This is a genomic window from Fibrobacter sp. HC4 (genome assembly GCF_023373925.1).
Taxonomy (GTDB): domain Bacteria; phylum Fibrobacterota; class Fibrobacteria; order Fibrobacterales; family Fibrobacteraceae; genus Fibrobacter.
Genome location: NZ_JALCZV010000003.1, coordinates 161560 through 219230, shown reverse-complemented (window position 1 = coordinate 219230; position 57671 = coordinate 161560). Strand labels below are relative to the sequence as shown.

Below are 57671 nucleotides of genomic sequence, written 5' to 3'. Positions count from 1 at the left end.
GCACTTGCCGTTAAACTCGTGGTTCACGCGGACCATGGCCACAATGAAACCAATCAAAATACCGAGAAGTGCGGCACAGAAAGAAATCACCAAAGTATTGCGGAGACCTTCGCCAATATACTTCCAGCGGTTATCCTTGATGAAGTTCTTGTGGAACTTTTCGCCAAAACTTTCCTGGGAGGCTTCCACTTCGCCAGTACGGACAAGAATCACCACGCGGTTATCCACCAGCTTGTCGGTGAAGTTGATGGACTTCTTGCGTTCCTCCGTAACGGTAAAGCCAGAAAGGCCAAGGTCAGCCTTGCCAGAACTTACTGCGTTAATCACAGCGTCAAATTCAATGTCCTGAATTTCCAACACACGACCCATCTTGTCGGCCAAGTAGTAAGCCAACTCGATTTCCAAGCCAACGATGAATTCGCCTTCGTGATATTCGTAAGGCGGGAACTGAGCGTTGGTTGCCAGCACCAGATGTTCGCCATCCTTCACCTTCTGGGCGTAATGGTAAGAGCCAGTGCCGTTGATGTAAGTGTTCATCAAGGAATCAAAAATTCCATTCTCGTGCATTTCCTTCAGCACCAGATTGAAGGTATCCAAGAGACCTTCGTTACCCTTGGCAATGACACCTGCATAGGTTTCTTCCACGAAGGCTTCGTCCAGCACGCGGAGGGTCGGATTCTGCTTCACGAAGTAAATGGCCGGCTGATCATCCAGAAGCACAGCATCAATCTTACCCTGCTTCAGAGCCTGAACCGCGTCAGCCAACTTGGTGTAGCGTTCCACGTCAATCTTTGCGGTATCGCCACCATATTCAGAAGCATAAATGTCGGCGGTATTGCCAATCTGCACACCAACCTTTTTATGACCAAGATCGCTAACAGTAAAAACCTTGTTGTCTAGTTCGCTAGGTTTAATATCGCTGCGAACCATGATTACAACCTTGTTATCCACCAGCTTGTCGGTAAAGTTAATGGACTTCTTGCGTTCCTCAGTAACAGTGAAACCAGACAAGCCAAGGTCAGCCTTGCCAGAACTTACCGCATTGATTACAGCATCAAATTCAATGTCCTGGATTTCCAGCACGCGACCCATCTTATCGGCCAGGTAATAAGCCAACTCGATTTCAAGACCGACGATGAATTCACCTTCGTGATATTCGTAAGGCGGGAACTGGGCGTTGGTAGCCAGCACCAAAGGCTTTCCTTCCTTCACCTTCTGGGTGTAATGGTAAGAACCGGTACCGCCGATATAAGTAGCCATCAAGGAATCGAAAATGCCGTTTTCATGCATTTCCTTCAACACCAGATTGAAGGTGTCCAAAAGACCTTCATTACCCTTGGCAATAACGCCAGCGTAAGTTTCCTCGACAAAAGTCTCTTCCAGAACGCGGAGGGTGGGATTCTGCTTCACAAAGAAAATTGCCGGCTGGTCATCCAGAAGAACAGCGTCAATCTTGCCCTGCTTTAGAGCCTGGACAGCATCAGCCAACTTGGTGAAACGTTCCACATCGATCTTGGCGGTATCGCCACCATATTCAGAGGCGTAAATATCGGCAGTATTACCAATCTGCACACCCACCTTCTTGTGGGCCAAGTCAGAAACCTTGTGCACGCGGTTTGCCAAGGCATCGTCACCACCAGCCGAGCAGCCCATAAAAGCCACAGAAGAAATGGCCAAGGCAAGGGCCACCACCATCTTAAAAGCGTTACGAACCATAATCCGATTCCTATGAAAAAATAACGCCTCAAATATAAGTAATAAGAACAGTCTTCTTTATTTATTTGATGGACGTATAATTTAAAAACGCTAACTAGAATAAAAACATCCAAAAACATTTGGGAAAAAAACGTTTGTTTTCTACATTTGGTGCCGCTAAAAAGAAGGGACGCACTTATGGATCTGAACGAAGATGAAAAGTTTCAGCTAGAATGGATCATGAACCACCGCATGGAAGACAAGGACAAGGCTCGCCAGCAGGCAGAAGAAGCTGAGCTTGCCTCTCGCCCCCAGACCCGCGGCCCCCGCGGCAAGAAAATGCGCCGCAGCCCCTCCAGCTGGGATCTTCCCGTCCCCGAAGACGAAATCGACCTCCACGGAATGACCTCCGACGAAGCAGCAGCAGCCGTAGAGCGCCGCATCGATGACCTGCTCATTGCCGGTCTCAGCGTCCTCCGAGTCATCCACGGCGGCGGAAACCCCGAATACGGCAACGTCAAGCATATTATCGACCGCAAGGCCCGTTCCGAATGGAGCAACCGCATTACCCTCTACAAGGTAGAACCCGACAACGCAGGTTCCAGCATCATAAAACTAGGCAAACCCACCCCAAAACTCAACTCAAAAGGCAAGCCCAGGGCAAAAAAATGATTTTTTTACCCTAAACCCCTTTAAAAAGTTCCTGACACATTCTATATTTGGTCTCACCAAAACGGAATATAGCTCAGTCTGGTAGAGCGCTTGCTTCGGGAGCAAGAGGTCGTGAGTTCGAATCTCGCTATTCCGACTAGAACGAAGAAGACCACTCAAAGAGTGGTCTTCTTCGTTTTTATGACCGAGGTGAAGCGTCAGAGGCTACGAAGTAGCCTCATCTCGCGCCGTTTAGTTAGCAGTCCACCCCTACTTCACGCATCTCACCGAAAATCCGAATTCCTTGGGTTTGCTCATATACCCAAAGGCCATACTCTTGCTGGTCAGATACCACACACGGGCACTCCCCGGAGCAATCCCTTCCAGCTTATCGTCGCTGCTCCAGAAAAAGGCAAACTTCATCATATTGCCATAAGTCTCATCGTCAAAACGATTCCCCGCCGGCATGGCACTAAACTTTAGAGTATCGTTCCCATTGGTATCGCCATTCCAGCCGTAATCCGTCTTTAGCAGGTAGCCTGCGTTAAAGTCGGCACCGGCCGCAGTCCACAAGCTTTCAAAATCTTCATGAGTTGGCAGACGGAAGCCTGCGGGGCAGGCCTTCTGAGCAGCCTCCCAAGTATACAAGCGTCCATAAGCCATGCACTGATCTTCTTCATCCTTGTAGCAGAAACTGCCCTCGGTCTTAAAATTCAGGTTGTCGGCCATCCATACGCGGTTATCCACCGTAATGGTGCGGTAGCTCTGCTTATCCCGCTTATCCTTGATTTCATTTTTCTTTGCCTTTGGGGCGGCAAAAGATGTTCCCACAAGCATAAGGCAAATCACGCCTACGACAAATCCACGAAATTTCATACTGAACCTTAAAAAATTAGACTTTCAAGTCCCTCAAATTTACCTAATAAAACAGCACCTGGCTTCCGGCGCTTCCTTATTTCCAAAACGTCTTTCGGGATTGGGGCAATGCTGTTCCGAGCCGTCGGGCAAAACCCACAATTCTTCTGCAAAGGGGCAAGTTCCCGCCTCAAGAGAATATCCGCGGGCGTTCTCGCCAGAGGTCAAGGCAAATACACTACCCTCGTTTCTCAGCGAACTCCCGCACATTCTGCAGCAATTTAAAATGTATTCCCGCAGTTCGCCTACACTCCGGTCCAGCTCAAATTCACGCCGCAACCGAACATCGGCCTCACTCAGGAAAACCACCATATTCCACTTGATCCGTTCAACGCCAATAACGGTCGCCCAGGCAATCAATTCGGGAATCATCATCAGATTTTTTCGATGTAACGTCACCTGAATCGAAACGGAGGCCGCCTTAGGCAAGCCCTGCCGAATTTTCAACAGACGTTCCACATTCCGCTTCCAGCCATCAAAGCATTCCGAAGCAAGACTGCTAACCTTGATATCGCTGCAACCCTGCAGCAAGCGGATCATGTTGGCGTTTTCATTCCACATTCCAGGAAAGGTCCCGTTTGTGGTCAAGTTCATGGGCACCCCCAGGGAACCGCACAATTCCAGCAGGTCCTCAAAGCGGGAATAAAGCAAGGGCTCGCCCATGGTGCTGGGAATTACTTCTCGTAAAATCCGTTTGCCGTTTTCATCCTGCGTCAACCCATATTTTTCAATGGCCGCCTTGGCCACGTCAAAAGGCATCTCCCCGGTAATTCCAGAAATTTCACCGAAGGTCGCCCTCCGCTGATACAGGAAACACAGGGGGCAGCGCAAATTGCAGACGTCCGGATTAGTCAGCAGGGTTATGCGACGAACGGCAACCAAGGCTGAATCCTAGCGGTTTTCCCTAAGGTACTTGATAGCAGCCATTGCAGCGCGAGCGCCTTCGCCCACAGCCACAGAAACCTGCAAGATGCCGCCGGTGCAATCGCCAGCCGCATAAAGCCCAGGAATCGTGGTCTGCAGATCTTCGTCCAGCACAAGCTTGCCCTGGTCAAAAGCGGCGCCAGCCTTCAAAGCCAGATCCGTTGCATTGGCACTTCCCAGCGCAACGAACAAGCCGTCAAATTCAGCGGTGGACTCATCGTCAAAAACGACACCCTTAAAGGAACCTTCTCCAGTTAGACCTTTCAATTTGCGGTCAACCACCTTCACATTTTCAGGGAAGTTTGCCGTCAGGGGAACCCCATTGGTCAGAAGGGTCACGGAATTCACCACGTTCAAAAGTTCCATGGTTTCGTGCAGGGCATACTCGCCGCTTCCCATGACAGCCACGTTTTTCTGTCTGTAGAAAAAGGCATCGCACACTGCACAATAGCTTACGCCATGGCCTTCCATTTCGGCCATTCCCGGCAGGGGCTGTTTCTTGCGGGCAGCGCCTGTGGCCATGATACAGACCTTTCCGCGATACTCGCCGTTCAAGCCCGTGGCCACAAATTCGGAACCGTTGAACATCAGGTCGGTCACTTCATCTTCGGCAATTTTGGCACCCAGATCCAGCGCCTGTTTTTTACCAACCTGGAGCAATTCTTCACCGGTCAGAGGTTTCTCCAAACCGTAATAATTTTGTATCAAATGAGCCTTTCCAAGGGCCCCACTATCCTTGCCCACCAGTTGAACATCCAGACCTGCACGCAGGGCATACAGGGAAGCGGACACACCAGCCGGGCCATAACCCAAAATCAATACATCAGACATAATACCTCTCATTTTTCTATCCATAATTTATTTATTTTGAAATAAAGTTCTTTGTTTTACTTCAGTAGGATAGGACGATGGAACGTAATAAACCTAGAGACATGTTTGTAGAGGCAGGCTACGGCCCAAACTTTGCAAGGCAGCTTATACAGAATGCCTATAGCAAGCTCTTTGAAGGCGATCCCATTGACGAACGAATCTGCTTCGATGCTTCCGACGACATGAGTTACATCATCGACATCGGACACGACGATATCCGCTCCGAAGGTATGGGTTACGGCATGTTCATTGCCGCACTCACCGGTCACGAAAAACAGTTCGACAAACTGTGGAACTTCACCAAACGTTACGTCCGAAACAACAGCGGTCCCCACGTCGGTTATTTCTCATGGCAGCTGTCCACCATGAACTTCGGCATGATCGACCCCGGTTCCTCCCCCAGCGCTGAACAGTATTTCGCCATTTCACTTTTGATCGCCGCCGAAAAATTCGGACGCCCCGACCTTAAGGATGAAGCCGTCGACTTGATCAACTGGCTCATTCACAAACCCCATTGCGAAAACGTGGGCCCCATCATCGACCCGAACCAGAAGATGATTCGCTTCTCTCCGGTAGACGGAAACGACTTTACCAATCCCAGCTACCACGCCCCCGCTTTCTACCAGGCTTTTGCCGAGGCCTCTGGCGACGACACCTGGCTGACCATCGCTGAAAACAGCCGACAGTTCCTCAAGAAGGCCGCCCACTTTGAAACAGGCCTCTATGCCGACTACACCGAATACGACGGAACACCGGTATCCAAGCCCTGGCATACCGAAGCCAACTGCTACAGCGGCGACGCCTGGCGTGCCGCGTTGAATTTGAGCCTAGACTATGCGCTGTTCAATGGCGATCCAAGCGAAAAGGACATTTGCGAACGCCAGCTGTTCTACTTCGAAAGCAGGAGACCTTACCTGTCCGACTACGCAGTCGACGGCGGAGACTACCCTCGTCGCGGTCGCCCTGCCACCCCAGGTCTAATTGCCATGAATGCGGCCGCCACTCAAGTTCTCAATTCCGGCGATTCCCTGATCAAGCCCTTTGTAAAAGACTTGGCAGCCCTGTCCGTCCCCTTTAGATTTTGGCGTTACTACGACGGCATGCTCTACATGATTGGCCTGTTGGCCACCGCCGGAAAAATTTCATTTTAAGAAAGAGAAAAATCGAGACAAGTAAAAATCAAACAAAAAAAAGGGAGTTAGAATGAACATCAAGAGAATCGCTTGCGTTGCAATCGCTTCGGCACTCTTTTCCATTGGCCTTACAGCATGTGGTGACGACATCCGCGTAGAGAAATATCCTAGCGGTAAGGTTCGCACCGAAACCACCTACGTCAACGACAAGAAGCAGGGACCAGAAAGAGAATTCTACGAGAACGGCAACCTCAAGCGCGAAGTCAGTTACGTCAACGACCGCAAGCAGGGCATTTCAAAGGAATACTACGACGACGGCTCCCTGCAGGCCGAATACAACTACGAAGACGGCTATATCGATGGTATGGTTGTACGTTACCACAAGAACGGAAACGTATCGTCCAAGGCCGAATACAAACAAAATAAGCAAGTTGCATTCGGGGAATACTTTAACGAAAAAGGCGAACCTCTCACAAGCGGAAGCTATAAGGACCCTCGTGATGGTTACGCCTACGAATGGATTCGCATCGGTTCTCAGCTCTGGGTTGCCGAAAACATGAACTACGCAACAGCCAGCGGTTCCGTCTGCGCCCAGTGCAATCATTGGGGCCGCCTCTACAATTTCGAAAACGCCAAGAAGGCATGCCTTGATGGCTTCCACCTCCCCACCAAGGAAGAATGGAACATCCTGTTGACCTACGCCGGCACCGGCAGCAAGGTTGGCACCGCCCTTAAGGCTGGCTACGGCTGGGATCCGCTGAAGGGTACCGGCATCTACGGCAACGGCAAGGACGAACTGGGATTCGGCGCCAAGGCTGGTGGCGGACATTTCGCCAAGAGCGACGTTCCCATGAAGGATCGCAAGTTCGAAGGAGCCGGTCAAAAGGCTTACTTCTGGGTTTCTAACGGCGAAGTGGTGGTTCTCTTCCACGACAAGGATACCGCCAAGTTCGAAAAGTTCAACCCCGAACACGGCGCAAGCCTCCGTTGCATCAAGGATTAAACCTAACGAAATTCCTGAAACGATTTTTACTCCTGGATTTATCCAGGAGTTTTTTTTGACACTAAAATGTCAATTTGAAAATTTAGATTTTGAAAGAACGTTACAAGGAGGATCGTCTTTATGGAAATTGCAGCAATCATCATCGGCTTAATCATCGGTGTATTCCTGGGAATAACCATCGGGATCTTGATTTCAAAAAGTAAGCAGGCGGTCCTGCAAACCAAATTGGAAGCAGCCCATCAGCTGAGAATGCAATCCCTTCAAGATCAGCAGATTCGATTCGACGAAACCATCGCCAAAGTCCAGGAACAGCTTAAATCCACCACCAACGAAATGCTGAAACAGCGCCAAAAGGAATTCTCAGAATCTAGCGGCCAAAGCATAGAACAGATCGTCTCCCCCCTCAAGGAATCCATCAAAAAGATGGAGCAGGCCATGAATAATTCCGCCAGGGAACAGTTTCAGCTGGGAGGAATTCTAAAGAATCAAATCGAGAACGCCATAAAAATGAGCGAATCTGCAAAGGCAAGCGCCGAAGAACTGAGCCGGGTTTTCAAGCACGATTCCAAGATTCAGGGCGACTGGGGCGAAACCGTCCTCAGCAATCTTCTGGATGGACAGGGTGCCCATTACGACACACAGGAAACCCTCCGCGACGCCCAGGGTAATCTCATCAAGACTGAAGATGGCCGCAGTTTACGCCCCGATGTCATCCTCCATCTCGATCACAAGCGAGACGTCATTATCGACTCCAAGGTTTCCATGACCGCCTTCATGAATTACGTCAACGCAGAAACCGATGATGAGCGCAACGCAGCCCTTACAGCCCACATCGCAAGCCTCAAGAAACATGTAGACGAATTGGCCAAGAAGGATTATTCCTCCTACGTCAAACCGCCCAAGGTAAAAATGGACTATGTCATCATGTTTGTCCCTCATTCCGCAGCCCTGTGGACCGCATTGAACGCCTCCCCCACCCTCTGGAGCGAAGCCATGGCCAAGCGGGTCTACATCGTTGACGAACAGACTCTCTACGCCGCCCTCCGTATCATTGACCTGACCTGGACTCAAATCGCCCAGGCTCAGAATCACGAAAAGGTCTACGAACTAGCCAACGAAATGATCGATCGCGTAGGTCAGTTCATGAAAAAATACCAAGCCCTGGGAAGCGCATTGGCTAATGCACAAAAGGCATTTGATGATGGCGAAAAGAAGCTGGCTCCAACAGGTCAGAGCGTTCTTACCACATGCGGAAAACTCATCAAGCTAGGGGCAAAGCAAAGCGAAAAGAACCCCATCCCGGAGCTGGTAGACATAGAAGACGCCCTAACAGAAATCCAATAAAAAAAAGAAACCCTCGATTAAATGTCGAAGGTTTCTTTTTGCAATTAGAAATTACGCGATGTATTCCTGCATGTAATTTCTGTAGCCGGAGGTTTTATCCCTCTGACGAACGACAGAAATTACGTTGTGTATTCAGCGTTGATCTTCACATAGTCATAGCTCAAGTCGCAAGTAAATGCGCTGGCGCTTGCATGACCAATGTTCAGTACCAAAGTCACCTTGTATTCGCGCTGACGGACAACAGCGTGGAGTGCATCCTGCTTTTCCTTAGACAGAATCACCGGACGGCCACCATCCAGAACCTGGACGTCACCGAAGAACAGGTCGGTATGTTCTGCAATCATGTTGCAGCCGCTGGAACCAGCAGAGCTCAGGATACGGCCCCAGTTGGGGTCTTCACCGAACATGGCGCACTTGGCCAGGTTGCTGGTACCGATGAAACGAGCCATCTTCAAAGCTTCTTCGTGAGATTCAGCCTTTTCGATGCAAAGTTCAATAAGCTTGGTAGCACCTTCACCGTCGCGGACAATGTCCTTTGCCAGGGACTTCATCACCAGCATCAGAGCGGCGCGGAATTCACCCTGTTCAGAAAGGGAAAGATCTTCGTACTTGAGACCGCTCATGCCGTTTGCCAGCATAATGCAAGTATCGTTGGTGCTGGTATCGCCGTCAACGGTAATGGCGTTGAAGGAGTCTGCAATGTTTGCACGGAATTCAGCAAAGAAATCAATGGGCAGAGCCAAGTCAGTGGTAATGAAAGCCAGCATGGTAGCCATGTTGGGGTGAATCATGCCACTACCCTTGCAAGCACCGCCGATAGTCACCACACCCTTTTCGGTCTGGATTTCAACGGCATGGGACTTCAGAGCAAGGTCGGTAGTCAAAATAGCACGGCCAAATTCTTCGGAAGCATCAGCATGAAGACCTTCAACCAGGCGAGGAATACCGGCTTCAATCTTATCCATGGGCATCAGGTGACCAATGACACCAGTACTGCAGACAAGAACGCTCTTGGGAGTGAGCTTCAGAGCTTCTTCGGTAAGGGTAGCCATGCGTTCTGCATCAGCCAGACCCTGTTCACCAGTACAGGCGTTGGCGTTACCGCTGTTCACGATAACAGCAGTAGCAAAGTGAGCATGTTCCAGTGCAGCCTTATCGTACTGAACCGGAGCGGCCTTCACCTTATTGGTTGTGAAAACTGCAAAGCAACGGGCAGCCTTTTCGCTCTTGAGCAGGGCCATATCCGCATTGCCGCTAGCCTTGATGCCAGCGCAAATACCAGAAGCGGTAAAGCCCTTGGGGGAGCAGACGCCGCCTTTTTCCAACACAGTGTACATAGTGTCTCCTATTGTTTTTACGCGCTAAATATACAACAAAAAAAGCGACTAAACTAGACCTTTCCTAGCATTGCCCCCTAAAAAAATTCTAATTTAAGGCCATGGCAAAAACACCCTGTACTCAAGAAACATACGACAAGCTGGTTGAACGTTACAATTTCCTTAAAAAGACGGAACGTCCCCGCGTTGTCGACGAAATGGAAGAAGCCCGCAAGCAGGGCGACCTGAGCGAAAACGCAGAATATCACGCCGCCAAGGAAATGCTGGCACATATCGATTCTGAACTTCCCAGACTGGAACAGCAGATTGCTGATTCCATCATCATCGAATTTGATGCGAACTCCGACACCGTCCGTTTTGGCGCCACCGTTACCGCAAAGAACCTGGCAACCAAGAAGGAAGTCGCCTACCAGCTGGTAAGCCCCGAAGGCGTCGACCCCATGAACGGCAAGATCAGCTTCAAGAGCCCCATGGGTTCCGCATTCATGGGCAAGAAGAAGGGCGACATCGTCGAAGTCGTTACCCCCAAGGGTAAGAACCGTTTCGAAATAGTCGACTTCAAGTAAGCGCTATGATTGTAGCCCTCATCGGCAAAGACCAGTTTTCCAAGGACCAGCAGGTAGAACAATTCCTGCAGGATGCCCTTGGCGAAAACAAGGATGACCCGCTGTCTAAGCAGGTCGTGTTCGCTACCGATACCAACATATCCTCTGTAGCAAACGTCATCATGGAATGCTGCGGTACGGTGTCTATGTTCGCACCGGAACAGGCCGTCGTTGTCCGCAACGCCGAAGCCATGAAAGCCGATGACACAAAGACTTTGGCCCGCTGGCTGAAAGACGCTCCCGAGTGCAAGCTGTTGCTTGACTTTGGCGAACTCAAGGCCAGCACAGAACTTTACAAGGTTCTTGCCAAGGTGGGCAAAGTCGAAAAGTACGAAGAACCCAAGCAGTACAATATGCAGAAGTGGATCGCTACAATGGTTCCGGCCCACTTCAAGAAGCCTATTGAACCCGCTGCAAGCCAGTATCTGGCCGACGCCCTTGGCACCAACACCAAGCTAGTTAGCGAAGAACTGGAAAAGGTTCTGCTGTACCAACCGGATTGCACCAAGATCACATACGATCTCGTAAAACTGCTAATCATGCCCCAACGAGAAATTCCGCCCTATGAGTTGCAGAATTTCTTTGGAATGCGAGACGCCAACGGTTACACTAAAAAGCTCCACGAAATCCTCTACGGCGGAGGCGATGCCATCCAGGTCGTCAACTCCCTTTACAAGCATGCCGTGGACCTTCTGAACTTCATGTCCCTTACCGCAAAAGGCATGAGCCAGGCAGAAGCAGCCCAGGCCATCGGCAAGAACGAATACGTTTTCGTAAAGCAGGGGAACGCCGCTGCCTGCTGCACCCGATGGGGCAAGGCCAACCTCTGCAGAGCCATCCGCAGACTGGCAGACCTGAGCTACGAATTCAAGAGTTCCAGCTGGACCGTTATCAGCCAGGAACTGGCCTTGGCCGCCCTGGTCGTCCGTTAAGCTACACTCAGTTTAACGTCCTAATTCCGCAATAATTTCCCACATTTTTTTAAGCAAAAAGGCTCCGCAAAAGCGGAGCCTCTGTCATACTGTTTTACAAGGCGTTATTCCCAGTCATCTTCATCTGCAGGAGCCGGAGCTTCAGGAGCAGAAGCCGGTTCGTCCATCAGAGATTCTTCGACCGGTTCATCCACAACAGTTTCTACCGGAGAGGGCTGAGGAGCGCTCTGCTGAGCTGCGGGAGCGGCCTGCGGCTGGGCAGGAACTTCAGCAGGCTGAGCCTGAGGAGCGGGCTGAGCCACCGGCTGTGCTACGGGAGCGGGCTGGGCGGCCGGCTGTGCAGCAGGAGCTGCCTGAGGAGCCTGAGACAGATCCACATTGCCAATGTAGTTGCGAATGATTCTCGGAGTAACGAAGATTACCAGGTCCTTCTTCACGACGGACTTACGAGAATACTTGAAGAGGTTACCCAGCAGCGGAATATCCTTCAGGAACGGAATACCACGTTCAGATTCCTGAGTTTCGTTACGGGTCAAACCACCGATTACCACAGTTTCACCGTCAGCCACAACGACCTTGGTTTCAGCTTCCTGGGTACTAATCACAACTTCACCCTTGGAGTCATAATCGTAGGAGTTGTTTTCGGGATGGAGGTCAAGCAAAATGCGGTTGTCGCCAGAAACGTGAGGAGTAACAGTCAGCTTGATACCAGTTTCCACCATCTGGGTAGAAGATTCACCGCTGTTATCGATAACGCGGATAGAAACCTTATCACCCATGAAGACCTTAGCTTCGGTATTATCCAAGGTAGAAACCTGGGGGCTAGCGAGAACTTCGGTAGAAGCGTCACCCATAAGGTTGCTGATTGCAATCTGGAGGTTATTATCCAAGAGGCTAGCAGTAATAGCACCGGAACCAGAACCCACAGCCGGAGAAGAACCGTTGGGGAAAGACTGGATAACGGCACTGGTACGAGAAGCACCGGCAGCACTACCAGTTGCAGCGGCTGCGGTACCCGGAGTAAGAGCGGTGTTACCCATGGTAGCAGTCCAGTCCACACCAAGTTCGCGGGCCTTTTCGCTGTTCACCACGACCAGCTTAGCGGTAATCATGATCTGCAGGGTTTCAACATCAAGTTCTTCCAGAGCCTTTTCCATCTGATCAATCTTGGTATCGGTATCGTAGACGATAATGGAATTGGTACGTTCGACCGTGGTAATACGGCCACGGTTAGACTTCATGCTTTCAAGCACCTTGACCAGTTCGTCAGCCTTGGCATGATGAACCTGGAAGTTCTTTCGGACCAGAGGAGCATTCTGTTCAGCCTGAGCTTCTTCATCGGCAATCTTCTTCTGTTTTGCCTGATAGGTAGCCAAGCGCTGAATGGTAATGTACTTATCCTGAATGACCCAGGTCAGATCATTCATGCTGCAGATAATGTCCAGAGTTTCCTGCCAAGTCTTCTTGGTGACGCGAAGGCTTGTCTTACCCTTTACATCGGGAGCCAGCAAAATGTCCACACCGGCAATAACGGAAACAGAACGGAATATGGCTTCATAGTCCATGTTCACGAAATTGAAATCATACAATTTCTTGTTCGGAGCAACAGAACCTTCGGCAGGGGCACTCCAAGATGTTGCGATACCGGCAACAAGAAGAAGAACAGTCAGAATTTTTGTCAACTTTTTCATTACTATTTACCCCCAAACTTATCGGGAAGGCCCATGGAGTAGCGACGGCTCACCCCGAATTCCTGAATCAGGAAGAGAACGTCAGTTTGTGTAATTTTCAAGACTTTACCATTAAGGATCTTATCGCCTTCCTTAATAGTGTAGGAAATAGCAGGATTCTTAGTTTCAACAAGAATTGCCATCGGAACGTCAGATTCCCAAATAATACCAACCAGTTCAACCTGGTCAATATTGATACCTTCTTCTACAAGGCCCTTAATTTCGACGAAGGGATCTCGACGACCAAAGGAGCTATAGGTAACGCGATCTTCATACAGACCATCAAGCTGGCTACCAGGAACAGTACCGGGATTTTCACCATCACTGCCACGATCCTTATCGACCTGCTTAAGACGCTCCATCTGTACAGCAGACAGTTCATCAAAGAAACTTACTGCACGGCGGTTCACATAACCGATACGATTACCGAACTGCACCTTGCGATACAGACCAGTCATATCCAGGCTAACCAGGCGGTCACCAAAAATGAGACGCTGAAGAACCTGAGCATTTTCGTTAGGTGCAGCGTAGAATTCAATTTCATCGGCAACAACGATCAATTCGCGAACGACAGGACGAAGGTGGAATGTCTGGGAACCAGAAACAATCTTCTTGCTATCCTTTTCCAGCTTCTTCACGAAAGTTTCAAAGTTAGGCTTTTCTTCGTTGGCCTTCATCCAGTCACGAATGAAGATACCTGTGGGCTGAGCAGACCAGAAGATAAATCCATCCTTCTTGACAGCAGTTTCAGCAGCCTGAAGAATCAAGGCGCCATCCTGCACCAATACCACCGGGTTCACACCAGTCTGCAACTGAATCTTGATGCCATTAGCACCCCAGGTAACGGACTTCACCAGGGAACCGGCACCAATCTTGAACACAGGGGATTTCTGAGGACCAGGCAGTCCAACGGTAATGGCGAAAGCCTTGTCCGGATTAGAAACGTTCTTGATATTGATCGGAGTTTCGGTAACCAGACGGAACTGTTCCATACCCGAACCAATCAAGACGGTCATTTCCTTGATGCCAGGGAGAAGGGCAGATATTGCACCGCCTTCCTTAATAGCCTTGTCCAGCAGTTTCTGCTGTTCGGCAACAAGCTTTTCCTGTTCCTTGGCAGCCTTTTCGGCAGCCTTCTTGTCAAGGAGAGCCTGCTTTTCGGCAGCCTTCTTTTCTTCGGCAAGACGCTTCTTTTCTTCAAGGGCGGCCTTAGCAGCAGCCTTCTTATCCAAGGCGGCCTGCTTTTCAGCAGCCTTTCTTTCGGCAAGAGTCATCTTCTCGTTAGCCTTCTTCTCGTCAGCCAAGCGCTTCTTTTCTTCAAGGGCAGCCTTTTCTGCAGCTTTCTTGTCAAGAGCGGCCTGCTTGTCTGCAGCCTTCTTACGTTCAGCAAAAAGCTTAGACAGAACCCAGGACTTACCGCCCTTATTCTTGAACTTAACCAGGAAGCTGGACTTGTCCAGAGAAATATCGTTCTTGTCAGAAGAAATGGAATTACCAACAGAAAGTTCAATTTTCAAGAAATTGGTTCCGCGGAAATTCTCTCTGTATACACGCATGGCCTTCACGAACTTGGAATCGGCATCCACATCGTAGGTACCTTCACCAAGGGCAAAGCTCGTTTCAGAAAAACCAAAAGTCAGTTTCTTACCGGCAGCATCATACTTCTGATAAAACGTCGGCAGATTCTTGTCGGATGCAAAGGCAAATACCATCTGGCAGCCCTTACCATCGCAAGCAAAACGAACATCCTTAATCTGCGCAGCATAACTAGCCGCAGCGGCTACTAGGAACAAAACAAGGAATTTCAGCTTCATCATCTTCCCACCTTCTTGGATGTATAAGTGGTCAGGTTAAAAGACACGGACATGGTAATAGGAGTCCAGCCATGGGATTCAGCCTTTTGGATTTCCGCAGCAATTCCAGAATAGCGATTCAATCTCAGGTTAGTGATTGTCGTAGGATAGTTGAAGTTTGCAATTTCCGCAAACAGGTATCCCAACATATGATAACCCGAGTTGACAGCGATGGAATAACGGTTCTCGATATAATGTTCTCGTTCAGAACGGCCTTCCGGATTAAACTTCTGAATCTGGACGCCAGAACTGCGGAGCACAGAATACAGGTCCTGCAGTCGGAGAGGGACCTTTTCCTCTTCGGGGAACATTTCCTTCAGCTTTTCAAAATCCTTTTCTGCCTGGACAAGCATCATTTCCAATTCCTGGACACGATGCCTCTTGGCATTGATTTTGTCTAGTTCGGACTGGGCTGTGTTCAATTCGCTTTCAAGGTTACTGCGATCCTTGACAAACGGATTCCACACGTAGTCATAGACATAATACCCGGCCAAAAGCAAAATTGCAATAATCGCAATGGCGTATATGTTCTTTTTATCTTTAAAATCAATATTACCCATACTAGCCCTCCCCTGCGCCAAGGTTTCTATTCAAGACAACCTTGATAGTAAAGTTATAGGCTTCTTCACCATCTACCTTAGTGGTAGAAATAGTCACCAGGGAAACATTCTGGACACTGACCTGCTTTTCCAACTTTACCATGTATTCGGCAACTTCAGAAAAGTCATAAGTCATACCCTTCATTTCGAGGTCATATTCACCCATCTGACCAATACTGGTCACCCACATGTTGGGCGGCAAGACAGAGGAGATGTTCTCGAAAAGAACGATCCAGCGTTTTTTGCTAACCTGAATAGACTTCAGTGCGTTGATTTTCGTGTTGACGACACCCTGCTTTTGTTCAAGATCGCTGATCTTTGTAAGCAACGGACGTTCACGTTCAACTTCGCTCTTGACTCTAGCAACTTCACTCTGCAAGGCAGTTATCGTTTCGGTAGTAAACGTGTAAAGCATGCCAATACACACAAATGCTGCGATCAGGAGCAACGTCGGCCAGATAACACGTCGGTCGGTCAGCCAAGTGAAATCTTTCTGCTTCTTGCGATATTCCGGAGGAAGCAAGTTAATAGAAATGGCCAAGGCATTTCTTGTGGGTTCTTTTTTCTTAGACGCCATTAGAACTTCCTCATAGCCAAGCCCAACGCAGGAGCATAGATGTTAGACAACGCAACCGAAATACCGTTCGCTCCAAAAATCTTGGCATCGCATTCAGCCAGTCGGAAAGGATTAACGGTATCGGTTTCTACACCAGAACGTTCAGCAACAAATTCTTTAAGGCCCGGAATAGCGGCACCGCCGCCACCCAGTAATATTTTATTCAAAGACTTAGAATCTTCAGAAGAAGAGAAGTAACGAATACCAATCTCGATCTGGGCCATCAGGTCTTCGTAGGCAAGTTTCAGGGCAGCTTCCACTTCGGCTTCAGAGAATCCATCCACAATAGCCAGATCGCCCTTGTCAAAGATTTCGTGGCACTTTTCAGCATCGATATCCAGGTTCATGCAAGTCTTGCTGATCACCATGTCCAGCGAACCGCCGGCCATGGAACGCATTGAATGGAACTTGCCATCCTGGAAGAATGCCACACTCATTTTCTTTTCGCCGATATTGAAGATTGCCACGGTAGACTCGGCATCGGCAGGATTCATCGTAACGGTATAGGCATTCAGGAGGCCGAAAATATCCACATCCATAGCGGAAAGCTTTACGCCCTTTCGAATAAAGAACTTTGCCCAGGAGTCCAGAAGTCCGCTCTTGGCTGCAACGACGTTCGCCTTGACATCTTCATTTTCACGGGAATAGACTTCGTAGTCAATCACGTTATCCTGATCATCGAAGGGCGGACGGGACTGTGCAGTCTGAAGAATAATGGCGGCTTCATTACCGTTCTTGGGAACCTTGGCAGACAAATGGTCAACCAGCACGCCACCGGCACCGGCACCGCAATTCACAGAAACGACAACATCACAGGAATCGTCGATAGGATGACGCAGCAAAAGCTTGTTCAAGGCTTCGCCAACGCCCTTCGCGCCAGAATTCGATTCATTCTTTTCGGCGGATTCGGCATTTTCTTCTGCCGCGACAATTTCGCCATTGACGATAGCACCATCCGGCACCCGTTCTAGGTCGGCATCCACCACAATCTTGCCACCGCGAGAATTGTGCAAGACTTTGACCAGTTTGATGCTGTAATGGCCAACATCAATCCCGACAGTCTCGCGCTCACCGCGAATTTTTGCAATCAGTCCTAAAGCCAAAATAAACTCCGATTGGAAACAATACCTTGTAAATTCTACCTTTATAAGAGGTAAATGTCAAGCAGCTTTTCAGCTAACTCATTGAAAATTAAGTAGTTACGCACTCTTTTCTGCATTCTCCGACTCTTTTTTCAACTTATTTACCTCAAACAGATACTGGAGAACCCTCTCCTGGGTCCAACCAAAAGCACCTGTAAAGGATGCCGTTAAACAGTTATATTCCGGATAATCCTTGTTCCGACGTCCCAAATTACGTCTTATCTCCACATCCACAATTTCTTCGCCAAAGCTAGGCAGGTCAAACCTTAGACGCACCTGCTGGCCCGAAAAACAGTCAGAAGGAAGGCCCAACATAATACCACCAGCAGACAAATCCAAGAGCATTCCGCCACAAGCAGTACCGTCAAGGAAAGTCGCCTCAACAGGAATCTCAACCGGTTCACGAGCCCAACGACGAAGCTGTTTCTTATCGAGCACAGACGAGTGAGGTAGAATCAATCGCCCGGGAATACAGGAGCGCACCACCAGGTTGGTCGAGTAAACGGCATCATCGGGCCTAGTCCAACGGACCAGGACTTCTCTTTCAACAAAGTATTCCGCAGGGCCGCAACTACCATCGTAAGAAATAGCCCAATCTCGTTCATTCCTTGCAACAATCATGGAATGCTTGAACACCGACCCTTCTTCAAGATAAAGATCGATGCGGTCGCCAACATTAAACTGTCTTGTAGAACAAACTTGCGTCAATGAATTCGACGCCGTAAAATCCATTTTTTTTCGGATGCTTTCTACGGCGGCAACAGTTTCATCGCGAACGGTAAACACATCACGAAAGTCATAGAAATTCGTTACCGCAGCTTCAAAAAGTCCAGACGAATTAAGAACCGCATCCTTATTTTCAAAGGATGAAGCTCTAACCAGTTTCTCTAAAGTCCGGCGCTCCTTGTCTGTGAGTCCAAAGGCTTTCACCTTTTCATCGAACTCATTCGCCCCGAAAATTTCTTCGTTTTCTCGGCGATAATTGATGCGATGGATTTCCAACAGCACCAACAAGATAAGCACCAGGACTACGACAAACGCAATCCAGACTAATTGAATCGGTAAAATCATTCAGTCCACACACCACCGATGTAGGAGCCGATGATAGTCGCAGGAACTTCCTTGCCAAGGAGCGGCGTGTTGCAGACATGGCCAGCAATTTCAGAAGCCTTCACCACGTGAGACTTTTCGGAAAGTACAACCAAGTTCACACGCTTTGCGTCCGGTTCTACGCCAGCAATCTTTGCCGGAGCGATAGAAAGAAGTTCAATAGTCTTAGCTTCTCCAAGACGGGCCACCAGTTCCTTCCAGATGGCGGGCAGGGCCACTTCCAGAGAAACTGCGCCAGGCAGGGAATCTTCGAAGTTCACATCCTTATCCTGATGGAGGATCGGAGTGTGATTCATGCTGATGGCGTTAACGGTACCGTCGGCAAGACCAGCCCACAGGGCTTCGCGGTCTGTGGCGGCGCGGAACGGCGGCAGCACATGATAAGCAGAATCCAGAGTAGTCAGGATGGAATCGTCAAACATCAGATGATAGATGTTCACGTCGCAGGTTACGTCGATGCCCTTCTTACGAGCGTCGCGGATCAGGTCCAGAGTTTCGCCGCAAGTCACCTGCTTGAAGTGAACGGGAACCTGCAGGAAGCGGGCCAGTTCCAGAACGGTGTAAGCGGAAATGGTTTCTGCAATACGGGGAATGCCCTTCATGCCAAGCATGTCGGAGTAAGCCCCTTCGTGAACGCAACCGCTCTTGCGCAAAGTCTTGTCCATGGGCTGGAAGAAGAAACGCTTGCCGGTCATCTTGCCGTATTCCATGGCGAGACGCATAAAGCGGGTAGACGGAATGCTTGCGTTACCATCGCCGAAGCCAGCCACGCCGCATACATCCAGTTCTTCGGAACCTTCAGCCAGTTCCATCATTTCAGCCAAATGATCGCTGCCGAATTCAACGCTATAGGCGCCAAGAACAGCAAACTTCAGGTCCTTGCCTGCCAGACGGTTTTCAAGAGCGGCCAGCTTTTCGCTGTCATCCACCGGGTTGGCAGCACTTTCATAGAGGGCTCCGTAGAAGCCACCCTTACGCATAGCATTGATACCATCCTTGATGGTATAGACGTCATCGCGGAGCGGTTCCTGGAAATCCACACCTAGAGCAAACAGGGCGGGAATGGCAAGAGCGCCTTCGCAATCCACAACAGCGGCAGGTTCACTTGCGTTATCGAAATAATTCTTGTCGGCAAGATAGCCATCGGCAATGGCCACCTTATCGTTCATCACGAACTGCTTGCCGTCCCACATGCGGACGTTCTTCAAAACAACATTATTCATAACATTAGGCTTGTTCATTTGCGCGACCTCCAGCCAACAGGAAGAGTACGGCCATACGGACAGCAACGCCGTTGGTCACCTGATCAAGAATTACGGAATGTTCACCATCGGCGATGTCGGAATCCAGTTCCACGCCACGATTGATGGGACCCGGATGCATAATGATCACCTTGTCCTTACAGCAGGCAAGAACTTCTTCCGTGATACCGAAGAAGTTGCGGTATTCACGCATGCTGGGGAGAAGAGCGTCATCCATACGTTCCTTCTGGAGACGCAGGGCGATAACAGCATCGGCATCCTGAACAGCCTTCTTTACGTCAGTTTCCCAGCTGACGGAGCCAGCCAGTTCGGGATACTGGAGAAGTTCAGTATTGCGGGGAACCAGAGTGGAAGGACCGCAAAGGGTGACATGGGCTCCCATGGTGGTCATACCCCAAATGTTGGAACGGGCCACACGGCTATGGCGGATATCACCGATAATCGCCACCTTCTTGCCTTCAAGTGTACCCAGCTTTTCTTCGATGGTCAACATGTCCAGCAAGCCCTGTGTGGGATGTTCGTGGGCGCCATCGCCAGCATTCACGACAATTGCATTGCTATGGTCTGCCAGGAACTTGGGAACGCCAGTACCCTTATGACGGACAACCACGATATCGATCTTCATGGATTCGATATTGCGGAGGGTGTCCACCAGAGTTTCACCCTTCTTCACACTGGAGCTTGCAGTAGTGAAGTTCACAGTGTCAGCGGACAGACGCTTTTCGGCCAACTCAAAACTGGTGCGGGTACGGGTGCTGTTTTCGAAGAACAGGTTCACCACGGTAAGACCGCGAAGGCTGGGCACCTTCTTGACGGGGCGTTCCAGAATTTCACGGAACTGTTTTGCATTATCCAAAATGGTGCGAATGTCCTGCTTGGACACGCCCTGGAGCCCGAACAAATGCTTGATTTGCAAAGCGCTCACTTTAAGCCTCCACTTCTACGAGAGTAACAGAATTTTCTTGGTCAATAGGTTCAATCTTTACGCGGACTTCCTGATTCTGGGCGGTTTCCACAGCCAGGCCCACGCAATCCGGAGCAATGGGAAGTTCACGGTGGCCGCGGTCCACCAGCACACAGAGACGAATTGCAGCAGGACGACCCAGGTCCAGAATAGCACGCATGGCAGCCAAGGTAGACCTGCCAGTATAAAGAACATCGTCTACCAGGATAACGGTCTTGCCTTCCACGGAGGCAGGCATTTCGGTAACGCGCATTTCGGTGGAAACGTGGTTGCGGAAATGGAAGTCATCACGGTAGAAAGTAGCGTCCAGGCTACCGAATGCGACAGGGCTACCAAACTTGGCATCCAGACGGGCCTTCAGCTTCTTGGCCAGGGGAATGCCACGACTAGCCATACCGAGAATCACCAGATTGTCGGCGGCAGGATGGATCTTTGCGATCTTTGCAGCCATCTCGTCCAGGGCAAATTCCATGGCCTGGGCAGACAGCAGTTCACGAATAATCTTGCAGTTGTCTTTCATAATATTAGTAAACAGTGGTTAGTAGACAGTGGTCAGTTTTTCGCGGTTCTGTAATGACATTCTTACCAGCCACTAAACACTAACCACTAATCACTTTTTTTATGAAATTAGCATTTTCAGATTTTTTTGGCGGATTTTATATTAGAAAAGGCGGTTAAATTGGCACCTAATAATGTATATTGCGTAAAAAACAAACCTCTCGAGCCTCAAACCAGGGGCTTCGAACCTAATCAATAGGAGATATTCCATGGCTTTTAATCAGCTGGACAAGCCCCAGGCAGGCGAAACCATCGCCATTATGACCACCAACCACGGCGTGATGAAGCTGCGTCTTTTCGAAGAACGTGTCGGCGAATGCGCTACCAACTTCATTGAACTGGCCAAGCAGGGCAAGTACGATGGCGCTCCGTTCCATCGTATCATCTCTGGCTTCATGATCCAGGGCGGCGACTTCACCAACCGTAACGGTACCGGTGGCCACGCTGCAGGCGGTCCGGGCACCACCATCGGCGACAAGTACGATCCGTGCCTCACCCACATGCGCGGCGCTCTCAGCTGGGCAAAGACCATGATGCCCCACTCCATCGGTTCCCAGTTCTTCATCGTCCACGGCGAAGATGTCCACTTCCTGGACCATCCGGCAAACGGCGGCCCCGCTGAAGGTTACTCCGTCTTCGGCCAGCTCTACGAAGGCTTCGAAGTCCTGGATGAAATCGCAGGCGTAAAGACCGACCGTCGCGACGCACCGTATGAAGACGTGATTATCGAATCCGTGAAGATCGAGAAGGTATAAGAGGGCGCTTCGCGCTGAGGTATGAGGGCGGCCTACGGCCTTTGAGGGGCGAGGTTCCTCAATTTCGCGAAAGGACGCAGGGTAAAACCTGCGTTTTTTTTGCATTCACTTATGTTTTCTCATAATTCGTAATTCATAATTGCAAAAAAAATCAAATTTTTTTGCATCCCCCCCTTGACAACTTCAAAATAATTTTCAATATTTGGCGTACCCGAATGGGGTTATAGCTCAGTTGGTAGAGCGCCTGCATGGCATGCAGGAGGTCAGGAGTTCGAATCTCCTTAGCTCCACTAAAAAAGACTCGCAGAAATGCGGGTCTTTTTCTTTTATACCACATTCGATGTTTACCGGGAGAAACGGATTTTCCACCATCCCTCCCCTACGCCTGTTGCAGTCATTGTAGCAAATTTGTATCTTTCCTGTCACTATGAATAAGGTTAGGTTAACGACAAACAATTTTCTGAGAGGAGCCCTGGTCCTTGCGGCCGCGCTACTCCCCATCCACGCATTCGCCGAAGAATGCAACGAAGAAACCATGGACGCCTTCGCCTACGAAGATTGCGTCAAGGAGCAGCAGGGAATCTCCGTCAATAACGAAGATTTCAGCAGCACCGCCGCCCTGAAGGCCGAAAAGGAAGAAAAGGAAGCCGCCGCCAACAAGGTCGAACCTAAATACAATCCTTTTGGACGGGACGCCTACTTGACTTCAAGTTTCGGTGAAAATCGCGGAACCCGTTACCATGCCGGTCTGGATTACTCCACCCAGATGGAAGAAGGCTGGCCCATCTACGCCCCCGAAGACGGCGTGGTCAAGGAACTGAAGGTCTCCCCCTTCGGCTACGGCAAGGCCATGTACTTCCAGGGTCGTAGCGGCAAGACCTGGGTATTCGCCCACCAGAGCAGCTTCGGCGTGTTGGACGACCTGGTATCCAAGCAGCAGTACGCCACAAAGAAGAATGATGTAACCGTCAGACCGGGAACCGCATACAAGAAGGGCGACGTCCTGACCTATTCCGGAAGCACCGGCATCGGCAACCCCCATCTTCATATCGAAACCCGCCTGGACAACGACCGCGTCATCAACCCGGCACTGTCCAACATCGAATTTTCGGACACCATCGCCCCCCAGATTTTCGGCGCCGCCGTCTGGCAGGACAATGAATTGGCTTTCACCGCCCCCGAAGCCATCGAAAAGGGCTGCATTGTCACCCCGGTCAAGAACGAATTCAGCCTGAATCTGGCGGTAAAGATCGCCGACTACAGCCGCACTCCCAAAGAAAATCCCATGTCAGTCCGCCGCATCACCATGTGGCGTTACGACGAAAAGATTTTCGACGAACGTCTGGATACCTTGCGTTTCAGCCGCATGACCAATATCCGCAATCAGCTCCTCTGGACAGAAGAGGCGGACACCGCAGGCGACTGGCATTACATCAACGCAAAGATTGCCCCCCTTTCCACCTACACCATGGAAATCGAGGACTTTGCAGGAAACGTCACCAAGAAGAAATTCAGCTTCCGTTCCAAGTGCAAGGACAATCGAGATTTGCAGTTGACAAAGACTCAGACAACGCCGCTGTTCACGGCCATTGCCCGCCCCATGATCGACTTCTTTAACTGCAAGAACGGCATGCAGTTCTCCGCCATCGGAAAGGACGGTGTCATCGCAGAAGACCTGTGCAAAGTCTTTGAACACAAGCCTATCGCATTGGCCAAGGTGGTAGACACCTACCCCAACATGACAACCATCCACTATTCCGCAAGCGCTTCTCAGTCTGGCGATGGCAAGGCTGTTGACGAAGACATCCAGCTGTTCACCTACAAGAAATACCAGACCAGCATCAACTGGAATACCAAGCTGGGCAACGTAGCAATCAGCCAGAAGATTTCCGGCATTCCCGTTGCAGGCGATACCGCCATCCGCGTCTTGGCAGTCACCCGCAACCACACCGACAGCCTGGACTTCATCGAATTCCACCCCAAGGGATTGCAGCTGAAGAACTGGAACGTCTGTATCGAAAACCCCGACAATTCCGCTCCGCTCTACTGGCTGGGCGAAACCAGCCGCAACTGGTTCATTTTCAGCAAGCAGAACAAGGGCAAGAAGCGCTGCGCCAGCGCCAATGAACTTCGCGACATTGCCAACATCGACAATCCCGACGCACCCACTCTGGGCTTCCCCTACTGGGCCGACATGATCATCAGCGGCACCCGCCAGACAGCCCTCAGGATTCCCCTGATGTATAAGTACGACGGCATTGAATCCGGCAACGATATCACCGTCAAGGCAGGTAACAAGTGGATCGCAGTCGAATACGATTCCGAACCTCGCGAAATCGTCCTGGAAAGCGAAAAGCTCCCCGACGCCGGCGAAGACATCACCATCCAGATCAAGGATGAAGCCGGTCACAAGGCCAGCTACACCATCACGATTCCCGGAATGTAACGTAGCGACCATCGCAAAGTTAAACCTATAAAAGACCTCTCCGGAGGTCTTTTTTGCATTGTAAAGCACTACAACGTTTTTCATTAGTGCAATCATTTTTCCATTGGCAAACCACCCGCCAACAGCATATATTTTCCGTACACGTTTAGGGAATTATAAAGGAGCCTAAAATGAATATCAAGGGAATCTCTTCTATCGTCGCACTGGCTGCAACTTTCGGACTTGTAGCTTGTGGCGATTCATCCACCTCATCCTCTGCAGAAGAACCTGAAGTTTCAAGTTCCAGCGTCGAACCTGCGGAAGACCCGAACCAGCCCACTTCCTCTGCAGATGCAACCGACCCGGCATCTTCTGCTGCAGAAGCAGATACTCCGGCATCTTCCGCCACTCAGGCCGAAGAAAACCCGAGCGAAAACAACAAGGACGAAGGCAATAAGGGCGACAACCCCATTGGGGACTTTGACCCAAGCACTCTCGACTCCCTCTTCAACAACATCGATACCACGGGCTGGGGCGACTTCGCAAACCAGTTCGAAAACATGCCGGAATGCACCGCCGCCAATGAAGGCGAAACCACCTCCACGACCATGATGGGCATGGAAATAACATACGTCTGCAAGGACGGCCAATGGGGCATCGATAACTCCTGCACCGAGGGCGCAACCCAGGAAATGATGGGATTTTCGATGGTCTGCAAGGACGGCGAATGGCAACAAGGCGATAACTCCTGCACCGAAGAAGGCGCCACCAAGGAAGTGGACACCGGCCTGGGCATGAGCTTCACCTACGTCTGCAAGGATGGCGAATGGACCATGGACTTGAGCGGCTGGGGATTCGGCGGTGACGGCGACAACAGCGGCTTAAACTGGGGCGAAGGCTCCTGGGGCGGATTCGGTGGCGGTGACGCAGAAATCACCCCGGTTGTGGATCCCGCAGAATAAAAAAGTCTGACATTAAAGAAAAGGCCTCGTTTTTTGAACGAGGTCTTTTTTTTGCGGGAAATTATCGCTAGATCCTTCGATGCCTTACGGCATCTCAGGACGACACCTAAAGGCGACCTTTAGGTGGGAGCGAGGCCGTTCGCAGTTTATTTGCCAGCTGCTTGGCCGAGCAGTCTTGTTACTGCGCTGACGTATTCTGCCGGGTTGGGCAGCGGGCTACCTTCAGCCAAGAGAGCCTGACCGTAGAGAGCCTTGGGCCAATCACCCAGATCGGAACCAGCTTCAGCCTTAGCCTTCAGCATTTCGCAGATGGGGTGCGTCGGGTTGATTTCGAGAATGCGCTTGGACTTAGGCACGTTGGCCTGGCCCATGGCCTTCATCATGCGTTCCATCTGGGCGCTCATGGCGTCGTCGCTGGTGACGAGGCAGCAGGGGCTGTCCTTCAGACGGCTAGATACGCGGACTTCCTTGATGTCTTCGTCCAGAACCTTCTGGAGGTTTTCGCAGAGGCCCTTGAAGATACCCTTGTTGGCTTCTTCAGCCTTCTTTTCGTCTTCAGTCTTTTCGAAGTCCACATCACCGCGGGAAACGTCGTGGAACTTCTTGTCGCCGAATTCCATCAGAGAAGACATCATGAATTCATCAATGCCATCGCTCATGAGAAGCACTTCGTAGCCCTTGGCCTTGAAAGCCTCCAGCATGGGGTTAGACTTCACGGCGTTCTTGTCGCCAATGAGGTAGTAGATTTCCTTCTGGCCTTCCGGCATGCGGTCCACATATTCCTGGAGGCTAACAAGCTTGCCTTCTTCGGTCTTGGTGCTTTCAAAGCGGAGCAGCTTCTTCAGTTCATCAAGATGTTCCCAGTTCATGTAGAAGCCTTCCTTAAGGACCATGCCCAGTTCCTTCCACCAGGCAGTGTACTTGTCGGCTTCCTTGTCGGCCATGTTCTGCAGAGCGTCAAGAACCTTCTTGATCACATGCTTACGGATGTTGGTGACAATCTTATTGGACTGCAAAATTTCGCGGCTCACGTTCAGCGGCAAGTCCTCGGATTCCACCACACCGCGGACAAAGCGGAGCCAAGGCGGCAAGAGGTCCTTGCAGTCGTCCATGATGAACGTCTTCTTCACATAGAGCTTCAGACCATGGAGAGCATCGTTCTGCCAAATGTTGTAGGGAGCCTTAGACGGAATGTACACCAAGCTCCAGAATTCCAGGGAACCTTCGGCGTGGCTGTGGCTCCAGCAAGCGGGTTCGCCACCATCGTGACCGATGACCTTGTAGAATTCCTTGTATTCTTCTTCCTTCACTTCCTTTTCGGACTGACGCCAGAGAGCAGTCTTGTCGTTAAGACGTTCTTCTTCCTTGACTTCAATTTCGCCCTTGTCGTTCTTGGTTGCTTCCGGGTGGAAGTAAATACCGTAGTTCACAAAGCCGCTGTACTTCTTGACGATGTCCTTGATCTTCCATTCGCTGGTGAAGTCTTCAGCGTCTTCGTCGTCCTTCAGGTACAAGGTAATCTTGGTACCCACTTCGTTACGAGGGCATTCGGAAATTTCAAATTCGCCGGTACCTTCGGAGCTCCACAGGTAGCCCTGGGTTTCGCCAGCCTTCAAGGTCAACACTTCAACCTTCTTGGCCACCATGAAGATGGAGTAGAAGCCCACACCGAACTGACCGATGAGATCCACGCTAGACTTATCGGAATCCTTCAGGTTCTTGATGAAGTTCTTGGTGCCGGAACGGGCGATGGTGCCCAGGCAGTTGATCAAGTCTTCCTTATTCATACCGATACCGTTATCGGTAATGGTCAGCTTCTTCTGCTCCTTGTTTACATCAATATCGATGCGGAGCTGGGTACCATTGGGCAAAAGGCTTGCATCGGAGAGGGACAGGAAGCGGCGCTTGTCCAGTGCGTCTGCAGCGTTGGAAACCAGTTCACGAAGGAAGATTTCCTTGTTGCTGTAAAGGGAATTGATCATCAAGTTCAGCATGTCGCGAACTTCAGTTTGGAACTCCATTTTTTCAGTTGCCATTTTTATCTCCTAGTAGGTCGCACTTCGTGCTTTCAGCACGCTTCGCTTTGAGGCTTGAGGTCGTTCCCCCTATGGGGTCACTTTGAGGAGTGAAGCCGGGAAAACAACCTTCTGTTCATTTTTATACAATTTTACAGCAGCTTGTGTTTCATTTCGAAACAAAACTGCCGTTTTTCTTTGTTTTCGCAGGTATAAATGCAAGAACCGTGCCAAGATTAGGATAAAGGGTAAAGGAGAAAGGATAAAGAAAAAAGGCCGCCGATGAAGCGGTCCTTTTCGCGATTCCCCGCACTTGCGAGGGCCTTGCAGCAAACTACTTAATGAAAATCAATCCCAAGATACCGGCAGCCCACAGGTAGTAGCTGAAGTAGTGGAACTTACCCTTCTGTACAAAAGCCATGAGCCACTTCAGGGCGATAATGCCGAAGATGAAGGCAACAATCATGCCCACCAGAAGTTCCGGAGTAAAGCCGCTGGCATCGGCGCAGGCCAAGGCCTTTTCGGGCTTTTCGATAGCATAGCGTGCTACGGTTTCGGGATCCTGGCACTTCACCCACTTGATCACATCAAGAAGGGCGGCACCACCCACGGCAGGGATACTCATGAGGAAGCTGAACTCGCCGGCATACTTACGGTTGACGCCCAGGAAAATCATGCCGCTGATGGTAGAACCGCTACGGCTGATACCCGGGATGCAGGCGATTCCCTGAACCACGCCGGTCACCAGAGCGCGCCACCAGTTCATCTGGACGCCTTCGCACTCCGGATGCTTACTGCCGGTCTTACCCCACTGGGAAACGAACAGCAAGGTAGCTGTCACCAGCAAGGCGCAGCAAACGGCGCGGGGATTTTCAAACAGGCTTTCCAGAGGCTTCTTGAAACCGATACCGATAATGGCTGTGGGAATGGAGGCCAGCACGATGTAGCCCACTTCCTTCAACTGAGTCTTGTCGCGGCGGATGCAACCTACGATCATGTCCACAATCTTCTTGCGGAACACAACGAAAATGGAAAGGAGAGTTCCTGCGTGAAGCATGATGTCAAAGAACATGCCCGCTTCTTCCATGCCCAGCAATTCCTTGCCGAGAACCAGGTGACCCGAACTAGAGATAGGGAGAAATTCTGCGAGGCCCTGCAACAGACCTAAAATGATAGATTCAATCATGGACGGAAATATAGTTTTTATTATCTTAGAGCCATGGCCGCAAAAAAATTTCTTCTGTGCTTTCACGATTTTAGCGTCTGGAACTACCAGACCGTCATGCCGATTCTAGAAGACTTAAAGGAATTCGTCGGCGCCCCATTCAGCGTACTGGTCATTCCCGACACCGAAAACGCGCCCGCAACCGCAGGCTTCAAGGCAGCACTCGCCCAACTAAAAGACGAAGGCTTCGAGCTTGCCCTCCACGGCTTTAAGCATAAGGCCGAATTCAGCCAGGGCAGAAGCTACGCCGGTCTTGCCGCCATGTCCATGACCAACCGCGAGGCGGAATTTGCCGGTCTGAGCGAATTTGAATCCAGCAGACTTCTGCAACAAGGCCTCGCCGCATGGAACAATCTATTTGAAACCGCGTCGGGCACCCCGACCAAACCGATCGCTTTCGTGCCGCCCACCTGGTGGAGCAACAAGTACCTACACCTGCAGGTCCGCGGCGAAGGCATGCTCTACGAAGACCGATTCTCCTTGACCAACAAGAAGGGCAAGCGCTACGCCTCCCCCGTGGCAAGCTTTGCAGGCATCCCCGACTTTGCCGTAAACCCAATGTTCAACCTAGGCGAATTTTTCACAAAGATTCCCGCCGGAATTTTGCGAATTGCGTTGCACCCCACAGACTTCCCAACTCACCAAGCCCGTATAAAGCACTTGATCCGAGCCGCTCTAGGAAATGGACGGGTTTTAACGCGATACGAGAACCTCTAATTTTTTATTAAAAAATATAACGTAAAGAAGGTGGCTTGCAAAGCCACCTTTTTCTTCTGCCTAAACCCAAATTGGGCACTTCCTGGGCACTTCTTGGACACTTCAGAAACGAAAAAAGCCCTGCAACCTAGACGGTTACAGGGCTCAAAGTCAGATTAGACTACTTGCACTCTACGAGTGCAGTAATCTGCACCTCGGTCATGCGAACACAAGTGCTCGCGCGACGCTCGGTTTACGATTACTTGACTTCGAAGTAGTAGGTCTGCAGAGTCTTGCCGTCCTGAGACAGCTGGATGATCTGCTTGCCTGCGGGCAGGTTGCCCTTGACTTCGAACAAGTTTTCAGCCTTGTATTCAACAGTCAGAGCAGTGCTCTTGGACTTGTCAACAAAGAGACCGTTCTTTTCGTCGGCGCCAAAACCCTTACAGTCAGCGTGGTCAGCAATCTTGCCTTCAACAGCGGCGAAAGCAGTAGCAACCAGCGGAGAGGTAACGGAGCTTGCGTTCACATAGTAAACGTCAAGTGCGCTGCCCATGGCCAACGGAGCGGGAAGGTTAGAAACCTTAACAGCCTTAGCCGGCTTCTTCTTCTTGTCCTTCTTGCCAGGAACCTTGCCAGCATCGGTATCGATGGGCATGGTCAGACGATAACCAGCAACAGATTCGTTACAGGTGGTAGAGTAGATCACCCACTGGTTTTCAATCTTTTCGGGACCTTCGGTGGTACCAGTCTTGTACAGACCCGGCTTAACCTGATCGCTGTATTCATACAGGGTCACGGAAATGTTCGGGTTTTCGTCGGCGGTAGCAATGCGCTGCTGGCCGAGGATGTACTTAGAACGACGAGCCTTGATCAGGTAGCTGCCAACGGGAACCTTTTCAAACTTGAACTTACCTTCCTTCAGTTCACCCTTGTACGGATACTTGGGATTCTGGGTACCGTAGATGGTAGAGTCCATCCAAACGGTGGGCATTTCGATAGCCTTGCCAGTAAACGGATCAAGGACAACACCTTCGATGGTGCCAGTCTTTTCGCAACCGGTCATTGCCATGGCAATGAGAGCAGCGGCGCAAATTGTGAGTTGCTTCTTCATAACAATCCTAGTTGAGTTTATTGATAAATCTTATGGTGCTGCAAAATTAAAAAAGCCTCCCTTTGTTTGGAAGGGAGGCAGCGGAACAAGTCCAATTATTCAGCGTCAGCTGCCGGGCGTTCTGCCTTGCGAGTCTTGCGCTTTGCACCAGTGATGTTGCCGGCGAAACGCTTGTTGAAGCGATCGATACGGCCAGCGGTATCCACGCGATGCTGCTTACCAGTCCAGAACGGATGGGTATCTGCAGTAATTTCGAGAGAGATCACACTGTACTCTACACCATCGATAGTCTTCTTTTCGGCGGAAGACTTCGTGGAGCGGGTGATATATTCTTTACCCGTATTCGCATCGACGAACACGACCGGTTGATAGTTAGGGTGGATACCTTCTTTCATTGTATAACTTCCTGTGAAGTAGTTGTTTAGAGAACCTAAATTTAGATGTTTTTCGCCATTTTGGCAAGGGAAATTAGTATTTTTGAACCCATGAAACGATTTTTTACAGGTATTTTGCTGGCAGGATCCGCCTTTTTCGTAACCGCAAACATGGTTGCCTGCGGAAATGACACCCCCATCGCCAAAATCATCGTCATTAACCAGAAGATGCCCCTAGTGGAGTGGCCCGACAGCACATACATCGCTAACCTGGAAGAAATCCTGTCACAGGAGCCGGTCAAACAGAAAAAAGAGGCCGAAGCCAACATTTCCATGAACACTTTCAAGGCTCCCGTGTTCCAGTTGCCAGGTTCAGTCACCGGCAAGAAGGAACCCAAAAAGGGTTTCGCAAACCAGGTTGCCAAGAATTCCGCCAAGAAGAACAACAACGTCTTCGCCAATAGCCAGAGCGCCGGCGACGAGAACTTCGCCAACAAGTTCAGCGAAGCCCTCTCCAAGTTGCAGTCCGACCCGTCTAACTCCAGCCTTTACAAGACCGTTACCGCAGCCGACGGCGACGATTTGTTCAAGCTTCTCAAGAAGACCTATGGTGCCGGAGTCCAGAACCTCCCCCGCTTCTACGTACTTTCGGCCCTGCAGTCAGTAAACGCAGGCGTCGCATTGGAACACCTGAACGCAGGCGACAAAGTCAGAGTCCCGAAGATTTAGAGGGCGGAGCCTGCGGCTCCTTTCAGCGGTGAGTTTTCAGTTGTGAGCTATGAGTTTTTATAGTCGCGCCGGAGGCGCCTGGCTTATTAATTCGTAGAAGGCTTGCGGGCGAATGCCGCAAGCCTTCTTTGCTTTAATCTTTTAGTTCTTTGCTCTCTTACAGCACGCCCTTGGAACTGGGGACGCCTTTCACGTTGCGAGAGGGAGCCACAGCCATAGCCACGGAACGGGCAAATGCCTTGAAGATGCTTTCGAGGCAATGGTGGTTGTCGTTACCATAGAACAGTTCCACATGCAGATTCATACGAGCATTTTCGGCAAGACTCTTGAAGAAATGCTCGAACATGCTAGCTTCGATACCACCGGCGGTAGGACCAGGGAGCTTCACATTCCACACGAAACCGATGCGGTTGCTAAAGTCAATGCAAACGCGGCTCAATGCTTCGTCCATGGGAACAAAGTAAAAACCATAGCGTTCAATACCCTTCTTGTCGCCCAGGCATTCAACCAGAGCCTGACCAAGAACAATGGCGATATCTTCCATGCTGTGGTGCATGTCCACTTCGACGTCACCCTTGCAGGTCAAATCCAGGTGGAAACCACCATGGCACTGGAACAGATTCAGCATGTGATCCAGGAAGCCATTACCGGAACTAATCTTGCCGTGGGTGCAATCGTCCAGGTTCAAAGTCAAGGTGATGTCAGTTTCGTTAGTCTTTCTAGAAATAGAGGAAGTACGCATAGGAATCCTTTACTTTACGATTCTGCCACCAAACACGCGGAAACGGGTCACGCGGCCGAACTTCATTTCGGGCAGGGCCGTTTCAACGCCATTCAGATACATCTTGGCAATAGCCTTGGGATCGCCAATGGTAACGCACAAGGTATCAGTAGTATTGTAGACCATCTTGACACCGGCGCGGGAAATGTTGGCTTCCTTCAGGAAGGCGTTATCGCTTTCACGACGCTTGAGGCCAACCCAGGAAAGGGATTCACCGGAACCCACCAGCAGGAAGTTGGTCTTCTTGGTCTTGGGGGCCTTAGCTTCTTCTGCAGCGGTCTCTTCAACCTTAGCCGAATCAGTCTTGGAATCAGAAGAGATAAAGATGGTTGCAGAGGCGGGCAGGTCAGACTTCTTTACAGCTTCGTCAACAACAGCCTGACTTACAACATTTGTCTTTTCGGTAGAATCAACAGCAGCGGAATCCTTCTGCAGGGAATCAGCGGGAATCACCTCGGCACCATCAGGAATTTCCTGAGAATCGGTGGTGTCTTCAACCACGACTGCAGTAGCCGGTGCCGGAGAAGAAGCCTGCTCGGCAAGAGCTTCCAAATCAAGGAAACGAGAGGCGACTAGGAATGCCAGTACGAGCAAGAGAATAGCGATAGGCACTGCCTTACTCTTTTTCCTGGTTTCCGCTTCAGTCACCGGAGCAATTCTCTTTCCGTCAGAAACATCGGCAAAATCATTGCTCAGCTTGGCACCGCTTTCGGCAGCATAGCTAGACAAAACCTGGGCGGAATCCAAATTCAACTTAACGCTAATGGAATTCAAATAACCGCGTACATAGGCAGCCACCGGGAAAGCCTTCCAGTCGCCGGCTTCAATAGACTTCACATAAGACACAGCCACCTTGGTAGCTGCGGAAAGCTCTTCAACAGACATGCCGCGAGATTCACGAACTCGCGCAATATATTCGCCCAGACGTTCTTCAGGTCTCTTTTCTTCAACGTTCATAGACTTCTCTACACCTCAACCTTCAAATCACTCAACATCTGCAAGGTCCGCGCCACAGGCAGACCCACAACGTTGTAATAACATCCGTTAATACCTTGTATAAGTCGGGCGCCTGCAGTCTGAATACCATAAGCACCAGCCTTATCCATAGGGTCTCTAGAATTTACATATTCTTGAAGCTCTTGTAATGTGTTGTTTCTAAAAACAACCTCTGTTTCCTCTTCAGATGCCGCAAGAAGCTTTCCATCACGAGCGATAGCCACCCCGGTAATCACCTTATGGCCACGACCGTTCAACTTTGACAACATATCAAGAGCATCCGCCTCGCTCTTCGGCTTTCCAAGAGGAACCCCATCAAGGAACACCAAAGTATCAAAGCCAAGCACCACCGCCCCCCTTTCCATACGGGAAACCGCAAGGGCCTTGATGGTCGCATTTTCCCTGGGGAATTCCAGAGGATTGGTAGACTTGGGATTTTCATCTTCGTTGGAAACCACCACACGAAAATCTACACCGATCAGCTTCAGAATTTCAGAACGGCGGGGAGAACCGCTACCTAGCACAATCTGACTTTTCATATAAACTTACCAAACAGTTATTTTGACGTTTCCGTACTACCGGCATTCAGCTTCAGGTCAGGCAAATCACGCACATAAATGGAGAAGCTCCATCCAGCCGCAGGTCCCGTGGGAGTCCAGCTAAAGTCAAGTTGCCAGCAATGCAGTACACGGTTAAAGGTAAAGCTATGGGTCACAAAGCGGCCTTCGTTATAGTTGTAACGGGTGCTATAAGTCATTTCCCAGTTACGCGTCGGCTGAAGGCTTGCGCTAATGCCTGTAGAATGGGTCACCTGATCCTGGAACAAATCCCTAGAGACTCGGCTACTGCTAAAGGAATAACTGTAATCGAGGCCAAAAGTCCATTTCAGCATTTCATACTTTTCCATCTGCGACGGAAGACCACCGTTGAATTCACCACTCCAGCTAAAATGCTTGGAGAAGTCATAACCCCAGTAAGTCAACTCAGGCACCTGGACCTTATTAGGTTCCTCGGTATACTTGTGATAGAAACTGTGACGGGTATTGATGGTAAACAGGTAATCCGGCAGAATCTGGAAGCCAAAGCTAGACGTAATATCCGAGAAGTTCAGGGAATCTGCGGCAAAGTTGTAGGACACGTTATGGCGAGTCGTCAAGAGACGACGGGTACCATACTGATCTTCAACAGCCTTGGCGGTATCGCCCTTTGAAGTATCGGGCTTGTAGCCAGCCACCTTCAAGTACTTAATGTCAAAGTCATTATTCAGGCCAAAGCCAACCGTTTTCTGCTTAGTCTGATAGGGAGTCTGCCCCAGCAACGGATGAGGAGCGAACTTCTTGACCGTATCGATTTCAGGAGCGTAAGTGTAAGAAACGCTGGGAGAAAGCACATGACGCACACCGGTAAACCGCCCAATTTCGGGAACCCAGATACCATAGAGTTTCGTATCGGCAGTAATGCTGTAATTGTGATTGTAGGCGAACTGACCGTAGTCATCGTGTTCGGGATCCAACAGATAACGCTTGCGGTACTTCAGGGAATCTTCGGGATTGATCCAGCCCGTACCCGTCCAATAACCCGTGAAGGTGGCGCGAGGCGTCAGGTTGATTACGTCAAAAAGATGACCGGAATAGTCTAAAGAATAAGTTCCCGTGTAACCCACATACTGAGCCGTCGTATCCGTCTCGTTGATGGTATCCTGGGCCCTGCGGGTGTAGTAGTTAAAGCGGTTGTTAAAGCTATAGTTAAACTTTTCCAGGTACGACTGGATAGATCCATCTTCGGCAGCGATTTCGTCTTCGTCGACTTCGAACTCGAAAAGCTGGCCGCTCATGCGGTACTGCACGTCAGGAATCTGACGTTCCATAAGGTCCGTCACCAAGTTGTGCTGTTGGCTAGCCTTTACCGTCAAGCTCTTGTTGGTTCCGAATTTTCCGGAGTAAGTCAACTGGGCGTTGGCCTGCTGGTTCAAGATTGTTTCGGCATCCAGGGCGTTATCCTTACGGACACTCTGGCTACTGACGAAGGAGCCGGAACCGCTCAAGGTGTGCTTGCCATCGGGAGTCAAGTTCTGATTATGACTGAAGCGGATATCGTAGCCGCTATTTCCAAAGTCAAACTCTTCCAGGTAAGACGTATAGGAGATGTTTCCATCCAGCACATAACGCTTCCTGTATCGGACTTCCCCGGTCAAGGTTGAACGTTCAAATCTTGCTTCTTCACCTTCAATAATATCGCCCTTCACCGTGGCATCCCAGTAGTCGTTGGGCGCGTAGTAGAAACCCAGGTTACTCATGTAGTAGCCCTGCTTCTGGTCGCCACCGAACTTAGGAGTCAGAATACCGGATTTACGGCCACTCTTCAGGGGAGCCACAATCATTGGGAGTACGGCCACAGGCACGTCGGCAATGTTCAGCACCACCGGTCGGGCAGTAATGGTTTCCTTAGGTTTCACCACCATTCGACGGCCATAGAAATAGAAGTGCTGGTGCGTGGAATCGTTACAGGTACTAAAGTCGCCACGGGCAATCTGAATTCGCTGGTCGGGCAAACGTCTCACTTCCATGCCGTTCAGCTGCTGGTTATCCTGGTATGTCGTAGCGTAATAGATTTCACCGATGCGGCTCTTCATGTTGTACTTCAACCGCATACCCGACAAGGAGGGATTCTTGGTCTCCCTCAGCACCGGATCGCCGCTGGCCATAAGCACCGCATTTTCCTGGTCGAACATGATGGTGTCTGCATCCAGGGTGGCCGTCCTATACTTCAACTGGGCGCTGTTGTTCAAGTTGAACGTTGCCGTTTCCACATTATATTCCAGGTCCACGGCTCGATACTCAATGGTATCCGTCCCTGTGGTATCATTCATCCAATCCACTTCTGTGGTGTCTTCTTCCACCTGTTCCCGCTCCTCCAGTTCAAAGCGGGTCAACTCCTGACCGAACACGGCAGGAGCCAAGGCTGTCAAAAACAACAAAACAGCCCACAGAATTGCACTAAAGTGCCTATGGGTTCTAGATAAAATCACTTCGGCGGGGAAATTTAGAATAATGGAAAAAAAGAAGTTTTTTACGATATGAAAAAAGCCTGCGAATTACCGCAGACTTTTATTGTTAATTTGTATAAAAGCAGATTGTCTAAGCCGAAATTACTTCAGCACGGCATTCTTACCGCTTACAGAACCATTCAGTTCGATGGTCACCATGTAACGGCCAGCCGGGGTAGCTTCGCCATTCCACTTCACGGTGTTGAAGCCCTTCACCACGTTTTCCTGGAGGCGGGCCACTTCGGCACCATCGGCATTCATGATGGTAATGTTGGCAGTACCTTCAGACTTAACATTGAAGCTGATTGCAGAGCGGGTAAAGCCCTTCAAGGCAGCAGAGCCAACCTTGCCGGTAGAAGCCTTGACCTTGGGAGCAAATTCGTTTGCCTTTTCTACATAGATGCCGTTCAGGTTGGTGGCGTTTACCTTTTCGCCGGAACCGATGGCATTACCATGCTTCAGCACGGCCACCAGCTGCTTGTCGGACTGACTTGCGCTGGCGTAGGTTTCCAATTCGGCAGCTTCGAATTCAGTCTTGTTGCCATACCAGGCTTCTACGTTCTTGGAGTCCAGATCCTTAACGGTAATCTGGGCACGGCGGATGGTAGCGGTATAGGTTTCGCCTTCGCTGATATAGGTGATTTCAAGAGGCTTGTTCACCTGACCGCGGAGCTGTTCCTTAGAAAATTCAATGTCCTGACCCTTCAGGCTGACACCGTCTACAGCAGTAATCACATCACCGGCCTGGAGCTTGGTTTCGGCAGCGGGGGTTCCCGGAATCACTTCGGCAACCTTAACACCATCGCGGAGCTGATAAATGGTAACGCCAATACCACCGAAAGATTCACTTTCGGCGAAAGCGGAAGAGGCTGCCATACCGAATGCGGCAGCAAACAAAGAAGCCTTGATAACACTCTTCATAAAATTCTCCTTGATTAAACTTTCTCTACAGATATATATAAAAAACTACTTGGATGGTCAACAGCACCTAGGGCTATTCCATCATCATCCCCTCTTCTTCTTCGCCATCATCGTAATCATCCATGGTCTTTTCGCCAGGAACGATCACCAGACCCAGGGTAACAGGTTCCCCCTTGGAGTTTAGGTAAGCTTCCAGGTACAGCGAACTGGATAGACGGAGCAGTCGCAGGTCCAGCATTTTGCCACCCTTATGGATGCTCTTGGGATTCAGGTCAAAGAAAAGGAAGGTGTCGTTGATATATTCGAAGCGGTCTTTCTCGTAGTTGATGGACCATTCCGTGTCGCCATCGTTTTCCTGACGGTAAACACACTTGTCATGGTCGATGTCGCATTCAAAGCTGGCGCTTTCCTGATACTTCTTGTTCCATTCACGGCTAAAGGAACAGGACTGCACACGGCCGGCGCCGTTGCGTTGCTTGTTCAGCTGGTCGTTAATGACAACATAATCCATCTTGAAGTTCTTTACCTGTTCATACACATTGCGAAGAATGATGTAGGCGTCGATATCCTTGGGGCACTTGCCAGAAATGTTCACATCTTCGTGGGCCTTCAGCAAGGTCTGCTGCATATCGATATCGATGGCATCGGGAATCTCGCTTTCCTTGATTTTATCCAGCACCTTCTTGGGCGGAATCACCACCACCTTGTCGCCCTTCTTGACGGCATAGCCCAGCTGGTCGCGAACGTAGTCAAGGCACTGCTGCACGTGGATATGAACCGTATTGGAACCGCCAGACACAAAGTCCACGCCAATGCTCACATTCCATTCGCCGGCGGAACTGCCGGAGTTCTTGTCCAGGTTACAGAAAGGTTCTTCGCGGATACCGTCAATGTAGATCACACGGGCGTTCAGCTTGGTCACCAGGGAGGCTTCCTTATCCATCATACCGCCCAGGCTCCAGAAGTTAGGATTCAGGCGGAGCACTTCGGCAAAAGCCTTGTCGCCATCCAGGGCCGGCAACAGGGAATCGTTGCGGGCATTCTTCTCTTGCAGCAATTCGGAATACTCGGTCTTGACGGTCATGTTGCTGAAGCCGTTACGGGAAGCAGGTTCCGGAAAGGCCACCGCAGCCGCAATGAACAGCGAACAATGAGCCACCAACAGAGCAAAAAACAGACTTGACTTTTTCATTTAGAACTCCTTAAGCCCTACGCAATTTCTTTACGGCAAAGTGAAGCGCATAAACAAGGACGCCACAGGCAATGATTGTCGGCCCCACCACAAAGTTCAACTGGCAGGCCAACATAAGCCCGGTCACCACAAGGACCAGCGAAAACACCACCGACATGACCATCATCTGGGCCAGGTTCTTGGCGTAGCATTCCGCAATATAGGCGGGAATGGTCAGCAGGGCAATCACAAGAATCATGCCCACAGCCTGCACCGCAATAACCACAGTCAAGGCAATCAGCGCAATCAGGGCCATATAGTAAGTCAGCACAGGCAATCCTTGCACCCGGGCAAATTCAGGATCGTAGGAGATGGCCAGGAACTTCCGGAAGTTGACCACCACGGCCACAAGAATCACCACAAGGAGTGCCACCATCCAATACAGCAGTTCCGAAGGTACCGTCAGAAGACTACCGAACAGAAAACTCATCATTTCGCCACTGTAACCGGGAGTCAAGTCCGTGAGGATCACGCCCAGGGCCATACCGCCAGCCCAGATGACGCCAATAAAGGTATCGGAGTTCTTTCGGTCTCGCCAGGTGAGAATGCCCATGAGCATGGCACAGGCCACCGCAAAACCCAGGGAGCCCAGCATAGGAGAGAATCCAAGTAGAGCCGCCAGACCCACGCCGCCAAAAGAGGCATGAGCCACGCCCCCTGCCAAGGAAGTCAGGCGGTTCACCACCACAAAAGTTCCCATGACGCCGCAAGCCACAGCCACCAGGACTGCCGCCACCAAGGCGTTCTGCATAAACTCCATCGACAAAAGTTCAAGCATAATACTTCATTCTCTTTGCCAATTCCGGCAAGATACTTGTCAAATGCAAAAGGGAGGGAATATAGAAGTTCACCCAGCTAGGCACGTCGGGAACAGGGTTCACCAGAATGGTGGTCCAGCCGCGACGATGGGCAGGTTCCAGATTGCGGACAGAATCGTCCAGCAGTACAATCTGGGAAGGATCCGCCGGAGTGCCGTTGGCAAAGAACATCTCGGGGACCTTCTTGGCCAACCAGCGTTCCGCCTTTTCGTAGGCGCTGTCGTGGGGCTTTCCAATCCAGTCCATCTGCTTCAGGTCGAAAACATCCTCGAAGCACTGACGCACACCCATATGTTCCATGCCCGCTTCACTCCAGTCCCTGCGGCCATTGGTAAACACGAAACGGTGTCCGGCAAGCCCCATAATCAGGTTCGCCTTTGCCGGAGAATGCTTGGGGTAAGTCAGATATTCCGGTTCATGAATGAAATCGAAAAAGGTTTCCGGATCCACACCGTGCATAGCCTGGAGGCCCGCCAATGTGGTACCAAAACGCTTCAGGTAATCCTTACGGATCTGGTGAGCCGTTTCAAAATCAGTACCGGTTGCCTTCTGCACCATCAACGAAATGCGATGGTCCAGGGAATCGATGACATTATGTTCATCGGCACCATAAATGGTAAGGTCATAGTCAAATAGCCAAATCATAACACACTCTTAGTAACCCATGGCCAAGCCGCCAATCTGGCGTGCCAAGTAGGTTGCATAATTATCGGTCATTCCGCTGACAAAATCCAGCACCTGGTGGTAAGCTTCGGCGGCCGTTACGCTCTGGCCGATTTTCGCCTGGCCGATCAGACGTACAATTCGGTCTGCGCGGTAGGAATTCTTACCGTTCTTGCGGAAGTCATAAACACCATTGATGAAGGCGTCCAATACGGTACTCAGGGTGGTATAGCTACCCACTTCCAGTTCCGTCTTGCGGCGGTCGGGATAAATTCGTTCTACGCCCAGGCGCTTGGCAATCTTGATGCCGTCCATCACCTCGGACTTAGACAGGTCCGTCAGATGTTTTACCGGTTCGCCATTCATGATTTCTTCGTAATGCTTTACGAAAGTCACAGCCACATCATCAATCAAATTCTGGATGGCCAGGCCGCGGATACTGCTGAGGAAGTCACGGAAGTTCTGGCCGTTTTCCTGATATTCGCGGTCAATATCTACGTCCGGTCCACACAGGTAGCTGAACATTCCCCTGACGTCACCGAAAGTCAAAATGCCAAGTTCAATGGCGTCTTCCACGTCCAAAATACTGTAGCAGATATCGTCGGCCGCTTCCATCAGGTAAACCAGCGGATGACGGACCCACTTGCCCGTTTCCAGTTCCGGGAGGCCCAAGGTGTAGGCCGTCATGCGGTAAAGATCCGCCTCGGTAGAGAAAAGGCTGGTGGGAGTTCCAAACTTGGCCAACTGGGGATACTTGATCATGGCTCCAATAGTCGCATAAGTCAGGCGCATACCACCATCAAGGAAGTGGTATTCCAGCTTGCTCAAAATGCGGTGGCCCTGGGCATTACCGTCGAAGTTTTCGAAGTCGGCGATTTCGTCGGGTTTCAAATCCTGCATGGCCGGGGAATGGCGGTTCTTGCGGAACCATTCGCGGATGGCGGCTTCACCGGCGTGACCAAAGGGAGGGTTGCCAATATCGTGGGCAAGACAAGCTGACTGTACAATGGTACCGAACTGGTATTCGTTAATGTACTTGGGCAGGTACTTCTTGATCAGGTGATAAACTGTAATGGCCAGGCTACGGCCAACGCTACTGACTTCGATACTGTGGGTCAGTCGGCTGTGAACATGGTCATTTACAGAAAAAGGATGCACCTGGGTCTTGCGGCCCAACCGCCTAAATGCCGTAGAAAAAACAATGCGGTCATAATCGCGGTGAAAATCAGAACGGTTCGGGTCCTGATCAGCAGGGTGCCCATAACGCGTAGCAGAAAGCAAAGTATCCCATTGTAGCATGGAATACAATTTAGAAAATTACGAAGTACGGATTATGATGTACGAGAGTAAATTAGTCGGCTACGCCGAGATTTTCCATTTCGTAATTCGTAATTCATAAATCATAATTTTAAAGTTCCCCGGTTATGACTATTCAAATAAAAAATCACACCAAGATCAGCTAGAATAAAGATCAAAAGCCACATGACCGTTCCGCTTTGGAAGCCATAACTATGAAGCCCAACACCCAGCAAGTTAATGCCAAACCAGCAAAGGAATGTGATAATCACATTAAAGCTATTCAACAGAGCGAAGGTCCGTTCGCCAACAAGGCGACCGCCACGAAGATGCAAGGTCAGCATGGCCCACAGGCAAACAAAAAGGGCTCCGCATTCCTTAGGGTCAAAACCCCAGAAACGACCCCAGGCATAATCCGCCCACACGCCACCAAGCAAGGTTCCCAAAATGGAGAATCCTGCACCGAAAACCAAGGTACCGAAAAGCAGTTTGGAAATGTTCTGGATTTTTTCTGTAGCCTCAGGATATCGAGTCTGGCGGAACAGCGCCACATGGGCTACAACGCCAGAAAGAATCATTCCCGCAAAGCCCAATGCAATGGTAAAAACGTGAAGGGTTAGGAACACACCGGAATTCAAAACAGCAGGAATGGGCTGGAACAAATCGCCCGGTTCCAAGATAAACTTAGCGAAGAACAGCAGAACCGCAGCCATCAAGGTCACGGGAATAATTAGGGAGAACGTTCGCTTTTTGCAAAAAATGAACGCACCAAATTCAAAGGCTTCCAAAAGCAAGGCCACCAACAGCACGATTTCATACAAACTAGAAAGAGGCGGACGAGCGGCAATGTAGAATCGCAGGGCAAATGCAATGGTTAATACGGCAGCCGTCGCGCCGCAAGCGAGATTTGCAGTAACATCCAAAGAGCGCTTCTTGAAAATGGAATTGACGGAAGCCAGGATGCAGCCGAGGAACGCCAGGATAAAGGCAATAAGGGCGAAATTGACGTGATTGTAGAAGACCTCTACACCAAACTTTTTCGTCTGTTCTGGCGTAACATCAGCCATATGATAGTCACCACGTTGTATAGCTTCAAAAAGTTGAAGATTGGCTAGGAGACGTTGCATTTCCTGTGTGGCGGGATGATCGTCCTTACGGCTAGCGTAAATTTCCAGTTGAGAGCGGGAGGCATTTAAATCATTGTAGCTGACATAACGTTTGTTTTCTGGCAAGTGAAGAGCCTGCAGCACATCGCTACGGAGAACCTTAAAGATTTTTTCTTCTAAAACAAACTTCTCAAAATCTGAAATTTGAATAAAATACAGAATTTTACAAGCAGAGCCATCTGCAATGCGGCCTTTATGAGTCACGCGACCACTAAATTCATTCAACACCCCACGAGCAAAAGAATCATAGGGACGCAAAACACCATTTACAAGCACAGGATCTTCGGGTGCATCGAGAACTCCAGCGGTTACACTATCAGGGATAAAGACAATTTCAGTCGCATCTGCTCTAGGCGTACAAATCATGCCTGCCATGACGATTAAAAGTGCCGGTAAAACCTTTACCACATTCGTTCTTGGCCCTACGCGATTCCCATGACTACGGCAGACCTTTACAGCATAATGGAAAATGGCACTTAACAAAAACAAGGCCATGAAGGCGTACGGCACAAATTTGAAGGGATCATAGGTAGCGGTATAAAGATCCACCTTCATGCCGAACATATCCACCTGGCCCTTGTAGAACGTAAAATAGGGATAGCCCTCCCCTACCTCCACCGCACTTGTATTCAGGCTATCGTCAACAGTGTAGAATGTAATGGGCTTTGAGGATTCAGCAGCGCGAAAACCATTGTATTCCTGGCGGAACTCAGAACCCACAAGGCTACCCACCAAAAGAACCAGCAGGGCAATGTGCATCCCATAAAGTCCTAGGTTACGCCAACCTGAGGGAACAAGCCTGCCCGAGTCTACCCGAGAGAAAATCCGCGGCATGCGGTACATCATGGAGGCAACAAGATGTAAGGCCCCCACAACCGCTAACGTTTTAAAAGCAGGTAGCGGTACTACGCCTAACGCCCATAAAAAATAACTACCGAAAAAACGATCCGCCGCCAAAGCGGCCCCCTCGTTCCCAGCAGCAGCCTGCCCTAAAGTCCCCCAGAAAGTCAGCAACAAAAAAGCCACCAGCAAAACGCAGGTTACCTTCAGGGAGGCAAATTTCCTTAAAGCGGCGGAGATGCGGGTCATCGTCCGACCCACACGAATTTAGATTCGTCCAGCTTTTGTTCCCCGTCGAAGCGGTAGCAGGCCAGCCGACCATTTCCAAGGTGCCCTGCGATACTAAAGTCCAGGCAGCAAACGTTGTGACGAATCAGGCGGGGTTCACCCGTCAGCCAATAATGTCCAAAGAATACAGGGCGTTCGTCCTCCCCATAAAAGCCGCGAGAACGAATTTCCGGTTTTACGTCACAACCCTCGGGCATGGTCACACCCGGCTGTAAACTCAATTCCTGCAAAGAGGCCTTAGCAGGGTCCACCCACCAACGCAAGCGGGTCCTGTAACGCTTAACATTTTCACCATCAAAGAAGAACTGACGGTTAGGCAGTTCCATTTCCGGTCCCTTCAACAGCATATCGATAGGCCAGAAAAGGGAATCCCCATATTCATTGTCTTCATCATTGGCACGGAAAATCAATTCGTCAAAATTTCCGTCGGCAAAGCAATGGATGCCCGCAGCCTTCAGCAGCTCAACAGCCCGCGGATGAAAACTGGCGTGCTGAGCCCTGAAACTTTCCGTTTCCAGGTAGAAGGGCAAGGTCTTGGCGAATTCCTTCATCTCCTTGAATTCATCCTTGCGCCCCACAAAATCCGTCACCGTCCTGGAATGAACCGCCACCTTGTTGAAGGTATGCTCACGAAGATAATTCTGCCCCACCTTTTTCAGGTAGCGGGGCCCTTCGTTCTTCTGCCAAAAACTGAGCATGTTGAATTCATGGTTCCCCATAAGGGCAATGGCAGAACCCGCATCCCGCATGGCCCGCACCAAATTCAGCGTGGAACGCACATTTGGGCCGCGATCCACATAATCCCCAAGGAACACCACCATACGTTCATTGCCCGGGTAACGGAACGCACCCGCAGACTCCACATAGCCCAGCTTTTTCAGCAAGGCCTTCAGACACTCACAATGCCCGTGAATATCGCCAATGAAATCGAAGGAATTCTTACAAGTCACAAGACAAATATAAGAGTTTTGAGAAAAGAGCCAGCGGGATTTCCCGTCTGGCTCCTTGTTTTGAATGTCGGATTATATTTTAGTCCTTGACGCAACGAACTGATTTGGCTTCGTAATCGAAGTTGGTATACCGAGCCGCGTTCGCCCCTGGCACCTTCGTCTACGATTCCGAGGGAAATCTCATCGAGGACCGTTCCAAGTCCCTGAAATCTCCTATGATTGGATCTATGGACTACTTCGGCGCCCGTTATCTCGACCCCATGCTCGGATTGTAGACCAGCGAGAGAAGAACGTTTTGACTATTGCTTTGAAACATACCCGGTGTTTCCCCCTTTTGATGTGCTATTGCACAGATATATTCCCATGTAAAAGTTCTGCAAATCTGCATTTCATCCTATACATTGCCATGTAAAAGTTCTGCGGATTCACATTTCATCCTATACATTGCCATGTTTTCATGGGTTGAGCCCACTATTGCACTGATACATACCCATGTGTTCATGGCTAGAAAGCAGATACGAGTTATCAGATACCAGATATGAGTTATCATAATCGCGCCGGAGGCGCCTAACTTTATAATTCGTAGTTCATATCTCATAATTCATATCTAAGTCCCTGGATTCTTCGACTCCGTGCTTCGCACTCCGCTCAGAATGACGCCACACTCTTCACCATTCACTGTCCACTATTCACTAATTCCCCTCTCTTTTCTAAATTTGCGTTCATGTTTCACCCTATCCGACATTTCATTACCATCACAAGGCACAGGAACGAAGTGATTCGCCTCTGCTTCAAGGCGGGTATCGGTTTCCAGGGGCTTTTCCACGATCTTTCCAAGTACAGCCCCACGGAATTCATTCCCGGTTGCAAATATTATACCGGAAAGGAATCGCCTAACAATGGAGAGCGTCGGGATACAGGTTACAGCCTGGCCTGGATGCATCACAAGGGCAGAAACAAGCATCATTTTGAATTCTGGTACGACTACGAAATGGCAACGAAGAAAATCGTGCCCATGCCCATGCCCGACCGTTACATCAAGGAAATGTTCTGCGACCGCGTGGCCGCCTCCAAGACCTACGGCGGCAAGGATTACGACCGCACCGCACCCCTGATGTACTTGACCAAGAGTACTGCCCGCGAAAAGATGGAAGAGAACACCTACAAGAAACTTCTGTACCTCTTGACCATGCTTGCGGAAAAGGGCGAAAAAGAAACACTGGCTTTTATTAGAAAAAACAGAGTACTCCCTACGGATTAACGAATCCATCAAGAGGAAAACATGAAAGAAAAAATCGCAAAAATCGCCTTTGTCGCATTAATTCTTGCAGCCTGCTGCCCCTGCGTAGCATCCTGGATGGCCCTCATGGCAGGTATCGTCTACGCCTTTGTTTTTGGCGGTCCAGCCTTCCCCAAGTTCGCCAAGAAGACCCAGAAGTATCTGCTTCAGGGTTGCGTGGTTGGCCTGGGCTTCGGCATGAACCTGCAGGCGGCTCTCGCCAGCGGTAAGGACGGCATGATGTTCACCATCATCTCTGTAGCCACCGTCATGGTTCTGGGTTTTGTCGTAGGCAAGATCATCAAGGTGGATTCCAAGACTTCTTACCTGGTCAGCAGCGGTACCGCTATTTGCGGTGGTTCCGCCATCGCGGCAGTCGCTCCCGTTGTAGACGCCGACGACAAGCAGATGAGCATGTCCCTGGGCACCATCTTCGTGCTGAATGCCTTGGCACTCCTCATCTTCCCTCCCCTGGGCCATTTCTTCGGTCTCGATAACCAGCAGTTCGGCGAATGGGCAGCCATCGCTATCCATGACACCAGTTCCGTGGTGGGTGCAGCTGCAGCCTACAGCGACGAATCCCTGCAGGTGGCCGCCATGGTCAAGTGCACCCGCGCTCTCTGGATATTGCCCCTGGCTCTTGTTACCATGCTGTTCTTCCGCAAGAACGCCGGCAAGGGCAAGCTGAATGTGGTCCCCTGGTTCATCTTCCTGTTCGCCATCGCCATGGTCATTAACACCTACCTGTTCCCGGCCATCGGCGTTCCTGCAGCAGTCGGCACCACCATCGTCGCCATCGCCAAGCGTGGCTTTGCCGTTACTTTGTTCCTTATTGGTACAGGCCTCTCCAAGGCTGCTCTCCAGAAGTGCGGTCCCAAGCCCTTTATCCAGGGCGTGATCCTGTGGCTCGCCATCGGCATCGGAAGCCTTCTGGTAATCAAGGGATTCTAATTTTCAGAAACCATTCCTCTTGATTTTAAAGAGAGTTTAGATGGGTAAAGCGAAAATTTTTCTTAAAATAATTTAAAACAAAGGGTCGCGCCATTATTGGTGCGACCTTTTACGCTTTTTAAGAATTTATATTACAGGGCTTTTATCTCTTCGGGGGTAAGGCCTGTTTGTTTGGCGATAACTTCTAATGAAATTCCCGCATCACGAAAGCCCTTGGCAAGTTCCTTGCAGGCCTCGGCACGGCCCTCTTCACGACCCTCTTCACGACCCTCTTCACGTTCGTCTTCAAGCATGTCTTTAAACGTCATGTAGTCGCTCCTTGTCTTAGGGTCCTTGTGGTAGAAATCCACCTTGTCGCTGATGGCTTTCGTTGCTGCAGATGAGGCTTCGTCGGTTGCGAAATACTTGAGGTAGTCGCGAACGGATTCATCGGTTACAGCGCCGTACCTGCTAAAATTACAAAAATATTTGTAGGTGAGATCGCCCAAAGTCAAGCTAGGATCGTTCTTCTCACGATTTTCGAATTCGTAGATGGGACGTTCCTGTCCGAAGATGTCCGTAGGGCACAGAAAAATAATGTATTGTTCCTTGAGTTCCTTGTACTTGTGAGTGTTTCCCATGGTTTCAGTATCGCTAATTCCCTGGTAGTATCGAGCTCTCAACGGCAATTCCTTGGTATCGACCATCTGCATCTCCAGATCGAAAGTGCGACCAATTCCATTGCACTCCTCCTTGACCAAAACGTCGAAGCGGATGTATTTCTTGTTCGGGTCGGCCTGCTGGTGGGCCTCGCCGACGACACTTACGCGCTCGATCTCAATTTTCAGAAGAGCCTTTAGGAAAGGCTTTGCAATCGCCTCGTCGCTGAAAACTTTCACAAACATGAAATTGTCGCGAATGGTGAGTTCTTCTAGAGGCTTGTATTTCTTCTTTTTGCAGTCCATTTTTCCTCCACGTTAAAAGTTCTGCATACTATTAACACGCAGGAAAATTCCTGATGACTCAGTTTTTTGTAGAAAAATTTTGTTTACCTGAATTATCTGAAGAATGCAATTTCCTATGATTGGAGAGTCATGATTTATGAATTAAACGCATGATGCTCTTGGGAGAAGTCTTTAGTGAAAAATTCAAAGAGACGAAGACAAAGTTTTCCAAGTTGGGTATATCCGTCGGATTTACTTTTTTAGCGCCACCAGGTCCGTCTTTTCGTAACGGTTATGTCCGATTAAAGACTTCTTGTATTTCCAGCAACAGACGGCATCTTCCAGGGAACGGCCCTTGTTGTCGGCAAAGAAGTCGCGGATGTAGGCGTTGTATTCCTGCAGGTTTCCTACAGGAGACTTGTGATCTTTCTTTTCTTTCAGGATGCGTTCGTAGGCGCAGATGGCTTCCTGGTAGGTGCGGCCCGCATTGGACTTCAGCCAGTTCTGGAACTGCACATTGAAAGAGAATGCCTTGCCAATATGCATCTTGAAAAAGGCGCGATGCTTTTCGGAGCAGACAAAATCGTCTTCGATAAAAGTCTGCAGGCCGATGGTTTCCACCGCAGGCTTTGCGGTGCGCACACGATTCTGCGCCGACATTCTTTCTTGAGCTATTCTAAGTTCCATTTGTTTTTACCACCTAACACTCCCCCACCTCATCTAGGAAGGGGGCGCCAAATATACTATATTTTGTAGAAGTCGGCTGTAAAATATCACAGTTGCAACAAATAAAACTGAACGGAAAGGCTTTTTTATGGATCTCGGAAGATATAACCGTGCCCGCGTAGAAGAAATTACCCCCCAGGGCTACTACCTGGAACTGGAAAGCGGCGACCGCGTGCTGCTCCCCGGCAACCGCGAAAAATTCACTCTTGAAGAAGGCGAAATCCTGGACGTGTTCGTGTACACCGACAGTGAAGACCGCCCCATCGCCACTTTGGAAAAGCCCTACGCCCAGGTAGGTGAATTCGCCGTGCTTGACGTCAAGGACGTAAACCGTTTCGGCGCCTTCCTGGACTGGGGTCTGAACAAGGACCTGTTCCTCCCCTTCAAGCAGCAGCTGGGCGAACTGCAGCGTGGCGACCGTTGCGTGGTGTTCATTCTTGTTGACGACAAGAGTAACCGAATCGTGGCCACCGAAAAAATCAAGAGCTTCCTGGATCCGGACACCAGCGAACTTCATGTGGGTCAGCGTGTCCAGCTGGCCGCCTACGAAGTCACCAAGGACCACGTAGACTTCCTGGTGGATTACCGCTACACCGGCCGCCTCATGCTCACTCCCGGCATGGAACGTATCTACATCGGCGACACCATGCCCGGCTTTATCCAGCGCTTTACCGCCGACGGAAAGATCACCTTGAACCTTTCCCCCATCGGCTACAAGGGCCTTATGAAGAGCGACAGCCCGGCAGCCATCCTCCGCAAGCTTGAAGAAGCGGGCGGCAGCCTCCCCTACGGCGACCACACCGACCCCGAAGTGATCCGCCAGGAATTCGGCATGTCCAAGAAGACTTTCAAGAAGCTTCTGGGCACCCTCTTCCGCGATGGCAAGATTTACATCAGCGAAGACGGAATCAGCCTGGTTTAAAAAGCAGTCTATAAAACAGCTTATAAAAAGACGAAGGACTTCCCATAAGGAAGTCCTTTTTTAATAGTTAGACGTTCTGACCCGAAGTCAAAAATAATTCTTGGAAATTATTCTTCCGAAAGGACCACCAGTTCGATACGGCGGTTGGCCTTGCGACCTGCTTCGGTGGAGTTGTCGGCCTTGGGCTGGCTGGAACCATAACCGTTAGCCTTGAGGCGACCTTCGGAAATACCCTTGCTCACCATGTAATCCTTGACGCTGTAGGCGCGTTCCTGGCTCAGGCGATCGTTCAGTTCGTCGCTGCCTTCGGAACTGGTATGGCCCTGGATTTCCACGAGGGCCTTGGGGTTGCGCTTCAGGCCTGCAATGGCTGCGTCCAGAGTCTTGAGAGATGTGGGCACCAGTTCGGCACTGCCAGCCTTGAAGGTGACGCCAGTCAGTTCGGCACGGGTATCGTCGAAGGTAACGGTGATGCCGCCGGAGCTTGCGGTCTTGGAAACATAAGGGGTATTACCGCATTCGAAGGGGCCGGTCAAACTTTCACAAAGGATGGTGTAAGTTTCTTCGCGGGGAATGTGGAAGCTGGCTTCGCCATACTGGTCAGTGGTAATGACAAGCTTGTTCTTGGGATTGTTCTGACCGACGAAAGTCAGCTTCTTGTGAGACTGGGGAACATCGTCGTAATTGGTGTAGGTCACGTTCAAGACAGCGTGAGTCTTGTTGGGAACAAGGTCCCTGGCAAGAGCGGCACCAAAGCCAACCAGAACGGACATCGCAAGAGCAAAAAACTTCCTATTCATAGCACATCCCTTTAAATGTATGCAATTCCATTTTGCGACCCAAATTTAATTAATTCTTGAGGCAAGAACTAGGCTTGAACCCTTGCAAATGTTATTGTAAAAGCTAATTTTACCATCGAAAATTTTCGCCTTATTATAGGAGTTCTTATGAAGTTCAACAAGATCGCAGCAGCCCTCGTCATGAGCCTTGCCGCAAGCACCGCAGCATTCGCCGCCGACGCCACCGACAACATGAGCCTCAAGGGCAACGTCCAGACCCAGGTCACCAAGTCCATCGCCGACGAAGACAACAACTTCAGCTCCGGCTGGATCCGCGCCAACATCGGCGGCCAGTACAAGAGCGAAAGCCTTGACGGTTTGATCATGCTCCGCATCTTCGCTCCGGAATTCGGCAACAAGCTCTCCAACGGCGAAAAGGCCTCCAACTACGACAAGATCCTGGCAGACCTCTACTGGGTAAACTACAAGTGGGCTCCCACCGCCAACGACAACGTCAACCTGAAGATCGGTCGCTGGAAGACTGACTGGTCTCAGTCCACCAACTTCGGTACCTATATCGACAAGGACCTGACCAAGCGTGGCCTCTGGATGCGCGATTACAGCCACAACGCTGTTGAACTGGGCTGGAAGCACGGCCTGAACCAGTTGAACGCCATGGTCGCCACCAAGAACGGCACCGCCAACCAGGGCTACATCCGTGTCGAAGACGACATGAAGTTCACCTTCCCCCTTGAAATGAAGGTCGCTTACCGTTCTAACCTCATCGACGTGGTCCAGAACACCGCCGCCATCACCCACCGTGTTGCAGCATACGCCAGCTACACCTTCGCACCCAACCTCCGCCTCTACGGTGAATACGCCTGCCTCTACACCGAAGACCAGGACATCAATACCGCCGTCGAAAACTACATCGCTCCGGAATCCAAGTACTTCACCCAGGGTGACTACGTCCAGCCCTTCTACGCCGGCGTTGAAATTCCCACCTTCGGCATCCTCAGCAACCTGATGTTCGAAAAGGAATACATCAAGGACCGCGAAGAAAAGATCCACTTCGCCAAGGACAACAAGATGGATGACCTGGCATGGACCGTGGCTCTCGTGAAGAACATCGGCAAGTCCAAGCTCCAGTTCAGCGTCTACAGCGAAGACGAAGTGAGCGACGTGGGCCTGGCATTCCGCCTGACCAGCACCATCAAGTAATTACAAGCCGAGAGTCGCGGGCAACCCGTGAATCGAAGCAGGCCGTGAATCGCGGCGAAAAGGAGTCGGTACCCCGGCTCTTTTTTTGTTTCAGAATTAAACAGCTTTTTGTTTCAAAAGTGAACATTTACTCCATATATAAGGGCTGCAGCCCCCATTTACGGCATTGGCACAAAAATTGCTAAATTTGGGCGAAACAAAAATAGGCCCCCAAGGCCAACAGTTTAAACAATAGGGTTTCCCGAACGTGGAGCCCGCAACAAAGGACAGAAAAATGATCAAGCCTTTAGCAGATCGCATCGTTGTAAAGCCGGCTGAAGCCGAACAGAAGACCTCCTCCGGCCTCTTCATCCCGGATAACGCCAAGGAAAAGCCCATGCAGGGTAAGGTCGTGGCAGTAGGCCCGGGCCGCAAGACTGAAAATGGCGAAACCGTTGCTATGGAAGTCAAGGTTGGCGACGTGGTTATCTACGGCAAGTACAGCGGCACCGAAATCTCCGTCGAAGGCGAAAACTACCTGATCATCAAGGAATCCGACATCTTCGCAACTCTTTAATAGAAGCGAGGTCGCTTCGCTCTGAGGTATGAGGGCGCATTCCTGCGGAATGCTTTGAGGTTAAAAGGCTATAAGCCGCAATCATAAACCTCCAGGCGCGAAGCGCCGACCTCAAGCCCCAAAGTGCCGCAGGCACGACCCCATCCCAAGAATTTTAAATAAGGAAAAAGAAAAATGGCAAAACAGTTGAAGTTTGATGTGGCTGCCCGTGAATCCCTCATGAACGGCGTCGATAAGCTGGCAAACGCAGTTAAGGTTACTCTCGGCCCCAAGGGTCGTAACGTCATGATCGCCAAGGCATTTGGCGCACCCAACGTCACCAAGGACGGCGTTTCCGTCGCTAAGGAAGTTGAACTGGAAGACGCTTACGAAAACCTGGGCGCACAGATGGCCAAGGAAGTAGCAAACAAGACTTCTGACACCGCTGGCGACGGCACCACCACCGCAACCGTTCTCGCTCAGGCAATCACTCGCGAAGGCCTCAAGAACGTTGCCGCAGGCGCAAACCCCATGGACATCAAGCGCGGTATGGACGCTGCAGTTGACGCTGTCATCGAAGAAATCGGCAAGATGGCTGTGAAGATCAACGGCAAGGAACACATCGCTCAGGTTGCTACCATTTCCGCTAACAACGATCCGGAAATCGGCGACCTCCTGGCCAATGCTATGGAAAAGGTCGGTAACGACGGCGTTATCACCATCGAAGAATCCAAGACTGCAGAAACCATCCTCGACGTCGTCGAAGGTATGCAGTTCGATCGCGGTTACCTGTCTCCCTACTTCGTCACCAACACTGACAGCATGGAAGCAGCCCTCGAAGCTCCTTACATCCTCCTTTACGACAAGAAGATCTCCACCATGAAGGACCTCCTCCCCATGCTGGAATTCGTCGCAAAGCAGGGCAAGCCTCTCCTCATCATCGCTGAAGATGTTGACGGCGAAGCTCTCGCAACTCTCGTTGTGAACAAGATGCGCGGCACCCTGAAGGTGGCAGCCGTTAAGGCTCCGGGCTTCGGCGACCGTCGTAAGGCAATGCTGGAAGACATCGCTATCCTCACCGGCGGTATGCTGGTTTCCGAAGACACCGGCGCTAAGCTGGAAGACGCTCCGGTTACCGTCCTCGGTCAGGCAAAGTCCATCGTTATCACCAAGGACAACACCACCATCGTCGAAGGTGCTGGCGACGCCGCTTCCATCAAGGGCCGTATCGCCCAGATCAAGAAGCAGATCGAAGCTACCACTAGCGACTATGACCGCGAAAAGCTCCAGGAACGTCTCGCAAAGCTCGCTGGCGGCGTTGCAGTGATCAAGGTCGGTGCTGCTACCGAAGTTGAAATGAAGGAAAAGAAGGACCGCGTTGACGATGCTATGCACGCTACCCGCGCAGCCGTCGAAGAAGGTATCGTTCCGGGTGGTGGCGTTGCTCTCATCCGCGCAGCCAAGGCTGTCGAAGCCCTCAAGCTCACCAACGACGACCAGAAGACTGGTGCCGCTATCATCAAGCGCGCTATCGAAGAACCTCTCCGTCAGATCGTCGCAAACGCTGGTGGCGAAGGCTCCGTCGTTGTGAACAAGGTTAAGGAAGGTAAGGACGGCTTCGGCTACAACGCCAAGACCGATACTTACGAAGACCTGATCAAGGCTGGCGTTATCGATCCGGCTAAGGTTACCCGTACCGCTCTCAAGAACGCATCCTCCATCGCTTCCATGATCCTGACCACCGACTGCGTGATCACCGAAAAGAAGGAAGCCAAGCCGGCAGCACCCGCTATGGATCCTTCCATGGGCATGGGCGGCATGATGTAATAAAGCCTTCTCGCGGGGTCTCCCCCGCGATCTAGGATTTTATCCCTTTACGAACAAAGGGCTGCGGTTTAAAACCGCAGCCCTTTTTCTGTATGCTTTGTTCTTTCTGGCTACTTCTTCTTAAGCCATGCCTGGCAAAGGAACATGGAGAATACCACGCTGGTAATCAGGAAAATGAAGATGCCTAGGCAAGCCAGGTCACCGATGCCCTTCAGGCCGCGATGGGTGGTAAAGAGGAAGCCCACGAAGCCGGCGATAGTGGTCATGGAGCTGGCCATCACGTTACGGCCGGTGTTGTCCATAAGCTGGCGGAGGGTCATGTTCTTGTCGGACATCCAAGAGGTAATGAAGTGGATGGTGGCGTCGATGCCGATACCCAGGGTCATGGGAATGACGATCACATTATAAATGCTGATCTTGCCGAAATCCAGGAAGTGGGTCAAGGCGCCAAGTACGCCCAGAGTCAGCAAGGTGCCCATGCCGAAGGAAATGCAGCCGCTAATGAAGAGCTTGGGCTTGCGGAAGGACACGGCCAAGGTTCCGAAGATCACCAGGATGATGGCCAGGGCCAGGCGGAAGCTGTCCTGCTTCACGGATTCAATCACGTCAGAGAGAATGAACTGGGAAGAGAAGGTGCGCAGGTCTTCGCCGTCGAAGTTCCAGTGGCCATAACGTTCCTGGAAGCGGTGCAGGGCGTGGGCATCCCAGCTGGGGAAGTCACCGTAGATAAAGCCGATCTTGCCATAGGAGCCATCCTTTTCGCGGAGGAGGTCCAGAGTCCAGCTAGGAACGTCTTCGGGAGTGAAGGATTCCTCGACCTTGGCCAGCTGACGGAGAGAAGCGATGTTTGCGGAATCCTCGCCTTCGGCGCGGTCAAAGACACGGGCTTCTGCCAGGTCGCGAATTTCCTCGATGATTTCGAGGCGGGCCTTCTGGGAATCCATAGGCGGCACAAAGCTCTTCAAGGTCAGGAAGCTACCCAGGGTAGAATCCTTTTCCACATGGAGTCGGACCATCAAGGTATCGTACAGCATATCAAGCTGTTCGGGCTTGGAACCCATGACGGCGGCCGGAGTGGATGTCACGGCACGGTTGGTGGCACGGGTCACCTTGGTAGAAATCTTGTTCTTGGAAGTCTTTACCGTGGTAGAAACGCGGCGCAGGTTGCGCATGTTGTGTTCGAAGTCCACATCCTGGGCAAAGTACAGGGAGATGCCACCAAGAATGAAGCCGATAATGGCCGCATACTTAAAGAAGTTAAAGACTTGCTTGTCGCTCCAGGACTTGGGAAGCAGACTGTTATTAGGTGCAGCGGGAATACCGCCCATGCATCTGATAAATACAGGCAGCACCAGCAAGGAGGTCAGCATACTGAACAGCACACCGCAAGAAGCCACCACGCCGAATTCATAGAAGCCGCGGAAGTGTGCAGCAAGCAAGGTCAGGAAGGCTGCGATGGTGGTGAAACTTGCCAGAATGAAAGGCTTCATCATTTTCTGCTGGGCCATTTCCAGCACTTCTTCCAAAGAGGCGTTCTTGCTCAGCAGCTTTTGTGCCGTACCCAAAATATGGATGGAGTAGTCAATACCGATACCCAAGATAATGGAAGCCACAAAAACGGTAAAGGGGTTCATCTTGCCGTACAGCAGGGCGGTAAATGCCAGGGTAGGAATGCAGGCGTACAGCACAGAGGCAGTCACCAGCACAGGGCCCTTCACGCTGCGGAAGAACACCATGGTCAAGATGAAGATCAGGACAAGGCTAATGCCGAAGGAGAAGATACTGTCGTTAGCAACTTCATCCACTTCCTTCAGACCTTCGTAAGTACCTTCAACAGTAAAACGGGTAGGCACGGGGTAAGTCTTGGAACCGAAGTAGCTCAACAGGGAATCGGTGCTTGCCAGAATATGGGTCACGAATTCATAGTCGGTAGAAGGCTTGATCAGTTTGGCGTTCACCACACCGTTAAAGAGGATCTTGCCATCATAGTCTTCCGGAGGAGGAGTGCCGATCAGGCGAGTTTTCAGATGAGCCGGCAAGAAAGCCTTGGGATTCCATTCTTCGCCAGACTTTGCCTGCTGCAAGGTATCATCCTTGGCCTTCTTCTTGAAGAAGGAATCAAAGGCGCTAACCGCTTCTTCGGGGAGGCCCAGTTCCTGCGGGAGGTTGGCGTCAAACCAGACACGTTCTTTCTTTTCAGCAGAGGCAGAACTGTCGGACAGACCATCCATCAGGTCAACCACCAGAGGACCATTCTTGCGGCCGATTTCCAGCTGCAGATCTTCAAGATTGTCGCGGATGCGTTCCAGATGCTTCGAAGGCAGGTAAAGCAGGGCGTTATCCTTGAAGAACTGGTTGTCGTTATCGACCTGAGTCGAGACGAAATCGCCAGTCCAGTTCTTGTGGATGTATGCACTGATAGAATCCTGCAGGGCGGCAACGAGTTCGACGTCTTCGCTCTGGATGGCAATCATGAAACGGTCCGTACTACCGAAACGGCTGAAGGATTCCTGCAGAGCCTTGACGCTAGGCGTATCTTCCGGCAGCAAGTGGGACAAGTCCGCATCCAGCTTAAGACCAGGCTTAAACAGGATGGGAATGGCACAGAGTACCGCCAACACCAGGTAGAAGGCCAGAGCCTTGAACTTGTTTCTGCAAATCAGCGGGATATACCAGCCAGAAAATTTTTCAGTAAACGATTTCTTATTCATTTTACCATCCATCAGAAGACCTCCTATCCTCTTCTTTTCAAACACTTTTCCTAGAACATCTTGCGGGCTTTCTTAGCCCCACCGGCGGACGTGGCCGGGCTGCTTGCCGCACCCTTGTTACTAAAGAGGGTGGCATCGTCAGCAGACTTGGTCTTCACTTCGAAGTGGTTACCGTCGCAAGTTTCAGTAGGGGCATAACCAGCGGTATACAGGCAGACGGTCTTTTCGGAGCAGAACTCACCGGCTGCCTTACCCGTGTGGTTGCAAACGCCCTTGCTTACAACGCCGGAGGGAACCGGGAAGGGCTTGCGGGGCAGATCCTTATGCAGTTCCTTCATCACGGCAATCCAGACAGGCAGGGCATCTTCAGTACCGGTATGACCTGCACCCAGGGAACCCGGATTATCGGAGCCAACCCAGACACCCATGGTGTACTGCTTCGTGAAACCGATATACCAGCAGTCCGTGTAATCGTTTGTGGTACCCGTCTTACCACCACTGGGATGGGTAAAGCCGTTGGCATACACACGGGCGGCAGTACCGCGAATGTTCACGTCCTTCAGAATGTCCACCATCAGGTAGGCAGAAGCCGGGCGCAGCACTTCGTGTTCCACCTTGGAGTTACGTTCGATCACTTCGCCGTTGCGGTCCACGATAGATTCGATCATGTAAGGTTCAATACGGTTACCGCCATTGGGGAACACTGTATAGGCAGACGTCATTTCCATCAGGGTTGCACCCACGGAACCCAGAGCCAAGCTAGGCACAGCCATCAACGGAGCGCGAACGATACCGAACTTGCGGGCGTAGTTCACCACATTGTTCAGGCCGTACTTCATACCCGTCAAAATAGCAGGCAGGTTCTTGGAACGGTACAGGGCGCGGCGGAGCGTCATCATACCTTCGAAGTCATGTTCGAAGTTGGCCGGACGCCACACCTTGTTGGGGTTCTTGTCATCCGGGTCGGGAATGCTCACAGGCTGGTCGTTCACGGAGTCGCAGGGGCTTGCACCGTTATCCATTGCGGTGGAATAGACGATGGGCTTGAAAGAAGAACCAGGCTGACGCAAGGACTGTACGGCACGATTCCAGCGGGAGGCGTTCCAGTCGCTACCACCCACCATGGCACGGATTGCGCCCGTCTCGTTTTCGATAAGGATGGCGGCCACTTCGGCATGATGATAGCGGATACTATCCGGATAACGGCGCTTGGTCAAGTCGGCAGCGGTATCGGCAGCCAGATAATTCTTCTTGAAATCGGCA

The 57671-nt window shown here is 50.7% G+C and carries 51 protein-coding genes and 2 tRNA genes (2 of these 53 only partly in view); 19 read left to right on the top strand and 34 right to left on the bottom strand.

The window, feature by feature from the left end:
• Positions 1 to 1716: the 5' portion of an ABC transporter permease subunit gene (locus MMG03_RS03345; protein ID WP_249505616.1), read on the bottom strand. The gene continues 513 nt to the left of window position 1, outside the view; the window shows 1716 of its 2229 coding nt (coding positions 1–1716); its start codon is at positions 1714 to 1716; its stop codon lies off the left edge, out of view.
• 177 nt (positions 1717 to 1893) lie between these two features.
• On the opposite strand from MMG03_RS03345, the gene MMG03_RS03340 reads away from it, so the two are divergent.
• A complete protein-coding gene (locus MMG03_RS03340; RefSeq protein ID WP_073156378.1) occupies positions 1894 to 2367 on the top strand; it encodes a Smr/MutS family protein in 474 nt (157 codons plus the stop codon).
• A gap of 62 nt (positions 2368 to 2429) precedes the next feature.
• Positions 2430 to 2503: transfer RNA gene (locus MMG03_RS03335), tRNA-Pro, on the top strand.
• A 113-nt stretch (positions 2504 to 2616) separates the two neighbouring features.
• Here MMG03_RS03335 and MMG03_RS03330 read toward each other — a convergent pair.
• From MMG03_RS03330 to MMG03_RS03320, 3 genes are read right to left on the bottom strand one after another with little or no spacing between them, the layout of a single operon-like run.
• Positions 2617 to 3222, bottom strand: coding sequence for a fibrobacter succinogenes major paralogous domain-containing protein (locus tag MMG03_RS03330; RefSeq protein ID WP_073156375.1), 606 nt, complete (start codon positions 3220 to 3222; stop codon positions 2617 to 2619).
• 39 nt (positions 3223 to 3261) lie between these two features.
• Positions 3262 to 4143, bottom strand: a complete 882-nt coding sequence (locus MMG03_RS03325) for a hypothetical protein (RefSeq protein WP_249505615.1) — start codon at positions 4141 to 4143, stop codon at positions 3262 to 3264.
• A 9-nt stretch (positions 4144 to 4152) separates the two neighbouring features.
• A complete protein-coding gene (locus MMG03_RS03320; RefSeq protein WP_249505614.1) occupies positions 4153 to 5016 on the bottom strand; it encodes an NAD(P)/FAD-dependent oxidoreductase in 864 nt (287 codons plus the stop codon).
• A gap of 77 nt (positions 5017 to 5093) precedes the next feature.
• Between MMG03_RS03320 and MMG03_RS03315 the strand changes: the two genes are divergently transcribed.
• From MMG03_RS03315 to MMG03_RS03305, 3 genes are all read left to right on the top strand, one after another.
• On the top strand, positions 5094 to 6206 hold the full coding sequence (locus MMG03_RS03315) for a glycosyl hydrolase family 8 (RefSeq protein ID WP_073156367.1): 1113 nt from the start codon (positions 5094 to 5096) through the stop codon (positions 6204 to 6206).
• 52 nt (positions 6207 to 6258) lie between these two features.
• Positions 6259 to 7191 carry an FISUMP domain-containing protein gene (locus MMG03_RS03310; protein WP_249269328.1) on the top strand — a complete coding sequence of 311 codons (933 nt, stop codon included), beginning with the start codon at positions 6259 to 6261 and terminating at the stop codon, positions 7189 to 7191.
• Between the two features lie 120 nt (positions 7192 to 7311).
• Positions 7312 to 8535, top strand: a complete 1224-nt coding sequence (locus tag MMG03_RS03305) for a DNA recombination protein RmuC (RefSeq protein ID WP_073156366.1) — start codon at positions 7312 to 7314, stop codon at positions 8533 to 8535.
• Between the two features lie 119 nt (positions 8536 to 8654).
• Here MMG03_RS03305 and argJ read toward each other — a convergent pair whose 3' ends face one another.
• Complete coding sequence (gene argJ, locus MMG03_RS03300) at positions 8655 to 9872, bottom strand: bifunctional glutamate N-acetyltransferase/amino-acid acetyltransferase ArgJ (protein ID WP_073156364.1); 1218 nt, start codon at positions 9870 to 9872, stop codon at positions 8655 to 8657.
• 101 nt (positions 9873 to 9973) lie between these two features.
• Between argJ and greA the strand changes: the two genes are divergently transcribed.
• Positions 9974 to 10438 carry a transcription elongation factor GreA gene (gene greA, locus MMG03_RS03295; protein WP_073156362.1) on the top strand — a complete coding sequence of 155 codons (465 nt, stop codon included), beginning with the start codon at positions 9974 to 9976 and terminating at the stop codon, positions 10436 to 10438.
• 5 nt (positions 10439 to 10443) lie between these two features.
• A complete protein-coding gene (holA, locus tag MMG03_RS03290) occupies positions 10444 to 11409 on the top strand; it encodes a DNA polymerase III subunit delta (RefSeq protein WP_073156359.1) in 966 nt (321 codons plus the stop codon).
• A gap of 104 nt (positions 11410 to 11513) precedes the next feature.
• On the opposite strand, the gene MMG03_RS03285 is transcribed toward holA, so the two are convergent.
• The 9 genes from MMG03_RS03285 to pyrR all read right to left on the bottom strand — a co-directional run bounded on the left by MMG03_RS03285 (position 11514) and on the right by pyrR (position 21205).
• Positions 11514 to 13100, bottom strand: coding sequence for a secretin N-terminal domain-containing protein (locus tag MMG03_RS03285; RefSeq protein WP_249505612.1), 1587 nt, complete (start codon positions 13098 to 13100; stop codon positions 11514 to 11516).
• Between the two features lie 2 nt (positions 13101 to 13102).
• Complete coding sequence (locus MMG03_RS03280; RefSeq protein WP_249505611.1) at positions 13103 to 14956, bottom strand: hypothetical protein; 1854 nt, start codon at positions 14954 to 14956, stop codon at positions 13103 to 13105.
• A complete protein-coding gene (locus MMG03_RS03275; RefSeq protein WP_073156357.1) occupies positions 14953 to 15552 on the bottom strand; it encodes a type 4a pilus biogenesis protein PilO in 600 nt (199 codons plus the stop codon). The genes MMG03_RS03280 and MMG03_RS03275 overlap by 4 nt, the downstream gene beginning before the upstream one ends.
• 1 nt (position 15553) lies before the next feature.
• Positions 15554 to 16168, bottom strand: a complete 615-nt coding sequence (locus MMG03_RS03270) for a PilN domain-containing protein (RefSeq protein ID WP_073156354.1) — start codon at positions 16166 to 16168, stop codon at positions 15554 to 15556.
• A complete protein-coding gene (gene pilM / locus MMG03_RS03265) occupies positions 16168 to 17310 on the bottom strand; it encodes a pilus assembly protein PilM (RefSeq protein ID WP_073156351.1) in 1143 nt (380 codons plus the stop codon). The genes MMG03_RS03270 and pilM overlap by 1 nt, the downstream gene beginning before the upstream one ends.
• A 96-nt stretch (positions 17311 to 17406) precedes the next feature.
• Entirely contained in the window at positions 17407 to 18420 is a 1014-nt protein-coding gene (locus tag MMG03_RS03260; RefSeq protein WP_073156349.1) for a PilZ domain-containing protein, read from the bottom strand.
• Entirely contained in the window at positions 18417 to 19700 is a 1284-nt protein-coding gene (locus MMG03_RS03255) for a dihydroorotase (RefSeq protein WP_249505609.1), read from the bottom strand. The genes MMG03_RS03260 and MMG03_RS03255 overlap by 4 nt, the downstream gene beginning before the upstream one ends.
• Positions 19687 to 20646: an aspartate carbamoyltransferase catalytic subunit gene (locus tag MMG03_RS03250; protein ID WP_073156343.1), complete on the bottom strand. Its 960-nt coding sequence runs from the start codon at positions 20644 to 20646 to the stop codon at positions 19687 to 19689. Before MMG03_RS03250 ends, MMG03_RS03255 begins: the two co-directional genes overlap by 14 nt.
• A 1-nt stretch (position 20647) precedes the next feature.
• Positions 20648 to 21205 (bottom strand): bifunctional pyr operon transcriptional regulator/uracil phosphoribosyltransferase PyrR, encoded by a 558-nt coding sequence (pyrR, locus tag MMG03_RS03245; RefSeq protein WP_073156341.1) that lies wholly within the window; start codon positions 21203 to 21205, stop codon positions 20648 to 20650.
• A 247-nt stretch (positions 21206 to 21452) separates the two neighbouring features.
• Between pyrR and MMG03_RS03240 the strand changes: the two genes are divergently transcribed.
• The 4 genes from MMG03_RS03240 (at position 21453) to MMG03_RS03225 (ending at position 25385) form a co-directional block, all read left to right on the top strand.
• A complete protein-coding gene (locus MMG03_RS03240; protein WP_112131686.1) occupies positions 21453 to 21998 on the top strand; it encodes a peptidylprolyl isomerase in 546 nt (181 codons plus the stop codon).
• A gap of 217 nt (positions 21999 to 22215) precedes the next feature.
• Positions 22216 to 22288: transfer RNA gene (locus MMG03_RS03235), tRNA-Ala, on the top strand.
• A gap of 137 nt (positions 22289 to 22425) precedes the next feature.
• Positions 22426 to 24444, top strand: a complete 2019-nt coding sequence (locus MMG03_RS03230; RefSeq protein ID WP_158236577.1) for a M23 family metallopeptidase — start codon at positions 22426 to 22428, stop codon at positions 24442 to 24444.
• A 170-nt stretch (positions 24445 to 24614) separates the two neighbouring features.
• The gene (locus tag MMG03_RS03225; protein WP_249505608.1) at positions 24615 to 25385 is read left to right on the top strand and encodes a hypothetical protein; all 771 of its coding nucleotides are present in this window, start codon (positions 24615 to 24617) and stop codon (positions 25383 to 25385) included.
• Positions 25386 to 25531: 146 nt separating this feature from the next.
• On the opposite strand, the gene htpG is transcribed toward MMG03_RS03225, so the two are convergent.
• Positions 25532 to 27421 (bottom strand): molecular chaperone HtpG, encoded by a 1890-nt coding sequence (htpG, locus tag MMG03_RS03220; protein WP_249505607.1) that lies wholly within the window; start codon positions 27419 to 27421, stop codon positions 25532 to 25534.
• 313 nt (positions 27422 to 27734) lie between these two features.
• Positions 27735 to 28586 (bottom strand): undecaprenyl-diphosphate phosphatase, encoded by an 852-nt coding sequence (locus MMG03_RS03215; RefSeq protein WP_073156321.1) that lies wholly within the window; start codon positions 28584 to 28586, stop codon positions 27735 to 27737.
• 33 nt (positions 28587 to 28619) lie between these two features.
• Here MMG03_RS03215 and MMG03_RS03210 point away from each other — a divergent pair, with 33 nt between their 5' ends.
• Positions 28620 to 29342 (top strand): DUF2334 domain-containing protein, encoded by a 723-nt coding sequence (locus MMG03_RS03210; protein WP_249505606.1) that lies wholly within the window; start codon positions 28620 to 28622, stop codon positions 29340 to 29342.
• A 238-nt stretch (positions 29343 to 29580) separates the two neighbouring features.
• Here MMG03_RS03210 and MMG03_RS03205 read toward each other — a convergent pair whose 3' ends face one another.
• Both MMG03_RS03205 and MMG03_RS03200 read right to left on the bottom strand, forming a co-directional pair.
• Positions 29581 to 30435: a hypothetical protein gene (locus MMG03_RS03205; protein WP_073156244.1), complete on the bottom strand. Its 855-nt coding sequence runs from the start codon at positions 30433 to 30435 to the stop codon at positions 29581 to 29583.
• Between the two features lie 95 nt (positions 30436 to 30530).
• The gene (locus MMG03_RS03200) at positions 30531 to 30830 is read right to left on the bottom strand and encodes a type B 50S ribosomal protein L31 (RefSeq protein WP_073156242.1); all 300 of its coding nucleotides are present in this window, start codon (positions 30828 to 30830) and stop codon (positions 30531 to 30533) included.
• A gap of 90 nt (positions 30831 to 30920) precedes the next feature.
• Here MMG03_RS03200 and MMG03_RS03195 point away from each other — a divergent pair, with 90 nt between their 5' ends.
• Positions 30921 to 31538 carry a hypothetical protein gene (locus MMG03_RS03195; protein ID WP_249505605.1) on the top strand — a complete coding sequence of 206 codons (618 nt, stop codon included), beginning with the start codon at positions 30921 to 30923 and terminating at the stop codon, positions 31536 to 31538.
• 157 nt (positions 31539 to 31695) lie between these two features.
• On the opposite strand, the gene hisB is transcribed toward MMG03_RS03195, so the two are convergent.
• The 11 genes from hisB to MMG03_RS03140 all read right to left on the bottom strand — a co-directional run bounded on the left by hisB (position 31696) and on the right by MMG03_RS03140 (position 44534).
• The gene (gene hisB, locus MMG03_RS03190; protein ID WP_073156236.1) at positions 31696 to 32280 is read right to left on the bottom strand and encodes an imidazoleglycerol-phosphate dehydratase HisB; all 585 of its coding nucleotides are present in this window, start codon (positions 32278 to 32280) and stop codon (positions 31696 to 31698) included.
• A 9-nt stretch (positions 32281 to 32289) separates the two neighbouring features.
• Positions 32290 to 33276, bottom strand: coding sequence for a RodZ family helix-turn-helix domain-containing protein (locus MMG03_RS03185; RefSeq protein ID WP_073156234.1), 987 nt, complete (start codon positions 33274 to 33276; stop codon positions 32290 to 32292).
• A gap of 8 nt (positions 33277 to 33284) precedes the next feature.
• The gene (locus MMG03_RS03180; RefSeq protein WP_249505604.1) at positions 33285 to 33854 is read right to left on the bottom strand and encodes a nucleoside triphosphate pyrophosphatase; all 570 of its coding nucleotides are present in this window, start codon (positions 33852 to 33854) and stop codon (positions 33285 to 33287) included.
• A gap of 17 nt (positions 33855 to 33871) precedes the next feature.
• Complete coding sequence (locus MMG03_RS03175; RefSeq protein ID WP_249269324.1) at positions 33872 to 36343, bottom strand: putative LPS assembly protein LptD; 2472 nt, start codon at positions 36341 to 36343, stop codon at positions 33872 to 33874.
• Between the two features lie 120 nt (positions 36344 to 36463).
• A complete protein-coding gene (locus MMG03_RS03170) occupies positions 36464 to 37282 on the bottom strand; it encodes a S41 family peptidase (protein ID WP_073156227.1) in 819 nt (272 codons plus the stop codon).
• Positions 37283 to 37355: 73 nt separating this feature from the next.
• Positions 37356 to 38474, bottom strand: coding sequence for a hypothetical protein (locus MMG03_RS03165; RefSeq protein WP_073156224.1), 1119 nt, complete (start codon positions 38472 to 38474; stop codon positions 37356 to 37358).
• Between the two features lie 10 nt (positions 38475 to 38484).
• Positions 38485 to 39291 carry a metal ABC transporter permease gene (locus MMG03_RS03160; protein WP_073234024.1) on the bottom strand — a complete coding sequence of 269 codons (807 nt, stop codon included), beginning with the start codon at positions 39289 to 39291 and terminating at the stop codon, positions 38485 to 38487.
• Positions 39284 to 39976, bottom strand: a complete 693-nt coding sequence (locus MMG03_RS03155) for a pyrimidine 5'-nucleotidase (protein ID WP_249505603.1) — start codon at positions 39974 to 39976, stop codon at positions 39284 to 39286. The genes MMG03_RS03160 and MMG03_RS03155 overlap by 8 nt, the downstream gene beginning before the upstream one ends.
• Before the next feature lie 9 nt (positions 39977 to 39985).
• Complete coding sequence (locus tag MMG03_RS03150; RefSeq protein WP_073156215.1) at positions 39986 to 41293, bottom strand: deoxyguanosinetriphosphate triphosphohydrolase; 1308 nt, start codon at positions 41291 to 41293, stop codon at positions 39986 to 39988.
• A 101-nt stretch (positions 41294 to 41394) separates the two neighbouring features.
• Positions 41395 to 43545, bottom strand: coding sequence for a cytochrome c biogenesis protein (locus MMG03_RS03145; protein ID WP_249505602.1), 2151 nt, complete (start codon positions 43543 to 43545; stop codon positions 41395 to 41397).
• Positions 43542 to 44534, bottom strand: a complete 993-nt coding sequence (locus MMG03_RS03140) for a metallophosphoesterase (RefSeq protein WP_073156210.1) — start codon at positions 44532 to 44534, stop codon at positions 43542 to 43544. The genes MMG03_RS03145 and MMG03_RS03140 overlap by 4 nt, the downstream gene beginning before the upstream one ends.
• Before the next feature lie 724 nt (positions 44535 to 45258).
• On the opposite strand from MMG03_RS03140, the gene MMG03_RS03135 reads away from it, so the two are divergent.
• Together MMG03_RS03135 and MMG03_RS03130 are read left to right on the top strand one after the other, a co-directional pair.
• Positions 45259 to 45795 carry a DUF5662 family protein gene (locus MMG03_RS03135; protein ID WP_073156207.1) on the top strand — a complete coding sequence of 179 codons (537 nt, stop codon included), beginning with the start codon at positions 45259 to 45261 and terminating at the stop codon, positions 45793 to 45795.
• A 21-nt stretch (positions 45796 to 45816) separates the two neighbouring features.
• Complete coding sequence (locus tag MMG03_RS03130) at positions 45817 to 46764, top strand: YeiH family protein (protein ID WP_083539596.1); 948 nt, start codon at positions 45817 to 45819, stop codon at positions 46762 to 46764.
• Between the two features lie 131 nt (positions 46765 to 46895).
• Here MMG03_RS03130 and MMG03_RS03125 read toward each other — a convergent pair whose 3' ends face one another.
• Positions 46896 to 47708 carry an Rpn family recombination-promoting nuclease/putative transposase gene (locus tag MMG03_RS03125; RefSeq protein WP_073156202.1) on the bottom strand — a complete coding sequence of 271 codons (813 nt, stop codon included), beginning with the start codon at positions 47706 to 47708 and terminating at the stop codon, positions 46896 to 46898.
• A gap of 231 nt (positions 47709 to 47939) precedes the next feature.
• Positions 47940 to 48374, bottom strand: coding sequence for a DUF6434 domain-containing protein (locus MMG03_RS03120; RefSeq protein ID WP_175547626.1), 435 nt, complete (start codon positions 48372 to 48374; stop codon positions 47940 to 47942).
• A 127-nt stretch (positions 48375 to 48501) separates the two neighbouring features.
• Here MMG03_RS03120 and MMG03_RS03115 point away from each other — a divergent pair, with 127 nt between their 5' ends.
• Positions 48502 to 49335 carry a S1 RNA-binding domain-containing protein gene (locus MMG03_RS03115; RefSeq protein WP_073156200.1) on the top strand — a complete coding sequence of 278 codons (834 nt, stop codon included), beginning with the start codon at positions 48502 to 48504 and terminating at the stop codon, positions 49333 to 49335.
• Positions 49336 to 49442: 107 nt separating this feature from the next.
• Here the strand turns inward: MMG03_RS03115 and MMG03_RS03110 are convergent, their stop codons facing one another.
• Positions 49443 to 50135, bottom strand: a complete 693-nt coding sequence (locus MMG03_RS03110; RefSeq protein ID WP_249269322.1) for an OmpA family protein — start codon at positions 50133 to 50135, stop codon at positions 49443 to 49445.
• Positions 50136 to 50282: 147 nt separating this feature from the next.
• On the opposite strand from MMG03_RS03110, the gene MMG03_RS03105 reads away from it, so the two are divergent.
• The 3 genes from MMG03_RS03105 to groL all read left to right on the top strand — a co-directional run bounded on the left by MMG03_RS03105 (position 50283) and on the right by groL (position 53697).
• On the top strand, positions 50283 to 51335 hold the full coding sequence (locus MMG03_RS03105) for a hypothetical protein (protein WP_249505601.1): 1053 nt from the start codon (positions 50283 to 50285) through the stop codon (positions 51333 to 51335).
• Positions 51336 to 51609: 274 nt separating this feature from the next.
• The gene (gene groES, locus MMG03_RS03100) at positions 51610 to 51891 is read left to right on the top strand and encodes a co-chaperone GroES (protein ID WP_073156194.1); all 282 of its coding nucleotides are present in this window, start codon (positions 51610 to 51612) and stop codon (positions 51889 to 51891) included.
• A gap of 174 nt (positions 51892 to 52065) precedes the next feature.
• Positions 52066 to 53697, top strand: a complete 1632-nt coding sequence (gene groL / locus MMG03_RS03095) for a chaperonin GroEL (protein ID WP_073156191.1) — start codon at positions 52066 to 52068, stop codon at positions 53695 to 53697.
• Between the two features lie 110 nt (positions 53698 to 53807).
• Here the strand turns inward: groL and MMG03_RS03090 are convergent, their stop codons facing one another.
• Together MMG03_RS03090 and MMG03_RS03085 are read right to left on the bottom strand one after the other, a co-directional pair.
• Positions 53808 to 56408, bottom strand: a complete 2601-nt coding sequence (locus tag MMG03_RS03090; protein ID WP_073156751.1) for an RND family transporter — start codon at positions 56406 to 56408, stop codon at positions 53808 to 53810.
• Positions 56409 to 56458: 50 nt separating this feature from the next.
• A protein-coding gene (locus MMG03_RS03085; RefSeq protein WP_088665533.1) for a penicillin-binding protein 1A crosses the window boundary here: on the bottom strand, positions 56459 to 57671 show its 3' portion. It continues 1088 nt past the right edge of the window; 1213 of the gene's 2301 nt are visible here — the last part of the coding sequence; the start codon falls outside the window, past its right edge; the stop codon is at positions 56459 to 56461.

Bases quoted from the DNA above. Each gene is read 5' to 3' on its own strand.
- MMG03_RS03340 (WP_073156378.1), top strand. From the start codon at position 1,894: ATGGATCTGAACGAAGATGAAAAGTTTCAGCTAGAATGGATCATGAAC.
- MMG03_RS03330 (WP_073156375.1), bottom strand. From the start codon at position 3,222: ATGAAATTTCGTGGATTTGTCGTAGGCGTGATTTGCCTTATGCTTGTG.
- MMG03_RS03320 (WP_249505614.1), bottom strand. From the start codon at position 5,016: ATGTCTGATGTATTGATTTTGGGTTATGGCCCGGCTGGTGTGTCCGCT.
- MMG03_RS03315 (WP_073156367.1), top strand. From the start codon at position 5,094: ATGGAACGTAATAAACCTAGAGACATGTTTGTAGAGGCAGGCTACGGC.
- MMG03_RS03310 (WP_249269328.1), top strand. From the start codon at position 6,259: ATGAACATCAAGAGAATCGCTTGCGTTGCAATCGCTTCGGCACTCTTT.
- MMG03_RS03305 (WP_073156366.1), top strand. From the start codon at position 7,312: ATGGAAATTGCAGCAATCATCATCGGCTTAATCATCGGTGTATTCCTG.
- argJ (WP_073156364.1), bottom strand. From the start codon at position 9,872: ATGTACACTGTGTTGGAAAAAGGCGGCGTCTGCTCCCCCAAGGGCTTT.
- greA (WP_073156362.1), top strand. From the start codon at position 9,974: ATGGCAAAAACACCCTGTACTCAAGAAACATACGACAAGCTGGTTGAA.
- holA (WP_073156359.1), top strand. From the start codon at position 10,444: ATGATTGTAGCCCTCATCGGCAAAGACCAGTTTTCCAAGGACCAGCAG.
- MMG03_RS03285 (WP_249505612.1), bottom strand. From the start codon at position 13,100: ATGAAAAAGTTGACAAAAATTCTGACTGTTCTTCTTCTTGTTGCCGGT.
- MMG03_RS03280 (WP_249505611.1), bottom strand. From the start codon at position 14,956: ATGATGAAGCTGAAATTCCTTGTTTTGTTCCTAGTAGCCGCTGCGGCT.
- MMG03_RS03275 (WP_073156357.1), bottom strand. From the start codon at position 15,552: ATGGGTAATATTGATTTTAAAGATAAAAAGAACATATACGCCATTGCG.
- MMG03_RS03270 (WP_073156354.1), bottom strand. From the start codon at position 16,168: ATGGCGTCTAAGAAAAAAGAACCCACAAGAAATGCCTTGGCCATTTCT.
- MMG03_RS03260 (WP_073156349.1), bottom strand. From the start codon at position 18,420: ATGATTTTACCGATTCAATTAGTCTGGATTGCGTTTGTCGTAGTCCTG.
- MMG03_RS03255 (WP_249505609.1), bottom strand. From the start codon at position 19,700: ATGAACAAGCCTAATGTTATGAATAATGTTGTTTTGAAGAACGTCCGC.
- pyrR (WP_073156341.1), bottom strand. From the start codon at position 21,205: ATGAAAGACAACTGCAAGATTATTCGTGAACTGCTGTCTGCCCAGGCC.
- MMG03_RS03240 (WP_112131686.1), top strand. From the start codon at position 21,453: ATGGCTTTTAATCAGCTGGACAAGCCCCAGGCAGGCGAAACCATCGCC.
- MMG03_RS03230 (WP_158236577.1), top strand. From the start codon at position 22,426: ATGAATAAGGTTAGGTTAACGACAAACAATTTTCTGAGAGGAGCCCTG.
- MMG03_RS03225 (WP_249505608.1), top strand. From the start codon at position 24,615: ATGAATATCAAGGGAATCTCTTCTATCGTCGCACTGGCTGCAACTTTC.
- htpG (WP_249505607.1), bottom strand. From the start codon at position 27,421: ATGGCAACTGAAAAAATGGAGTTCCAAACTGAAGTTCGCGACATGCTG.
- MMG03_RS03215 (WP_073156321.1), bottom strand. From the start codon at position 28,586: ATGATTGAATCTATCATTTTAGGTCTGTTGCAGGGCCTCGCAGAATTT.
- MMG03_RS03210 (WP_249505606.1), top strand. From the start codon at position 28,620: ATGGCCGCAAAAAAATTTCTTCTGTGCTTTCACGATTTTAGCGTCTGG.
- MMG03_RS03205 (WP_073156244.1), bottom strand. From the start codon at position 30,435: ATGAAGAAGCAACTCACAATTTGCGCCGCTGCTCTCATTGCCATGGCA.
- MMG03_RS03200 (WP_073156242.1), bottom strand. From the start codon at position 30,830: ATGAAAGAAGGTATCCACCCTAACTATCAACCGGTCGTGTTCGTCGAT.
- MMG03_RS03195 (WP_249505605.1), top strand. From the start codon at position 30,921: ATGAAACGATTTTTTACAGGTATTTTGCTGGCAGGATCCGCCTTTTTC.
- hisB (WP_073156236.1), bottom strand. From the start codon at position 32,280: ATGCGTACTTCCTCTATTTCTAGAAAGACTAACGAAACTGACATCACC.
- MMG03_RS03185 (WP_073156234.1), bottom strand. From the start codon at position 33,276: ATGAACGTTGAAGAAAAGAGACCTGAAGAACGTCTGGGCGAATATATT.
- MMG03_RS03180 (WP_249505604.1), bottom strand. From the start codon at position 33,854: ATGAAAAGTCAGATTGTGCTAGGTAGCGGTTCTCCCCGCCGTTCTGAA.
- MMG03_RS03170 (WP_073156227.1), bottom strand. From the start codon at position 37,282: ATGAAGAGTGTTATCAAGGCTTCTTTGTTTGCTGCCGCATTCGGTATG.
- MMG03_RS03165 (WP_073156224.1), bottom strand. From the start codon at position 38,474: ATGAAAAAGTCAAGTCTGTTTTTTGCTCTGTTGGTGGCTCATTGTTCG.
- MMG03_RS03160 (WP_073234024.1), bottom strand. From the start codon at position 39,291: ATGCTTGAACTTTTGTCGATGGAGTTTATGCAGAACGCCTTGGTGGCG.
- MMG03_RS03155 (WP_249505603.1), bottom strand. From the start codon at position 39,976: ATGATTTGGCTATTTGACTATGACCTTACCATTTATGGTGCCGATGAA.
- MMG03_RS03150 (WP_073156215.1), bottom strand. From the start codon at position 41,293: ATGCTACAATGGGATACTTTGCTTTCTGCTACGCGTTATGGGCACCCT.
- MMG03_RS03145 (WP_249505602.1), bottom strand. From the start codon at position 43,545: ATGACCCGCATCTCCGCCGCTTTAAGGAAATTTGCCTCCCTGAAGGTA.
- MMG03_RS03135 (WP_073156207.1), top strand. From the start codon at position 45,259: ATGTTTCACCCTATCCGACATTTCATTACCATCACAAGGCACAGGAAC.
- MMG03_RS03130 (WP_083539596.1), top strand. From the start codon at position 45,817: ATGAAAGAAAAAATCGCAAAAATCGCCTTTGTCGCATTAATTCTTGCA.
- MMG03_RS03125 (WP_073156202.1), bottom strand. From the start codon at position 47,708: ATGGACTGCAAAAAGAAGAAATACAAGCCTCTAGAAGAACTCACCATT.
- MMG03_RS03120 (WP_175547626.1), bottom strand. From the start codon at position 48,374: ATGGAACTTAGAATAGCTCAAGAAAGAATGTCGGCGCAGAATCGTGTG.
- MMG03_RS03115 (WP_073156200.1), top strand. From the start codon at position 48,502: ATGGATCTCGGAAGATATAACCGTGCCCGCGTAGAAGAAATTACCCCC.
- MMG03_RS03110 (WP_249269322.1), bottom strand. From the start codon at position 50,135: ATGAATAGGAAGTTTTTTGCTCTTGCGATGTCCGTTCTGGTTGGCTTT.
- MMG03_RS03105 (WP_249505601.1), top strand. From the start codon at position 50,283: ATGAAGTTCAACAAGATCGCAGCAGCCCTCGTCATGAGCCTTGCCGCA.
- groES (WP_073156194.1), top strand. From the start codon at position 51,610: ATGATCAAGCCTTTAGCAGATCGCATCGTTGTAAAGCCGGCTGAAGCC.
- groL (WP_073156191.1), top strand. From the start codon at position 52,066: ATGGCAAAACAGTTGAAGTTTGATGTGGCTGCCCGTGAATCCCTCATG.
- MMG03_RS03090 (WP_073156751.1), bottom strand. From the start codon at position 56,408: ATGAATAAGAAATCGTTTACTGAAAAATTTTCTGGCTGGTATATCCCG.